49 protein-coding genes (2 of these 49 cut by a window edge) are annotated in these 57,096 nt (G+C 71.9%); 20 read left to right on the top strand and 29 right to left on the bottom strand.

From position 1 onward, the window contains the following. Together Apa02nite_RS01525 and Apa02nite_RS01520 are read left to right on the top strand one after the other, a co-directional pair. Positions 1–81 carry the end of a response regulator transcription factor gene (locus Apa02nite_RS01525; RefSeq protein ID WP_067690246.1) on the top strand. Its footprint begins 525 nt before the window's first position, so the window shows 81 of its 606 coding nt (coding positions 526–606); its start codon lies off the left edge, out of view; it ends in the stop codon at positions 79–81. A gap of 128 nt (positions 82–209) precedes the next feature. Then, positions 210–764: a VanZ family protein gene (locus Apa02nite_RS01520; protein ID WP_067690210.1), complete on the top strand. Its 555-nt coding sequence runs from the start codon at positions 210–212 to the stop codon at positions 762–764. On the opposite strand, the gene Apa02nite_RS01515 is transcribed toward Apa02nite_RS01520, so the two are convergent. Next, on the bottom strand, positions 706–1,821 hold the full coding sequence (locus Apa02nite_RS01515) for a glycosyltransferase (protein ID WP_239164045.1): 1,116 nt from the start codon (positions 1,819–1,821) through the stop codon (positions 706–708). The genes Apa02nite_RS01520 and Apa02nite_RS01515 overlap by 59 nt on opposite strands. Before the next feature lie 435 nt (positions 1,822–2,256). Here Apa02nite_RS01515 and Apa02nite_RS01510 point away from each other — a divergent pair, with 435 nt between their 5' ends. From Apa02nite_RS01510 to Apa02nite_RS01490, 5 genes are read left to right on the top strand one after another with little or no spacing between them, the layout of a single operon-like run. Continuing rightward, on the top strand, positions 2,257–4,227 hold the full coding sequence (locus Apa02nite_RS01510) for a nucleoside-diphosphate sugar epimerase/dehydratase (RefSeq protein ID WP_203823475.1): 1,971 nt from the start codon (positions 2,257–2,259) through the stop codon (positions 4,225–4,227). Between the two features lie 26 nt (positions 4,228–4,253). Further along, on the top strand, positions 4,254–5,510 hold the full coding sequence (locus tag Apa02nite_RS01505) for a nucleotide sugar dehydrogenase (RefSeq protein WP_203823474.1): 1,257 nt from the start codon (positions 4,254–4,256) through the stop codon (positions 5,508–5,510). A 12-nt stretch (positions 5,511–5,522) separates the two neighbouring features. Beyond that, entirely contained in the window at positions 5,523–6,209 is a 687-nt protein-coding gene (locus Apa02nite_RS01500) for a sugar transferase (protein ID WP_203823473.1), read from the top strand. Next, positions 6,199–7,299 carry an aspartate aminotransferase family protein gene (locus Apa02nite_RS01495; RefSeq protein ID WP_203823472.1) on the top strand — a complete coding sequence of 367 codons (1,101 nt, stop codon included), beginning with the start codon at positions 6,199–6,201 and terminating at the stop codon, positions 7,297–7,299. Before Apa02nite_RS01500 ends, Apa02nite_RS01495 begins: the two co-directional genes overlap by 11 nt. A gap of 37 nt (positions 7,300–7,336) precedes the next feature. After that, complete coding sequence (locus Apa02nite_RS01490) at positions 7,337–8,572, top strand: hypothetical protein (RefSeq protein WP_203823471.1); 1,236 nt, start codon at positions 7,337–7,339, stop codon at positions 8,570–8,572. A gap of 410 nt (positions 8,573–8,982) precedes the next feature. Here the strand turns inward: Apa02nite_RS01490 and Apa02nite_RS01485 are convergent, their stop codons facing one another. Continuing rightward, the gene (locus Apa02nite_RS01485; protein WP_203823470.1) at positions 8,983–9,870 is read right to left on the bottom strand and encodes a WD40 repeat domain-containing protein; all 888 of its coding nucleotides are present in this window, start codon (positions 9,868–9,870) and stop codon (positions 8,983–8,985) included. Between the two features lie 126 nt (positions 9,871–9,996). Here Apa02nite_RS01485 and fdhA point away from each other — a divergent pair, with 126 nt between their 5' ends. Then, positions 9,997–11,232: a formaldehyde dehydrogenase, glutathione-independent gene (fdhA, locus tag Apa02nite_RS01480; RefSeq protein ID WP_203823469.1), complete on the top strand. Its 1,236-nt coding sequence runs from the start codon at positions 9,997–9,999 to the stop codon at positions 11,230–11,232. Between the two features lie 40 nt (positions 11,233–11,272). Here the strand turns inward: fdhA and Apa02nite_RS01475 are convergent, their stop codons facing one another. The 13 genes from Apa02nite_RS01475 to Apa02nite_RS01415 all read right to left on the bottom strand — a co-directional run bounded on the left by Apa02nite_RS01475 (position 11,273) and on the right by Apa02nite_RS01415 (position 29,034). After that, entirely contained in the window at positions 11,273–12,082 is an 810-nt protein-coding gene (locus Apa02nite_RS01475; protein WP_203823468.1) for an intradiol ring-cleavage dioxygenase, read from the bottom strand. A gap of 381 nt (positions 12,083–12,463) precedes the next feature. After that, a complete protein-coding gene (locus Apa02nite_RS01470) occupies positions 12,464–15,706 on the bottom strand; it encodes a hypothetical protein (RefSeq protein ID WP_239164044.1) in 3,243 nt (1,080 codons plus the stop codon). Between the two features lie 14 nt (positions 15,707–15,720). Further along, positions 15,721–17,169, bottom strand: coding sequence for a sensor domain-containing diguanylate cyclase (locus Apa02nite_RS01465; RefSeq protein ID WP_203823466.1), 1,449 nt, complete (start codon positions 17,167–17,169; stop codon positions 15,721–15,723). A 39-nt stretch (positions 17,170–17,208) separates the two neighbouring features. Further along, positions 17,209–18,222 carry a GNAT family N-acetyltransferase gene (locus Apa02nite_RS01460; RefSeq protein WP_067690175.1) on the bottom strand — a complete coding sequence of 338 codons (1,014 nt, stop codon included), beginning with the start codon at positions 18,220–18,222 and terminating at the stop codon, positions 17,209–17,211. A gap of 22 nt (positions 18,223–18,244) precedes the next feature. After that, the gene (locus Apa02nite_RS01455; RefSeq protein WP_203823465.1) at positions 18,245–19,444 is read right to left on the bottom strand and encodes an FAD-dependent monooxygenase; all 1,200 of its coding nucleotides are present in this window, start codon (positions 19,442–19,444) and stop codon (positions 18,245–18,247) included. 12 nt (positions 19,445–19,456) lie between these two features. Continuing rightward, complete coding sequence (locus Apa02nite_RS01450) at positions 19,457–20,479, bottom strand: GNAT family N-acetyltransferase (RefSeq protein ID WP_203823464.1); 1,023 nt, start codon at positions 20,477–20,479, stop codon at positions 19,457–19,459. 10 nt (positions 20,480–20,489) lie between these two features. Further along, positions 20,490–21,626, bottom strand: coding sequence for a hypothetical protein (locus tag Apa02nite_RS01445; protein ID WP_203823463.1), 1,137 nt, complete (start codon positions 21,624–21,626; stop codon positions 20,490–20,492). Continuing rightward, the gene (locus Apa02nite_RS01440; protein WP_067690167.1) at positions 21,623–22,849 is read right to left on the bottom strand and encodes an O-antigen ligase family protein; all 1,227 of its coding nucleotides are present in this window, start codon (positions 22,847–22,849) and stop codon (positions 21,623–21,625) included. Before Apa02nite_RS01440 ends, Apa02nite_RS01445 begins: the two co-directional genes overlap by 4 nt. Further along, complete coding sequence (locus Apa02nite_RS01435) at positions 22,833–24,140, bottom strand: lipopolysaccharide biosynthesis protein (RefSeq protein ID WP_239164043.1); 1,308 nt, start codon at positions 24,138–24,140, stop codon at positions 22,833–22,835. The genes Apa02nite_RS01440 and Apa02nite_RS01435 overlap by 17 nt, the downstream gene beginning before the upstream one ends. Continuing rightward, on the bottom strand, positions 24,133–25,839 hold the full coding sequence (locus Apa02nite_RS01430) for a tyrosine-protein kinase domain-containing protein (protein WP_239164042.1): 1,707 nt from the start codon (positions 25,837–25,839) through the stop codon (positions 24,133–24,135). Before Apa02nite_RS01430 ends, Apa02nite_RS01435 begins: the two co-directional genes overlap by 8 nt. Before the next feature lie 20 nt (positions 25,840–25,859). Next, positions 25,860–27,122 carry a glycosyltransferase family 4 protein gene (locus Apa02nite_RS01425; RefSeq protein WP_067690164.1) on the bottom strand — a complete coding sequence of 421 codons (1,263 nt, stop codon included), beginning with the start codon at positions 27,120–27,122 and terminating at the stop codon, positions 25,860–25,862. Positions 27,123–27,128: 6 nt separating this feature from the next. Further along, positions 27,129–28,271, bottom strand: a complete 1,143-nt coding sequence (locus Apa02nite_RS01420; protein ID WP_203823462.1) for a DegT/DnrJ/EryC1/StrS family aminotransferase — start codon at positions 28,269–28,271, stop codon at positions 27,129–27,131. Further along, positions 28,264–29,034, bottom strand: coding sequence for a polysaccharide deacetylase family protein (locus tag Apa02nite_RS01415; protein ID WP_203823461.1), 771 nt, complete (start codon positions 29,032–29,034; stop codon positions 28,264–28,266). The genes Apa02nite_RS01420 and Apa02nite_RS01415 overlap by 8 nt, the downstream gene beginning before the upstream one ends. A 165-nt stretch (positions 29,035–29,199) precedes the next feature. Here Apa02nite_RS01415 and Apa02nite_RS01410 point away from each other — a divergent pair, with 165 nt between their 5' ends. The 4 genes from Apa02nite_RS01410 to Apa02nite_RS01395 all read left to right on the top strand — a co-directional run bounded on the left by Apa02nite_RS01410 (position 29,200) and on the right by Apa02nite_RS01395 (position 34,783). Then, positions 29,200–30,210 carry a lipid II:glycine glycyltransferase FemX gene (locus Apa02nite_RS01410; protein WP_203823460.1) on the top strand — a complete coding sequence of 337 codons (1,011 nt, stop codon included), beginning with the start codon at positions 29,200–29,202 and terminating at the stop codon, positions 30,208–30,210. Positions 30,211–30,960: 750 nt separating this feature from the next. Then, the gene (locus Apa02nite_RS01405) at positions 30,961–33,726 is read left to right on the top strand and encodes a S8 family serine peptidase (RefSeq protein WP_203823459.1); all 2,766 of its coding nucleotides are present in this window, start codon (positions 30,961–30,963) and stop codon (positions 33,724–33,726) included. Positions 33,727–33,848: 122 nt separating this feature from the next. Continuing rightward, positions 33,849–34,382, top strand: coding sequence for a hypothetical protein (locus Apa02nite_RS01400; RefSeq protein ID WP_203823458.1), 534 nt, complete (start codon positions 33,849–33,851; stop codon positions 34,380–34,382). A 113-nt stretch (positions 34,383–34,495) separates the two neighbouring features. Further along, positions 34,496–34,783, top strand: a complete 288-nt coding sequence (locus Apa02nite_RS01395) for a hypothetical protein (protein WP_203823457.1) — start codon at positions 34,496–34,498, stop codon at positions 34,781–34,783. Positions 34,784–34,968: 185 nt separating this feature from the next. On the opposite strand, the gene Apa02nite_RS01390 is transcribed toward Apa02nite_RS01395, so the two are convergent. Beyond that, positions 34,969–35,688: an NADPH-dependent F420 reductase gene (locus Apa02nite_RS01390; protein WP_275412415.1), complete on the bottom strand. Its 720-nt coding sequence runs from the start codon at positions 35,686–35,688 to the stop codon at positions 34,969–34,971. Positions 35,689–35,732: 44 nt separating this feature from the next. Here Apa02nite_RS01390 and Apa02nite_RS01385 point away from each other — a divergent pair, with 44 nt between their 5' ends. After that, positions 35,733–36,521: a hypothetical protein gene (locus Apa02nite_RS01385; RefSeq protein WP_203823455.1), complete on the top strand. Its 789-nt coding sequence runs from the start codon at positions 35,733–35,735 to the stop codon at positions 36,519–36,521. Between the two features lie 55 nt (positions 36,522–36,576). Here Apa02nite_RS01385 and Apa02nite_RS01380 read toward each other — a convergent pair whose 3' ends face one another. Beyond that, positions 36,577–37,296, bottom strand: coding sequence for a nucleotidyltransferase family protein (locus Apa02nite_RS01380; RefSeq protein ID WP_203823454.1), 720 nt, complete (start codon positions 37,294–37,296; stop codon positions 36,577–36,579). Between the two features lie 52 nt (positions 37,297–37,348). On the opposite strand from Apa02nite_RS01380, the gene Apa02nite_RS01375 reads away from it, so the two are divergent. Continuing rightward, a complete protein-coding gene (locus Apa02nite_RS01375) occupies positions 37,349–37,567 on the top strand; it encodes a zinc ribbon domain-containing protein (protein ID WP_067690129.1) in 219 nt (72 codons plus the stop codon). Here the strand turns inward: Apa02nite_RS01375 and glpK (Apa02nite_RS01370) are convergent. Both glpK (Apa02nite_RS01370) and Apa02nite_RS01365 read right to left on the bottom strand, forming a co-directional pair. Continuing rightward, positions 37,564–39,057 carry a glycerol kinase GlpK gene (gene glpK, locus Apa02nite_RS01370; RefSeq protein ID WP_203823453.1) on the bottom strand — a complete coding sequence of 498 codons (1,494 nt, stop codon included), beginning with the start codon at positions 39,055–39,057 and terminating at the stop codon, positions 37,564–37,566. The genes Apa02nite_RS01375 and glpK (Apa02nite_RS01370) overlap by 4 nt on opposite strands. A 16-nt stretch (positions 39,058–39,073) precedes the next feature. Further along, a complete protein-coding gene (locus Apa02nite_RS01365; protein ID WP_203823452.1) occupies positions 39,074–39,826 on the bottom strand; it encodes an IclR family transcriptional regulator in 753 nt (250 codons plus the stop codon). Positions 39,827–39,957: 131 nt separating this feature from the next. On the opposite strand from Apa02nite_RS01365, the gene Apa02nite_RS01360 reads away from it, so the two are divergent. From Apa02nite_RS01360 to Apa02nite_RS01350, 3 genes are read left to right on the top strand one after another with little or no spacing between them, the layout of a single operon-like run. After that, positions 39,958–40,803: an MIP/aquaporin family protein gene (locus tag Apa02nite_RS01360; RefSeq protein ID WP_203823451.1), complete on the top strand. Its 846-nt coding sequence runs from the start codon at positions 39,958–39,960 to the stop codon at positions 40,801–40,803. Then, positions 40,796–42,313: a glycerol kinase GlpK gene (glpK, locus tag Apa02nite_RS01355; RefSeq protein ID WP_203823450.1), complete on the top strand. Its 1,518-nt coding sequence runs from the start codon at positions 40,796–40,798 to the stop codon at positions 42,311–42,313. Before Apa02nite_RS01360 ends, glpK (Apa02nite_RS01355) begins: the two co-directional genes overlap by 8 nt. Before the next feature lies 1 nt (position 42,314). After that, positions 42,315–44,012 (top strand): glycerol-3-phosphate dehydrogenase/oxidase, encoded by a 1,698-nt coding sequence (locus tag Apa02nite_RS01350; protein ID WP_203823449.1) that lies wholly within the window; start codon positions 42,315–42,317, stop codon positions 44,010–44,012. A gap of 262 nt (positions 44,013–44,274) precedes the next feature. Here Apa02nite_RS01350 and Apa02nite_RS01345 read toward each other — a convergent pair whose 3' ends face one another. From Apa02nite_RS01345 to Apa02nite_RS01315, 7 genes are all read right to left on the bottom strand, one after another. Beyond that, the gene (locus tag Apa02nite_RS01345) at positions 44,275–44,865 is read right to left on the bottom strand and encodes a TetR/AcrR family transcriptional regulator (protein ID WP_203823448.1); all 591 of its coding nucleotides are present in this window, start codon (positions 44,863–44,865) and stop codon (positions 44,275–44,277) included. Positions 44,866–44,914: 49 nt separating this feature from the next. Continuing rightward, complete coding sequence (locus Apa02nite_RS01340; protein ID WP_203823447.1) at positions 44,915–45,700, bottom strand: SGNH/GDSL hydrolase family protein; 786 nt, start codon at positions 45,698–45,700, stop codon at positions 44,915–44,917. A 103-nt stretch (positions 45,701–45,803) separates the two neighbouring features. Beyond that, positions 45,804–48,023: a carbohydrate-binding module family 20 domain-containing protein gene (locus tag Apa02nite_RS01335; RefSeq protein ID WP_203823446.1), complete on the bottom strand. Its 2,220-nt coding sequence runs from the start codon at positions 48,021–48,023 to the stop codon at positions 45,804–45,806. 427 nt (positions 48,024–48,450) lie between these two features. Beyond that, complete coding sequence (locus tag Apa02nite_RS01330; RefSeq protein WP_203823445.1) at positions 48,451–49,311, bottom strand: CDP-alcohol phosphatidyltransferase family protein; 861 nt, start codon at positions 49,309–49,311, stop codon at positions 48,451–48,453. Between the two features lie 439 nt (positions 49,312–49,750). After that, on the bottom strand, positions 49,751–50,401 hold the full coding sequence (locus tag Apa02nite_RS01325; RefSeq protein WP_203823444.1) for a hypothetical protein: 651 nt from the start codon (positions 50,399–50,401) through the stop codon (positions 49,751–49,753). A gap of 20 nt (positions 50,402–50,421) precedes the next feature. After that, positions 50,422–51,174 (bottom strand): hypothetical protein, encoded by a 753-nt coding sequence (locus tag Apa02nite_RS01320; RefSeq protein ID WP_203823443.1) that lies wholly within the window; start codon positions 51,172–51,174, stop codon positions 50,422–50,424. Beyond that, positions 51,162–51,878: an ABC transporter ATP-binding protein gene (locus Apa02nite_RS01315; RefSeq protein WP_203823442.1), complete on the bottom strand. Its 717-nt coding sequence runs from the start codon at positions 51,876–51,878 to the stop codon at positions 51,162–51,164. The genes Apa02nite_RS01320 and Apa02nite_RS01315 overlap by 13 nt, the downstream gene beginning before the upstream one ends. A 100-nt stretch (positions 51,879–51,978) precedes the next feature. Between Apa02nite_RS01315 and Apa02nite_RS01310 the strand changes: the two genes are divergently transcribed. After that, a complete protein-coding gene (locus Apa02nite_RS01310; protein WP_203823441.1) occupies positions 51,979–52,833 on the top strand; it encodes a sensor histidine kinase in 855 nt (284 codons plus the stop codon). 200 nt (positions 52,834–53,033) lie between these two features. Further along, complete coding sequence (locus Apa02nite_RS01305) at positions 53,034–53,708, top strand: response regulator transcription factor (RefSeq protein ID WP_232344097.1); 675 nt, start codon at positions 53,034–53,036, stop codon at positions 53,706–53,708. Positions 53,709–53,857: 149 nt separating this feature from the next. Here Apa02nite_RS01305 and Apa02nite_RS01300 read toward each other — a convergent pair whose 3' ends face one another. Further along, complete coding sequence (locus Apa02nite_RS01300; protein WP_203823439.1) at positions 53,858–54,436, bottom strand: copper resistance CopC family protein; 579 nt, start codon at positions 54,434–54,436, stop codon at positions 53,858–53,860. A gap of 175 nt (positions 54,437–54,611) precedes the next feature. Here Apa02nite_RS01300 and Apa02nite_RS01295 point away from each other — a divergent pair, with 175 nt between their 5' ends. Beyond that, on the top strand, positions 54,612–55,235 hold the full coding sequence (locus Apa02nite_RS01295; RefSeq protein WP_203823438.1) for a hypothetical protein: 624 nt from the start codon (positions 54,612–54,614) through the stop codon (positions 55,233–55,235). A gap of 285 nt (positions 55,236–55,520) precedes the next feature. On the opposite strand, the gene Apa02nite_RS01290 is transcribed toward Apa02nite_RS01295, so the two are convergent. Beyond that, positions 55,521–56,561 (bottom strand): glycosyl hydrolase, encoded by a 1,041-nt coding sequence (locus tag Apa02nite_RS01290; protein WP_239164041.1) that lies wholly within the window; start codon positions 56,559–56,561, stop codon positions 55,521–55,523. Between the two features lie 143 nt (positions 56,562–56,704). Beyond that, a protein-coding gene (locus Apa02nite_RS01285) for a hypothetical protein (protein ID WP_203823436.1) crosses the window boundary here: on the bottom strand, positions 56,705–57,096 show its 3' portion. 157 nt of this gene lie beyond the right edge of the window; 392 of the gene's 549 nt are visible here — the last part of the coding sequence; its start codon lies off the right edge, out of view; the stop codon is at positions 56,705–56,707.

Below are 57,096 nucleotides of genomic sequence, written 5' to 3'. Positions count from 1 at the left end.
TCCGCGGTGATCACCAAGACCGGCGCGCGCAATCGGCTGGACGCCATTCGGATCGCCCGAAAAGAGGGATGGCTCCGATAAGCGAAGGTACCGGAAGGTAAGCGAGGTAACGGACGCGCCGGCGAAATGCACTCGCAGGGTGGTGCTGAGGCTCACCCGATCACTCGAAGGGAGGGCCGGCCCGGCCGGGTCGCGTAGCGTTGGATTCGATGCACGCTCAATATTTCCAGGTTCCCGCTCTGCCGGTGCTGCTGCCCCTGGGTGGCGTACTCATGATTTTGTCCTGGCTCTGGCTGCGCCGTCAGGGCCTGCTCACCACTCGTCGCCTGATCGTGGCGTGGGCGCTGTCCTGGTACGTGGTCGCCGTCCTCGGCGCCACCATGCTGCCGCTGCCGCTCTCCTGGGGCCCCGACTCGGGCCCGGCGGAGACCTACCGGATCCTGCTGGTCCCGTCGTTCAGCACGCGCCGCCGTGACTTCGTGCTGAACGCGCTGATGCTCCTGCCGCTGGCCGGGCTGCTGCACCTGAACTTCGGTGTCACCGAGCGCAACCGGGTGGTCCGGATCGGGTTCCTGCTGAGCCTGAGCATCGAGATCACCCAGCTGGTGCTGATCCTCACGGTGCACGGCAACCGCTGGGCGGACGTCAACGACCTGCTCTCCAACACCCTCGGCACGTTCCTCGGCTGGGTGCTGTGGCGGCGCCTCATGCGTTCCGGGCGGTTCCGGGACGCGGTGACGGGAGTTCCGGCAGAGGTGCGGTGAGCCGGTCGTAGATCTGTCCGACCGCGCTTGCCAGGTGGTCCGCGTCGTACCGTGATCCGGCCGTGCGGGGCGGCAACCGCGCGCCGCCGCGTTCGGCGTGGCAGAGGACTTCGGCGCGCAGCGTACGAGGAAGGGATTCCCGGTCGTGCGGGGTGAGCCGGTGGGTGCCGCGGACCGGTGACCGGGCCGCGGCCCGCTCCTCCAGCGGCGCGCACGCGGCGTAGACGACCGGCAGCCCGGCGGCGAGCGCCTCGAGCGCGGCGAGGCCGCAGGTGTGCTGGTCCGGTGAGGCGAAGACGTCCATGGCGCAGAGCATCTCGCGCGGGTGCCGGACGGTGCCGGCGAACAGCACCCGGTCGGCGACGCCCTCGATGATCGCGAGCTGGGCCAGGGCCGGCCGGGCCGGGCCGTCGCCGACCAGCAGCAGGGCCGCGCCGGGCACCTCCGCCACCGCCCGGATCAGCAGGTCGAAGCGTCTGTCCGGGGTGAGCCGTCCGGTCACGCCGATCAGGGGTACGCCGGGGGCCACGCCGAGCCGGGCCCGGGCGGCGGCCCGCAGCGCCGGGTCGAAGCGGTACTCGGCCGGGTCGATGGCCCGGGGGACGGTGGCGATCCGCTCGTCCGGGACGCCCCAGCCGCGCAGCCGTTCGGCGATCGCCGCGGTGGCCGCGATGGTCATCTCGCCGAGCCGTTCGCTGAACAGGTAGAGCGGGCCGAGCCGGGCGGCGCCGGGGCGGCCCAGGTGGTGCTCGGTGGCGACCACGTGCGGGACGCCGGCCAGCCGGGCCGCGATCCGGCCCTGCACGCAGGCCCGGTACAGGTGCGTGTGCACCAGGTCGAACCGGCCGCGCCGGATCAGGCGGCGCAATCGTACGATCGCGGTCAGGTCCCGGTCGCCGGCCGTGGGCAGCTCGTGCACCGGTATCCCGGCGGCCCGGATGGCCTGTGCCTCGGCGCCGGGCGGGGAGAGCGTCACCACCTCGCTGTCGTGCGGCAGGCGGCCCAGCAGCAGCCGGAGTTGATGCTCGGCGCCGCCCTCCGCAGCAGTGCTGATCACGTGCAGCACCCTCATCCTCGTCCCCCAGTCGCATAGTCGACAGAACGCTTGCGACGGCTCCTGCGAGAACGGTCCCGGAATAGCCGGGGAAGTGTTAGTCGCAGATGTCACGTCTAAAGTGAGGATCATTCACTGTCGATATGACATCATCCACCGATTGGCCTGTATCACGCAGCCGAATGGGGTCGCGGAAATGCGCGATCGAGGTCCTGTGCTGGATGAATAGCGGTACGTGAGAATTTTTCGCGTAGGCCGTGACAATTGCTACTGTAATCGACTCCCCGGAGACTGGAACCCTGAAAGTCGCGAATAGCCGGATCGATGCGACCCGGTGCGCCTGGGGCGCAATTATCAACTCTGCGAAATTGCCGGTTCTTTTTGCGCACGCAAGGTTCCGCGGCCGGTTCCCGCCGGCATCGTACGAGGGGGAATCTCATGCAGACACGGCGAGCCGCCGCTGGCGACCCAGCGGCGGACCTCATACCTGGTGAGTGGCCCGGCCGGGCGGCGCCGTGGTTCCGCGCGGCACTGCCCGGCCGGGCGGCCCGCGCCGCCGCCGACGCGCTCGCCCTGGCGACCGCACTCCTGATCGCCACCCTGCTGCGTCACGACGGACACCTGGAATACCTGGACGGCGCCGGCCTGATGGCGCTGTCGCTGGTCGCCGCGGTGGTGCACACCGCGGCCGGCATCCAGTTCGGCCTCTACACCGGACGCTGGTCGTACGGCTGCTTCGAGGAGATCCTGGCGCTGGCCAAGACGGCCGCGGTCACCACGCCGCTGGTGTTCGTGCTGGACACCCTGCTGGGCCGGCTGGTGCCGCGCTCGGCGATCATCGGGGCCGGGCTGATCGGGCTGGTCCTGGCGGCCGGGATCCGGTACGCCGTACGGCTGTTGCACGACCAGCGGCTGCGCCCGCACCCCGAGTCCGGGACCCGGGTCGTGGTGGTCGGTGCCGGTGAGGGCGCGACCCAGGTGATCCGGGCGATGCTGCGCAGCCCGTCCAGCCCGTACGTGCCGGTCGCGCTGCTCGACGACGACCCGACCAAGCGCGCCCTGCAGATCATGGGGGTGCCGGTGGCCGGCAACCGTACGGCGCTGGCCGAGGTGGTCCGCCGGTTCCGTGCCGACGCCGTGGTGATCGCCATCCCGAGCGCCGGGGCCGACCTGGTCCGCGAGCTCACCGGGCTGGCCGAGCCGCTGAACGTGGACCTCAAGGTGCTCCCGCCGGTGGTCGAGCTGTTCGGCCGGACCGTGCGGGTCGAGGACATCCGCCCGGTCAGCCACGCCGACCTGCTCGGCCGGCGCGAGATCACCATCGACCTGGCCGCCATCGCCGGGTACCTGCAGGGCCGCCGGGTGCTGGTCACCGGCGCGGGCGGCTCGATCGGCTCGGAGCTGTGCCGGCAGGTCGCCCGGTTCGATCCGGCCACCCTGGTGATGCTCGACCGCGACGAGTCCGGCCTGCACGCGGTGCAGCTGTCGCTGGACGGCCGGGGCATGCTCGACGACCGCAACCTGGTCGTCGCGGACATCCGCGACCAGCAGCGCCTCGACGAGGTGTTCACCGAGCACCGCCCGCAGGTGGTGTTCCACGCCGCGGCGCTCAAGCACCTGCCGCTGCTGGAGATGCACCCGTCCGAGGCGCTGAAGACCAACATCCTGGGCACCTACCAGATCCTGCAGACCGCGATGCGGCACCACGTGGACCGGCTGGTCAACATCTCCACCGACAAGGCCGCCGACCCGTGCAGCGTGCTCGGCTACTCGAAGCGGATCACCGAACGGCTCACCGCCGCCGCCGACGCGGCCGCGCCCGGCACGTACACCAGCGTGCGGTTCGGCAACGTGCTGGGCAGCCGCGGGTCGGTGCTGACCGCGTTCGCCGCGCAGGTCGAGGCGGGCGGGCCGATCACGGTCACCGACCCGGACGTGACCCGGTACTTCATGACCGTGCAGGAGGCGTGCCGGCTGGTCATCCAGGCCGGCGCGGTGGACACCCACGGCGAGGTGCTGATCCTCGACATGGGCGAGCCGGTGCGGATCGCCGACGTGGCCCGGCGGATCGCGGAGAGCGCCGGCGGGCACGTGCAGATCGTCTACACCGGACTGCGGCCCGGCGAGAAGCTGGCCGAGGTGCTGCTCGGCCCGGCCGAGCCGGACCACCGGCCGAACCATCCGCTGATCTCGCAGGCCCCGGTGCCGCCGCTGGACGGCGCGGTGCTCTCGCTGCTCGACGCGTCCGCACCGCGGGCCGACCTGATCGCGGTGCTGCGCTGGCTCTCCGAGAGCCCGGCGCTGCCCGGCCGGGCCGGACCCGCCGTGACCCCGCCGGCGCAGCGCTCCGGCGGCCGCAACGGCAAGCGTCAGGCCGAATTCACCATGCGTCTCGGGCGGCACCCGTGAGCACCGAACGAGTAGGGAGCACGCAGATGCGGGTAGTCATCGCCGGACAGGGGTACGTGGGGCTGCCGCTCGCGGTCCGCGCCGCCGAGGCCGGGCACGCCGTGGTCGGCTTCGACGTCGACGAGGACCGGATCAAGCGGCTCGCGGCCGGCGAGTCGTACGTCGACGACATCAGCTCGGCCCAGCTGCAGGCGGTGCTGGCCGGCGGGAACCTGCTCCCGTCGGCCGACCCGCGGGCCTGCGCCGGCTTCGACATCGCGGTGATCGCGGTGCCGACGCCGCTGCGCGAGGGCACCCCGGACCTGCGCTACATCGAGGAATCGGCCCGCACCCTGGCCCGCTATCTGCGGCCCGGCGCGACCGTCGCGCTGGAGTCGACCACCTACCCGGGCACCACCGGCGAGCTGGTCGGCCCGCTGCTCGAGGAGGGTTCCGGCCTGATCGCCGGGGTGGACTTCCACCTCGGTTACAGCCCGGAGCGCATCGACCCGGGCAACCGGCAGTGGAACCTGGCCACCACGCCGAAGGTGGTCTCCGGGATCAACCCGGCGTCGCTGGCGAAGGTCCAGGAGTTCTACGCGTCGGTGGTGGAGACGACCGTGCCGGTCTCCGACCCCAAGGTCGCCGAGCTGGCCAAGCTGCTCGAGAACACGTTCCGGCACGTCAACATCGCGCTGGTCAACGAGCTCGCGGTGTACGCGCACGACCTCGGCATCGACGTCTGGGAGGCGATCGACGCCGCGTCGTCGAAACCGTTCGGCTTCATGCGGTTCGTGCCCGGGCCCGGTGTCGGCGGGCACTGCCTGCCGATCGACCCGTCCTACCTGTCCTGGCGGGTGCAGCGGACCCTCGGGCAGAGCTTCCGCTTCGTCGAGCTGGCCAACGACATCAACAACCACATGCCGGACTACGTCGTACGCCGGCTGGTCGCCGCCCTGAACCGGCAACGCAAGGCGGTGAACGGATCGACGGTGCTGCTGCTCGGTCTCGCCTACAAGAAGAACAGCGGCGACGCGCGGGAGTCGCCGGCCCGCCGGGTCGCCACGCTGCTGCTGGAGATGGGCGCCGAGGTCCGGGCCGCCGACCCGCACGTGGTCGAGGACGCGCGCGTCGACCAGCGGGTGACCCGGGTGCCGCTGACCGCCGAGCAGGTGGCCGCCGCCGACGCGGTGGTGGTGCTCGCCGATCACGACGCGTTCGACCTGGACCTGGTGGTCGAGCACGCGTCGTACGTGCTGGACACCCGCCGCCGTCTCTCCGGAACCCATGTGGAATCGATCTGAGCTGGGGGAATCGTGGACCTCGTACGCCCGATCTGGAACCTGATCAACCAACTCGCCGCCGCCGTCGCACTGATCCTGCTGGCACCGCTGATCCTGGGGGTCGCCCTGTGGATCCGGGTCGCCGACGGCAAGGGTGTGCTGTTCGTCCAGGACCGGGCCGGCCGTGGTGGCCAGCCGTTCCGGATGCTGAAGTTCCGGTCGATGGTGCACGACAGCGTGGCGATGAGCGCGCAGCTGGGCATGGCCGACCCGTTCGGCCTGCTGCACGACGACCCGCGGATCACCCGGTGCGGCCGGTTCCTGCGGCGCACCAGCCTCGACGAGCTGCCCCAGCTGCTCAACGTGGTGTCCGGCCGGATGAACCTGGTCGGGCCGCGCCCGGACGTGCTGCCGCAGGTGGCGAACTACTCGCCGCTGGACGCCCGGCGCCTCGAGGTGCGGCCCGGGATCACCGGCTGGGCGCAGGTCAACGGGCGCGACGACATCGACTGGCCGGCCCGGTTCGTGCTGGACCGCTGGTACATCGACCACTGGTCGCCGCTGCTGGACCTGCGGATCGTCGGGCGGACCGTGACCGGGCTGCGCCGCGGCGAGCCGCCGGTGCACGTGGACACGCTCAACATCGAGCGGGCCGTGGAGATCCCGCAGCAACGGGTGGCGGAGCCGGCCCCGGCCGAGGACCTGTCCCGTGCCACCTGAACCGGCGGCCCGGGAGATCGGCTCGGAGTTCCACTGGGACCCGGCGGTGCTGACCGGTGGCGGGCTGCCCGGCTGGCTGCCGTCACGGCGGGAACTGTTCGCGACCGGGTGCGGGGCGTTGCGCGCGCTGCTCCGACTGCTCGCGCCGGGCGGGCGGCTGCACGTGCCGTCGTACTTCTGCATGGGGGTGGCCGAGGCGCTCGCCGAGTGCCTGCCGGTCACGTACTACCGGCAGCTGCCGGACGGGCGGGGGCCGCGCTGGGAGACGCTGCGGACCCGGCCCGGTGACGTGGTGCTCGCGCAGAACCTCTTCGGCCGCGAGGACGGTGCGGGCTGGGCGGCGTGGATCGGCGCGCACCCGGCGATCCCGGTGATCGAGGATCACTCGCACGACCCGTTCAGCGGGTGGGCGCGGACGAGCACCGCGGCGTACGCGGTGGCGTCGCTGCGCAAGACGCTGCCGGTGCCGGACGGCGGGCTGCTGTGGTCGCCGGTGGGACGGGAGCTGCCCGGCACGGAAGGGCCGGAGAGCCAGGGCGCGGCCGAGAAACTCGCCGCGATGCTGCTCAAGGGCGGGTGGCTGGCCGGGCAGCCGGTGCCGAAGGAGAGCTTCCGGGCCCTGCAGCGGCGCGGCGAGGGCACGTTGCTGGGCAGCGCCGGGCCGGCCAGCACGGTCACGGCTGCGGTGCTGCCGATGCTTGACGTGTCCGGGATCCGCGCGGCGGGCAGCCGGAACGTGGAAGCGGTGCGGACCGGGCTCTATGGACGTACCAAATATGGTCGATCCGGAAGGGACAGCGACGCCGCGCCGTTCCGCCTGCCGCTCGCCCTGCCCTCGGAGAGCGACCGTGACGCGCTGCTGGTGCGTCTCGCCGAGAATGCGATCTTCGCGCCGGTGCACTGGCGGCAGGATCGGCGCGGATGGTGGAGCGGCGATCACGAGGCGGCCGCGTGGGCGGACCGGATGCTGACCCTGCCAGTTGATCATCGGTGCAGCCCAGGAGATGTGTGCCGGATCGTCGACGTGGTCACCGAGTTCACCGCGCAGGCCTCGCGCGAATCGAAGACGGGCCATATCATCAGGGCGTGAGAGCTGCCAACACCCTCGGTGACGGCGGTCGATCGAGATGACGACCGCCGGCTGGGTCGCGCTGAGCATCGCCATCGGTGGCTCGCTCTGCTACGCGGTCGGTTCGATCCTGCAGGCCATCGGCGCCCGGCGCAGCACCAGCGCGGTCAGCACGCTGGGGCATCCGCTCTACCTGATCGGCATCGCGCTGGACATGGCCGCCTGGCTCGGCTCGATGATCGCCCTGCGCGAGCTGGCGGTCTACCTGGTCGAGTCGGTGCTGGCCGGCTCGCTCGCGATCACCGCGCTGGCCGCCTGGCTGTTCCTCGGCTCCCGGCTGCGCCGCCGCGACGTGGCGGCCATCGCGATCACCATGTGCGCGCTGGCCGGGCTGGCCCTCTCGGCCGGCCAGCAGACCATGGTGGCCGCCTCCTCCGGGCTGCGGATCGGGTTCTGCGTCGCCCTGGTCGTGGTGCTGGTGCTCGGCTGGGCCGCCACCAGGACCGGCGTTCCCGGCCTGATCGCCGCGGTCGGCGGGCTCTCGGTCGGCGCCGCCGCGCTCGGTGGCCGCGCCCTGCACCTGCCCGACGACGAGATGACCACGATGGGCTCGGCCGCCTGGACCATCGCCACCGAGCCGCTCACCTGGGTGCTGCTGGTCTTCGCGGCCAACGGCATGGTGATGTACGCGAACGCGTTGCAGCGCGGCGACGTCGGCCGGGTCACCGCGGTGCACTGGACCGGTGAGGTGATCGCGCCGTCGGTGATCGCGCTGACCATCCTCGGCGACACCGTCCGGCCCGGCTGGGAACCGGTCGCCTTGGGCGCCGCGCTGGTCACCGTCTGCTGCGCGATCGTGCTGGCCAGCGCCCCGGCGACCGTTGCGACCGCCGCCGAGAAGGCCGAACCCGGCGCGCTGCCGGCCGGCGTCGAGCCGCACGCCCTGCCCGCCCCGCCGCTGCCGGTGCTGTTCGGCGCGGCCGGGCACCCGGTCGCCGGCCTCGTCCCGATCGAGGCGTGGCGGCTGGCGATCCCGCTCGAGGCGCGGTGGCCGGCGTTGCAGCCGCCGCTGGTCCGGGGCTACGGCGTGATCGTCTGGTGGGGGCCGGCGTGGGCGCCGCTGCCGATCTGGGTGCCGCCGGACCGCACGCTGGTGCCCCGCGACCGGCCGAAACTCGCCGACCGCCCGCAGCGGATCTGGCCCGCGCGGGTCGGGCCGCAGTTGCCGGCGGCGCGCCGGCCGGCCCGGCACCGCGAGATCATCGACCCGTCCCGCCGCCGCGACGCCGCCTGATCTTTCGTTTTGCGACGGCCTGGCTTTCGGTTTGCGGCGGGGTGGTTCACCACCAGCCGCGGCGTTTGGCCCAGGTCAGGACGAGGGTGGGCAGGGTGACCACGGCGCTGCTCGAGCTGCCACACCGCCTCGGTCTGCCGCTCGATGAACCCTTCCAGGCTGCGGGCCAGGGCGGCGACCACGGCGTACGAGAGCTCCCAGCCCGTACCGGGAAGAAAACGACCGGTCCCGGATCCGCCGCAGCACCTAGCGCGTCTCCCACGTCGCGGCCTCGGCGGAGACCGCCGGGTTGACCGGCCTCAACCAGATGTCCATGGCACCTCCGTCGTCGCGGTAACCCTCGGGCACGGGGATGATCGTCGCGGTAACCCTGGGGCACGGGGATGAACCCCCGGACACGGCCCGGTGGATCAGGTGCGGCGGTCCGGGTGCGGCTGGCCGAGCGGACGCAGGTCGACCGCGCCGGTCAGGGTGCCGACCGCGAGGGTGAGCTGGCCGTACCGGTGCAGCACGGTCGCCGAGCGGCCCGGCATCGGGTCGCCGACCGGTTCGCCGGTCGCCGCGTCCCAGCGGCGCACCACCTCGTCGGACCCCGCGGTGATCAGCTCGACCCGCCCGTTCACCAGCACCGCGTCCAGGCTGTGCACCGCGGCGCTGTCCACCACGACCGGTACCCCGATCGGTTCGCCGGTCGTGGCGTCCCACCGGTGCAGGTCGGCGGTCGCCGCGGCGATCAGCCGGCGGCCGTCCGGCAGCAGGACCGGGGTGATCGCCCGGATGATGTCGTCGCCGACCACCAGCGGGAGGCCGGCCCGCGCCCCGGTACGCGGATCCCAGCGCCGGATCGCCCCGGTCCGGTCCCCGGCGCAGACGATCGGCCCGTCCGGCAGGTCCACCACGGCGAGTGCGGTGACCTGGTCCTCGTGCCGGCCGAGCGGTTCCAGGCGGGCGCCGGTCCCGGCGTCCCAGCGGATCAGCATGAACGGATCGGCGGACGTGCCGGCCAGCAGGGTCCCGGCCCACGCCGCCATCCCGCCGAGGGCGCCGGCGGGGGAGTCCGGGTGCGCGGCCACCCCGCTGCGTGGCTCCAGCCAGCCGGCGCCGTCGCCGGTACCGGTCGCGATCAGCGGATCCCGCCAGGCGACCGGGCACACGGTCAGCCCGGTGATCGCGCCGAGCGCGGCGGACTCACTGATCAGCCGGTCGTTCCGGGGGTCCCGGACCTGGACCCGTGAGCCGTTCCACGAGACCAGCATGTCGATTCCGTCGAGCGGCAGCGTCCGCAGAAAGTCGATCACGAGCGAATGATGCCACTGGATGGGTGCAATGCGATTTTCGACGCGCGTTGCCACTACCGAGGGTTCATTTCCGGCTACCACGCGAGAAACATCAGGATCGACTGCTCACCAGGATGGGAGATCACCATGGGCAACAGAGCCGTTGTCTACCAGGGCCCCGGACGTGTGGAGATCCGCGACGTGGAGTACCCGTCGTACGAGGTCAAAGACGGTCCCGGCGTGAACAAGATGAACGTCGGCCGGCGCACCCCGCACGGCGTGATCCTGAAGACGGTGACGAGCAACATCTGCGGCAGCGACCAGCACATGGTGCGGGGCCGGACGACCGCGCCGGAGGGCCTGGTCCTGGGGCACGAGATCACCGGCGAGGTGATCGACGTCGGGCCGGACGTCGAGTTCGTCAAGACCGGTGACATCGTCTCGGTGCCGTTCAACATCTCCTGCGGCCGGTGCCGCAACTGCAAGGAACGCAAGACCGGCGTCTGCCTGAACGTCAACCCGGACCGCCCCGGTTCGGCGTACGGCTACGTCGACATGGGTGGCTGGGTCGGCGGTCAGGCCGAGTACGTGATGGTCCCGTACGCCGACTGGAACCTGCTCCGCTTCCCCGACCGCGACCAGGCGCTCGCGAAGATCCTCGACCTGACCATGCTCTCCGACATCTTCCCGACCGGCTATCACGGCTGTGTGAGCGCGGGCGTGACCACCGGTTCGACCGTCTACATCGCCGGCGCCGGCCCGGTCGGCCTGGCCGCGGCCAGCTCGGCGTTCCTGCTCGGCGCGGCCGTCGTGATCGTCGGTGACCTGAACGAGGAGCGGCTGGCCCAGGCGCGCAGTTTCGGTTGCGAGACGGTGAACGTGGCGCAGGGCGAGCCGGCCGACCAGGTGCAGCAGATCCTCGGGCCGTCCGCCCCGGCGATCGGGCAGCCGCTCGTCGACTGCGCGGTCGACGCGGTCGGGTTCGAGGCGCGCGGCCACGGCCGGGATGCGCAGACCGAGAAGCCGGCCACGGTGCTCAACTCGCTGATGGACCTGACCCGGGCCGGCGGCGGGATCGGCATCCCGGGCCTGTACGTGACCGGTGACCCGGGCGGTGTCGACGACGACGCGAAGGTCGGCTCGCTCTCCCTGCGGCTCGGGCTGGGCTGGGCGAAGTCGCACTCGTTCGTGACCGGCCAGTGCCCGGTGATGAAATACCACCACGGGCTGATGATGGCGATCCTGCACGACCGGGTGCAGATCGCGAAGAACGTCAACGCCACGCCGATCCCGCTGGACGACGCCCCGCGCGGCTACACGGAGTTCGACCAGGGTGCGGCCCGCAAGTACGTCCTCGACCCGCACGGGATGGTGCGGAAGTGAAAGAGGGGCCCCGCTGCTGCCCGTCGCGGGGCCCCCTTCCTTACAGGTTGACGGTGATGGTGAGGTTCGCGACGTAGCCGGCCGCGACCGAGCCGGTCACCGTCGCCATCTCCCGGGCCGCCAGGTCGTCACCGAAGACCATGTCGCTGGCCAGGGTGATCCGGCTCAGGTTGGTGACGCTCGCGGAGTACCCGGTGGCGCTGGAGTACACCGTCGACGACACGTCCTTGGGCAGGGCGATCTGCGAGGTCTTCCGGATCGGCCCGGCACCGCTGGTGGCGGCGGCCAGCGACGAGTAGACCTCGAAGTGGATGTGCGGCCAGCGGCCCGAGTAGCAGCCCGGGAAGATGCTGGTGAACGTCGCCACCCCGGACGAGTTGGTGACCTGGATGCCGCGCAGGTAGTTCTGGTTGGTCACCCCGGACGAGTACAGCGAGTACCTCCCGGCCCGGTCGCAGTGCCAGGCGTAGATCGCCGCGCCGGACACCAGGGTGCACGCCAGGTTCTGCACGGTCAGCGAGAACTGCAGCGGCACACCCGGCGCGGTGGTGGTCGAGGTGCCGAAGCTGGAGCGGATGTCGCTGCGCACGATGCCGGACTGCACCCGGACGTCGGGGCCGTTCGAGCCGTCGGCCGGGTAGGGGCCCGCGGTCTCCGACTCGACCTCGGCGACGCAGGCGGCCGCGGCGGTCGCGGCGTCGGCGCCGTTGGCGGTCGCCAGGGTGCCGCCGATCACCGCGGCGCCGACACCACCGGCGACGGTCAGCATCTTCCGCCGGGACATCGTCGGCAGGTCGAACTGCAACCCCTTGTCGTGCACCTCGCGCACGTAGGCGTCGTTGTCTTGCATGGCTCTCCTCCTCGGGGATGGGGGATGACGAGCAGAGCAAAACATCGAAGTCTATGAATGACCTGTGGTTGATCTCCGCGGTCCGCCCACGGCCCATATCCACTGGGTCATACCACACCGATGTGGTACGAATACCCGGCGCCCGTCCGTAGGCTACGAGCCACGTCCCGCCCGTGAGGCGAACGCGACGCGGTCCCGGGTCCGGGCCGCCACGCGCCTCCCGGTCATCGGTCCTGCGCTACGCGGTCCCGGGTCCGGGCCGCCACGCGCCTCCCGGTGGTCGGCTGGTTCTCAGGGGTGTCTCGACCGTCTTGAAGCACCCCTCAGCACCAGCCGAGAACCCCGAGCCGCGCCGTGGCCCGGACCGGCGGCGGTCGGGCGTCAGGACATCGTGATGGCGAGGGCGTCGTCGCGGACGTCCGGGTTGGGGTGCGAGCGCAGCGCCTGCACCAGGTCCCGCCAGCGCCCGGCCCACCCGTGCGCGGCGCCGATCCCGACCAGCTGCACGGCGAACAGCCCGCCGGCCAGGTCCTCGCGCCAGATCAGCCGCTCGATCAGCTCCTGCAGGACCGCCGGGGAGGGGAACGCCCGTTCGTTCCGCAGGCGCCGGCCGATCCGGTCGGCGACCCGGGCCGCGATCACCGGGTGCCCCGCGCACCGGTCGGCGAGCTCCACCAGGATCTCCAGACTGCCCAGGTCGAGCAGCGCGGTCAGCGCGACGGCCCGGTAGCCGGGGCGGGCGGCCAGTTCCCGGATCGCCGCGAGCGGCACCGACCGGTCGGCGTCCGAGCCGAGCGCGTGGCCCAGCGCGGACGCGCCCTTCGCCAGCACCTCGATCCGCCGCCGGGCCGGCAGGTCGGTGCCGGGCCGGGCGTCGGCGTCGGTCACCTCGGCCATCCGGGCCAGGGCCCGGCCCAGCGCGGTGTAGCCGGTGCCGGACAGCAGGACCGCGACCTGGACGTGGGCCAGCGGCTCGTCCAGGTCGGTGAGCCGCTCCACCAGCAGGTCGGTGGTGTCGCCGGCCCAGCGGGACCAGTGGTGCAGCACGCCGAACGCGGCCCGCCGGACCTCCCGGTCGTCGGCCCGGCACGCGGCGACGACCAGCGCGGCGTAGCGGGGGCGGTGCCGGGCCGGGATCGCGTAGGGCATGGCGGCCAGGACCGCGGCGCGCTCCTCCCGGCTGCCGCCGACGGCGTGGTCCAGCATCGCCCAGCTCGCCTCCCGGTCGAGGCGCTGCCGGGCCGCGCCGGCGATCGCGGCGCGCACGTCGCGGTGCTGGTCCGGCGCGGTGTACACGGCGAGCAGCCGGTCGATCGAGGAGGGCGGGCCGTACCGGGCCAGGATCCGCACCGCCTCCTTCCGGCTGGTGACCTTGGCGGGGCCGCTCAGCAGGGCGGCGAACGGCTCGGTCAGATCGGCCGGTGGGAGGTGTTTGGCGGCTCGGGCCGCGGCGTACATCGCCACCCGGGCCCGGTCGTCGCCGGCGTGCGCGAGCAGCACCGGCAGCGCCAGGTCCGGCCGGTCGGTCCAGACCAGCGCGCCCAGCGCCGCCTCCGCGATCGGCACCTCGTCCGCGTCGGCGTATCGGAGCAGCAGCTCGCGTCCGGGCACCCCGGCCGCCGCGGCGGCCCGGACCGCGGTCGCCCGATGCCAGACGTCCACCCCGGTGTCGGCCAGCACGAACGCCAGCACCTCGACGAGCTTCGCCTGCTGCCGTGGCAGCCACCGGGTGACGTGCGTCGGCCAGGGCGGTGCCCAGCGGACCCCGGCCTGGACGAACCGCCCGCGCACCCGGCCGGACAGCACCCGGTCGAGCAGGTCGGTGCGCCGGGCGCAGAGCGTCTGCCAGACCACCGGGATCGTCGCCGCGGACGGGTCGGCCGCGAGCACCTCGGCCACCCGGGCCGGGCGGGTCCGCGGGTCGGCGAGCCAGAACTCGATCGCCTGTCTCGCCTCCGCGTCCGCGACCCGGGGCCCGGTCGCCCGGTGCAGCAGCTCCTGCAGGCCGGGCAGCTGCCACGCGCGCCGGCCGAGCGCGGCGGTCAGCACGAACAGCGGGGCATGGGAGCCGCGGTCCAGGTGGGATTCCACCCAGTCGCGCAGCGCGGCGAAGACCAGGGTCTCCTGGCCGCGGCGCAGCGTCAGGTCGAAGCGGGCCAGCACCGGCATGCGGCTGTCGCCGCCGATCCGGCCGATGGTGAGCAGCGCCCAGTCCCGCAGCTCGGGCACCTCGACGTGGTGTCGCAGGGTTTCCACGGCCAGCCGGCTGAGCGCGGCGGTGGTCTGCACCGACGTGTCCCGGGCGTCGACGGCGTCGGCGGTGAGCCGGGTCAGCGCGGCCGCGACACCGGCGGTGAGCAGGCGGGCCACCTCGGCCAGCGCCATGAGCGCGGCGGCGCGTACCGGGTCCTGCTCGTTGCGCAGGCCGGTGAGCCGGGTGACCACGGCGGCCACCACGTCCGGGTCGCGGGACCGCCCGGCGGCCTCGACCAGCCGGAAGTACGCCCGCGCCCGCACGCCGGGGTCGCCGGCCCGGGTCGCGACCTCCAGCGCGGCGGACGCCGAGGGCCAGTCCAGGTACGCGCTCACCTGCAGCGTCAGGTCCTCGTCGGCACGCACCGTGTCCACCGTGAGCATCCGCCGGGCCTCCAGCACCCGGGTGTTGGCCGGCAACAGGTCCAGCAGGTCGTGCCGCGTACGGCTCCGGTCGGGATCCTGCTCGGCGAGCACGGCGTCGTAGAGCGCCGGACGGCGGGCCGGTGCCAGCACCCGCAGCAGCGGCGCGATCGAGGCGAGCCGCCGGGCCAGCGGAACCAGGTCCGTGTCGGGCAGCACCACGAGCCGGCGCAGCAGGGACGGCGGCAGCGTGATCCGCCGCAGCCAGCCGGTCCGGGCGGGCGCCGCGAACAGGCGGGCCACTCGCGCGGGCGCGTGCGTGGCGAGCACGCCGTACCCGGCCGGGTCGCCCGGCAGACGGTCCTCCGGGGGGAAACGTTCCAGCAGGTCGAGGGCGAGCGACGGTGCCAGGGCCAGGACCGCCGCGGCCAGCCGCTCCCACTCCCGGGCCCGCGACTCCGGGTGAGCGGCGGCGAGGGTGTCCGCCGCGTACGCGGCCATCAGCTCGGGGCGGCGGCGGGCCAGCCGGTCCAGGCGGGCCGCGTGCGCGAGGTCGGGCAGCAGGTCACGTACGGTCGCCTCGCCGCAGGCCGGGAGCAGCGCGGCCGCCTCGTCGTCGCCGTACTCCGCGCGGATCTCGCCGATCAGGGCGTCGGCGATCGCCGGAGCGGGGCTGACCCGCAGCGTCCGGTAGATCCGCCGCCGGTCCATCGCGGCCAGTTCGGCGACCCGCCCGGTGAGCCGCCCGGCCCGCAGCGCCGCGGTGAGCGCGACCGACCGCAGCCCCGGCAGCGGGTCCCGGGTCGCCGCGTCGATCGCCGCCCGGTCGTCGACGACGAGCGCCGCGACCAGGGCGAGGTGGCGGGCGTATCCGTCGCCGGCGCGCAGCTCGGCGCAGACCTCGGCCCGGTCCGGCGCGGTCCGCGCCCAGTCGGCGAGGTGGCGCATCCGGTCCCGGTACGGCAGCGGGTCGAGCGAGTCCAGCAGGGTCCGGGTCGCGGGGAGCATGGTGATCATTGTGGTCACGCCGCCCGGCCGGCCGACACCACTTTATTGCGACCGCTGCGTTTTGCCTCGTACATGGCCAGGTCGGCGTCCCGCACCAGCTGACCGACCCCGCGCCCGCCGGGCCGGCCGGCGGCCACCCCGACACTGGCACCGATCCGCGCCTGCCCGGGCCCCACGTCGAACGGTGTCCGGAACGTGGCGAGCACCCGATCGGCGACCGGCCCGGGGTCGTCCCCGGTCAGCACCGCGAACTCGTCGCCGCCGAGCCGGGCCACCATGTCGTCCGGCCCGGCCGCGCCGCGCAGCCGCCGTGCCACCTCGACCAGCACCCGGTCCCCGGCGTCGTGCCCGTACGTGTCGTTCACCGGCTTGAACCCGTCCAGGTCCAGCAGCAGCACCGCGACCGCCCGGTCGGCGCCCGGCTCCAGCGCCCGTTCGGTGATCTCCTCGAACCGGGCGCGGTTGGCCAGCCCGGTGAGCGCGTCGTGGTCGGCCCGGAACCGCAGGTCGTCGACGAGCGTGGAGAGCTGCCGGGTCAGCGAGCGGTTGTCGCCGAGGATCAGCATCTGGCGGAACACCACCAGCCCGGTGAGCGTCATGCTCAGCCCGGCCAGCATCCGGTCCAGTTCCTGACCGGTGACGATCATCGTGGAGCCGGTGAGGAAGGCCAGCGCGAACGGCACGTACGGCAGGTACGCCCGCGGCCGCCCGCCGTCGCTGAGCCGGGTCACGCCGCGCAGCTCGGTGCGGTGCGGCGCGCCGACCGCGAGGATCGTGAACGCGGTCAGCCACAGCAGGTCGGGCAGCGCGCCGAACCGGTAGCTGCCGTTGACCACCTCGTAGGCGAAGACGGTGTCCGCCGCGAACTGCACCACGATGCCGATCGCGGCGATCTCCAACGGGGTGCGCAGCGCCGGACCGGCATCCGCCAGCAGCAGGAGCAGCAGGCTCAGGATGACCACGTCGGCGACCGCGTAGACGACAGTGCCGATCTCGGGCGCGCCGGCCCGGTACTGCGGACCGAGGATCAGCGCCCAGATCACGAAGAACAGCGACGTCCCGATCAGCAGCGCGTCGAAGAGCGTGCGCAGGCTCGCCGACGGCCGGCCGACCAGCAGCACGGCGGCCAGTGGCGCGCCGACCATGGTGACCGCGAAGCCGGCCTGCCCGGCCGGGCTGATCGGCCCGCCACCGATCTCCCAGCCGCCGGCCAGCCAGAGGACCTGGCCGGTGGTCCAGCCCGCGCCGGCCACACCCCACACGGCCAGTCCGACCCGCATCCGGCCGGTCGCCCGGACCGCGGAGCGTGACCAGGCCACCGTCACCACCAGCCCGACAATGACCAGCGCGAGCTGGCTGATCCGCCCGGCGACCAGCTCCGGGATCGGGAGGACCCGCACCACCAGCAGGTACAGGGCGACGAGGACGACGGCCGTGCCTGCCTGTCGTCGCCTCTGCACCATGCGGCACCCATCGGGTCGGCCGGAGCCGACCTGAGACCTTTATCGGTACGGCGGGAACCTCCCGGACAGTGCCGCCGCGGTCGGCGCCCCGGCGAGCCGCTGGTACGCCGCCGGATCGGTGATCAGCCGCCAGGTGTGGAACGGCTGCCGCCCGGCCCCGAACGCGGCCTTGTACCGGAACAGCGAGTCGTCCGACCCGCCCAGCCCGCCGCCCAGGTGGTACACCCGGTTGCCGCGCTCCCGGCCCCAGAGCCGCACCTCGTGGTAGAGCAGCTTGTCGGCGTGGAAGATCTGCCCGTCCCGGGTCGACTGCAGGTGGGTGTGCATCATCCCGGCGTACTCGAAGAACAGGTTGCCGCCGAGCACCTCGCCGTCCCGGACCGCGGTGGCCAGGTGCAGATGCCCGCCCAGAGCGTCGCGCAGCCGGTGGAAGTGCTCCCGGTCGAAGAAGTAGAAGGCACGGGCGCCGACCCGCCGCATCGTCGCGTGGTACGTGTCGATCCACACGTCGAACCGCGCCCAGTCGTCGAAGGTGACCGCGACGCCCGCCCGTTTCGCCTTGCCGATCTGGTTGCGATGACTGCGGTGGGTCTCCTGCCAGAGCTGCTCGGTGCTCCGGGTCAGGTCGAGCGAGACGGTCTCGCCGTGGTTGACCAGCGTGCCCACCGTCTCCAGCGACAGCCGGGGCGCGGGCAGCAGCGGATGCAGCCGGGTGAACGCGGTGACCACCCCGTGGGCGCGCAGCAACTCGACCATGGCCCGGGCGGCGCGGGCCCAGAAACCGGTGTTGACCGGCGCGACGTCGCTGACCGGCCCGGGATAGCCGTACGGGGAGACGGCGTCCTGCAGCCCGGTCTCCGGCACCGGACGCAGGATCAGCGGGATGATCAGGACGTGGTCGGCCTCGTCGTAGCGGAACGCCATCGGGGTGCCGCCGGAGAGCGGGGCGTCCAACCGTGCGTAACCGGGCAGGTGGTAGATGTCGTGCCGGGTGCGGTCCAGTGCCTCGGCCCATGCGGTGTCGTCGGGTTCCAGGAGAGCACCTTCGGCCATCTGACTTCCTTCCGTGAGGGGATCAGGGGACTGCTGCGGTGAGATGCCGGGCCGGCCGCCTCCGGGCCCGGTGCCACCGTCGTGCGCTCAGGGTCCAGCGCAGCATCGTGCGCGGGACGGCGCTCTGCGTCGTCATGTGCAGCAGGTACCGCCACGCCGGGTATTCGCCGCGCCGGTTCGACAGCGCGTACGAGAACCGCCGGGCCGGCAGCTCGGCGTACTCCGGCATCCGTTCGAACCAGGCGCTGCTGGCGTACGCGGCGCGCTGCAACGGGGCGAGGGCCACCTTGCGGCGGTGCTCGTACTGCTCCAGGGCCGCGGGCAGGGCCAGCGGGGACAGCGCGATCGCGTCGGCCAGCGCCATGGCGTCCTGCATGGCCAGCTTGGTGCCGGAGCCGATCGCGAAGTGCGTGGTGTGCGCGGCGTCGCCCATCAGCACCACGGTGCCGTGGTCCCAGCGTTCCGCGGTGACCCGCCGGAAGTTCAGCCAGCCGCGCCCGGCGTCGTCGAGCGGCGCCCCGTCCAGGTGCCGGGCGAAGATCTGCTGCAGCCGGGCGTTGCCGGCCGCCGAGTCCATCCGGTCCAGGCCCAGCCCGGCCCAGGTCTCCGGGGTGCACTCGACGATGAACGTGCTGGCCCGGTCGGTGAACGGGTAGGCGTGGAACCAGATCCAGCCGGCCTCGGTGCGCTCGAAGCCGAACGTGAACGTGCGGAACACGTGCGGGGTGCCGAGCCAGATGTACTTGTTCCGGCCGGTCTCCACCTGCGCCCCGAAGTGCTCCGCGTGCTGGTCGCGCAGCCGGCTGCCGGCGCCGTCGCAGGCCACGGTCAGGTCGGCGGGCGGCAACTGGGCCGGATCGGTCAGCTCGTCGGAGTAGCGGATCTCCACGCCCAGCTCCCGGGCCCGCTCGCCGAGGATCTCCAGCAGCCGGTGCCGGCCCAGGCTGAAGCCGTACCCGCCGAGGTGGGTGACCGGTTTGCCGGCCGCGCGCACCTCGTACTCGTCCCACTTGTGGGCGGCGTCCCAGATCCGGGCGGCGCTGACCGGGTCGTAGCGGAACAGGTCGTCGAGCAGGTCGTCCCAGAAGACCACGCCCCAGCCGTAGGTGACGCCGGCCGGGTCGCGCTCCAGCACGGTGATCTCCCGGCTCGGGTCGGCCAGCTTCGCCAGCACCGCGAAGTACAGACCGGCGGGGCCGCCGCCGACACAGGTGATCCGCATGGCAGGCATTCCTTATCGGTACGAGGGGAAGGTGCCGGTCAGGTCCGTGGGATCGGCGCCGGGCCGCTTGTCCACGACCAATTTCTCGTACGCCGGGGAGTCGGTGACCACGCGCCAGGTGTGGAACGGGTGCCGGCTCGGCGAGAACCCGGCCTTGTACGAGAAGAGCGAGTCGTTGCTGCCGCCCTTGCCGCCGCCCAGGTGGAACAGCCGCGCACCCCGTTGTTTGCACCACCGCCGCACCGAGTCGTAGAGCAGCTCGTCGGCGTACCGGCCGCGCGCCCGGCGGGTCGACGAGACGTATCCGGTGGCGATCCCGTCGTACTCGAAGAACGTGTTGCCGCCGACCACCTCGTCACCCTCCAACGCGACCGCCAGGTGCATGTGGTCACCCACGGCGTCGTGCAGGGCGGCCAGATGGTCGTACGTGAAGAAGTAGTAATCGGCCGCGCCCACCCGCCGCATGTTGTCGTGATAGACCTCGACCCACTCGGCCAACCGGCCCCAGTCGTCGAAGACGACCTGGGTGCCGGCGCGTTTCGCCCGGTTGATGTGGTTGCGGTGGTCGCTGCGGGTCAGCTGCCACATCTGCTCGACGCTGATCGTGAGGTCCATCGAGACCGTCTCGCCGTGCCGGACCAGCGCACCGGCCTCGTCGAGCACCGGCGACGGCGGGCTCAGCAGCGGGTGCATCCGGACGAACATCGAGATCACGCCGGCCTCGCGCAGGGTTTGCGCCAGGCAGGCGCAGGCCGCCCGCCAGAAGTCGTCGTCGTCCGGCGCGGCATCGCTGACCGGGCCGGGATATCCGTACGGCGACAGCGCGTCCCGCAGCGCCGAGCCGGGGATCTCCCGCAGGATCAGCGGGATCAGCAGCCGCCGGCCGTCCCGCTCGAAGTGGAACGCGGCCGGTTCACCGCCGTACAGCCGGGCGTCCAGCACGACGTAGTCGGGCACGTGGTACATGTCGTGGACGACGTGGTGCAGCGTCTCCTTCCACTCCCGGGCCGCCGGCTCCAGCAGCGATGCCGTCATCGGTGTCTCCTCACGCGCGCAGGATCTTTGCGTTGAGCGCCATGTTCGCGGCGAACTGGTCGTTGACCACCTGATAGGACTCCAGGCGGTGCTGGACGGCCGGGTCGTACCGGCCGAGCTTGACGAAGCCGTCGGCGATCCAGCCGTTGTCCGAGCCGGTGCCGTCGACGAACTCGCGGTATGTCGTGCCGCCCGGCCAGACCACCTTGGTGAGCAGCGCGTTGAACGCGGTGATGTCCTTCGCGGTCCAGGTCGTCCCCTGGTCGCGGGCCTCCACCACGTACGCCATCACCCCGTTGCCGTGCCCGACGTCCTGGCCGGGCCGCCGGGTCGAACCCCAGACGTCGTTCCAGAAGTACGCGGTCGGCTCCACCGGGTTGCGGGTCATCTGGTTGCGGATCCGCGCGCCGATCGTGGTCAGCACCTGCTTGTACCGGGTGCGGCGCCCGCTGTCGGCGGTGAGCCGGCCCAGGTTGAGCGCGATCAGTGCCCAGTGCGCGGCCATGTGGGTGCGCTCGCGGTAGATGGACTCGTCGGCGCCCCGCGAATACCACTTCTCGAAGACGTCCACCTCGGCGAAGGAGAGCAGCTTGTCGTAGCGGGCCCGGTAGCCGGCGTTCGCGTACACCTGGGGGCTCTGCCGGATCGCGACCAGCAGCTGGGTGGCGTACCGCCAGAAGTAGCTCTCGTAGAGCGGCACCTCGTCGCCGCGCTGCCCGGACTTGCTCGACGCCCAGCCGCGGTAGCGGTCGTGGAACGTGCTGCCGGACAGGCTGCTCGACGGCGCCGCGGCGGCCACCACGTTCTCCGTGTAGGCCAGCGCCCGGTCCAGGTAGCGCCGGGTGCCGGTGGCCCGGAACATCGCCACGTTCGCGTCCAGCGTGTACGCCAGGTCGTAGTGGTCCTGGCTGTCCCGGGACCGGCTCATCGGCTGCGCGGTCCGGGACTGGTAGTCCCAGCTCTGCTCGAACACGCCGGTCCAGTGGCTGACCGGTTTCAACCGGACGGACGCCGACGGGACCGCGGCCGGCTCGTCGCCGGGCAGTGGCATGGCGTTGCACGGCCGCGCCGTGCTCTCCGCCACCGTCGCCGCCACTATCGCGCCGGCGCCGAGCAGCAGGATCGAACGCCTCGGGAACTTCTTCATGGTGTAGCCGCCTCTCGCTCACGGGCGGGCTCGGCGGCCGGTGCCGTCCGGGCCCGGGACACCGCGGCCGCGGCGGCCATCGCGGCGAAGGTCCAGGCAAGCCGGGCGTCGTAGTAGTCCCCGGAGAAAAGGCTGCTCAGTGCCACGAATACGGCCGCCGCCACGGCGAGCCCGGTCACCTGCGGGCGGGCGCCGCCACCGCGTACGGTCCTCGTCCACAGTATGACCGCGCCGGTGAGCAGGCCGAGGCCGATCAGCCCGCCCTCGGCCGCGACGGCGAGCACGTAGTTGTGCGGGTACTCGACCATCTGGTTCACGCCGATCAGGCCGTAGAAGCCGTCCAGCCCGGCGCCGGCCACCGGATGCTCGACCGCCATCCGGATCGCCGCCGCCCAGATGTCGGTACGGTCGGACAGGTACTGCTCCTGCACGGTCTGCTCGACGAACCGCTCCTGGAACAGGCTGGTGAACGCGGGCGGCGCCGCGAACCAGATCACCACGGCGGCGGCCACCAGGAAGCCACCGGTCGCCAGCACCGGCCCCGGCTTGAGCCGCCCGCGGATCTTCCAGAGCGCGGCCAGACCGACCACCCCGCCGGCGATCAGGCCGGCCCGCGACCCGGAGAGCACCGCGGCCAGCAGGAACAGCGGGGTGACGAGCAGCGGCAGCACCCGGCGGGAGAGCAGGAAGAGCCCGACCGCGCTGATCACGCCGAGCAGCTCGATCCGGACGAAGACGTTCGGGCCGCCGCCGAACGCGGAGTAGCGGCCCTGCTCGCCGGGGCCGTTGATGAAGATCGCGGCCAGCGCGAAGACGATCGCGGCCAGGAAGAACAGCAGCAGCGTGTACCGGACGGCCCGCTCCGGGTCGCCCAGCGTCCAGTAGTAGAAGGCCAGCGTCAGCGCGGCGAGCAGGACCAGGTCGAGAGTCTGCGGGCCGATCCGGGAGGCCGGCGGGGCCCACAGCGCCGAGGCGATCTGGAACAGGAAGAACAGCAGCGTGACGACCAGCCAGTCCTCGTTGCGTTCGGCAAGCGGCCGGCGGCGCCGGGCCATGTCGACGGCCAGCACGATCAGCGCGACGATCAGGCCGATCACCCGCAGGTCGACCCAGGCCAGGTCGGGGAAACCGGCCCGGTCCAGGGTGAACCGGCCACCGATCGCGATCAGCACGAGCAGCAGGCCGGGCGCGAGGAAGACGCGCGGGTCAGGTTTCCTGGGCATGACCCCGGTCCTTCGCCATCCGGCTGCCGATCAGGGCGAAGACCAGGCAGGCGCCGTAGCCGGCGAGCGAGCCGTAGGCCGCGCCGAGGATCCCGATCCGGGGGATGAGCAGCAGGTAGACCGCGAAACTCACGACGAACCCGGTGATCTCGGCGGCCGACACCAGCGCGCCGTGTCCCTTCGCGATCAGCAGGCCGAGGCTGACCCGGGAGACCGCGTAGAGCCCGGCCGCCACCACCAGGGGCAGCACCACCACCCGGGCCGGGGCGTACTGGTGGCCGAAGACCGGGACGATCAGCAGGTACAGCCCGCCGGCCGCGAGCGGGACCACCACCAGGCAGTAGACCGCGGCGGCCAGCACGATCGGGCCGGCCTGCAGCCCGCCGGCGTGGTGCGAGGCCCGCCAGCGGCCCAGCCGGGAGTCGGCGTAGGCGCGGATCGGCCAGGCCAGCAGCTCGGTCATGGTGGCGACCGAGGTGTAGAGGCCGAGCGCGGCGGTGGACGCGAGCGCCGGGATGACCAGCCGGTCCACCCGCAGCATCGCCATGTTGGAGATCGCGGCCGGGAACAGCGCCAGGCCCTCCCGGCGGACCAGCCGGTTCTGCCCGGCGCGCAGCGGGACCGCGTGCGGGTCCGGTGGCAGCCGCAGCCAGATGACCAGGTAGGCGATGGTCGGCACGGCGCCGGCGAACAGGTAGGCCAGGAACCACACCTCGGGGTGGGTGGTGTGCGCGACGTACAGGCCGGTCAGCATGACCAGCAGCAGCACCGACTCGATCACCCGGCAGACCATGAAGTCGCGGACCCGGCCGACCGCGATCGCGACCGACCGGCTGGCCAGCGCGGCCGCCTCGATCACGGTGTACCAGGCCAGCATCGCGATGATCACCGGGCCGGGGTTGTGCCGGTGCGGCACGGCCACCGCGAAGATCACCGCGCCGGTCAGGCCGACCGCCGACGGGACGAGGAGCAATCTCGCGTACGCCCGGACCGCCGGCCCCGGGGCCACCTGGTGATAGCCGGCCACAAAACTGCGCTCGGTGCCCAGCAGCAGCACCTGGGTGGCCAGGTAGACCACCTGGAGCAGCAGCGCGACCTCACCGCGGTGGGCCGGGCTCAGCGACCGGACCATCAGGATGTTCGCGGCCAGCGCCACCGCGCCGGTCAGCACCTGCGAGGCGAGCAGCTGGACGTACGGCTCGCTGAGTTGCCCGCAGACCCACGCCAGCGGTGCGGTGCGGCGTGGCGCGAGCCCCGCGGCGACCGTCTGGTCCACCCGCAACTCACTCACTGTGCGGTAACTCCTCTGGCTTCGCGCCGCCGTCCCGCGCGGGCGGTGCCGCCGGGCTCGTCGGCTCGATGACCTTGGCCTTGCCGCGGGCCACCTCGTCGTCGCCGGCCGGTGCCGGCGGGCTGGTCGGCTCGATGACCTTGGCCTTGCCCCGGGCGACCTCGTCGTCCGGGGCCGCTTTCCCGTCGTCCTTCGCGGCCCTGACCTTCGCGGCGCTGACCGTCGCGGTGGCGATCTTCGCGGTGGCGCCGGACAGGGCCTCCTTCATGACCCGGGCCCGGCCGCGGACCACCCCGTTCGGGGTCCGGGGCGCCGGGACCGGCCCGCCGCCGCCGGGCGCCGGCGCGTCCGGGTCGTCGTCCAGCGGGATCAGCCGCTCGGCCGGGGACACCTGGGCGGCCGCCGCCCAGGCCTGGCCGGTGGGCAGCTTGCGCGGCAGGGCGTTGAGGACCGCGCCGGCCACCTTGGCGCCGATCTTCTCGAGCAGCTCCAGGGACCGTTCGATGTCCGCGGCCCGGGTCCGGTTCGCCCGCACCACCAGCAGCGCGCTGTCGGTGACCTTGCCGAGCACCGCGGCGTCGGCCGGCCCGTTCAGCGGCGGCGCGTCCACCAGCACCACGTCGAACCGCTCGGTGAGGGTCCGCACGGTCGCGGGCAGCCGGGGCGAGGCGAGCAGCCCGCCCGGGTCCGGCACGTGTTCCCCGGCCGGCAGCACGGTGAGCCGCCCGTTCAGCGACTCGCGCAGCACGTCCGGGACCTTGGCCGCGCCGGCCAGCACCTCGGCGAGCCCCGGCGCCGGGTCCAGCGAGAGGTAGCGGCCCACCCCGGGTGTTCGCAGGTTCGCGTCGACCAGCACCACCCGGGCGCCGGTCTCGGCCAGCGCGATGGCCAGGCCGCAGGTGACCGCGGTGGTGCCCTCCTTGCGGCCAGGCCCGGCCAGCAGCAGCGACCGGCCGCGCGGGGTGCCGGCCCGCCCGTCGGCGATCTCCGGCAGCAGGCTGCGCAGCCGGCGGAACGCCTCGGCGAGCGCCTGGTCCGGGTGGTCGCCGAGGCCGTTGCGGCCGTCAAGCGAGATCACCCCGACCGTGCCCAGGCCGAGCCGGCGCAGATCCTCCTCCTCGGCGACGGTCGAGCCGGCCGCCTCCCGGACGGCCACCGCGATCGCGCCGATCAGCAGGCCGAGCACCGCGGCGAACCCGCCGTTGCGGGCCAGGTTGCCCGGCTCCTTGACGGTCTCCGCCTCCTGCAGGATCGAGATGGCCGGTGCCGGGCCGCCGTCCTGGCTCCGCGGCGTGATCTGCTTGGCCAGGGTGACCAGCACCGACGCGGCGGTGGTGACGATCGCCCGGCTGCGCGCCGCGCTCGGGTCGGTCGCGCTGATCACCAGCAGGTCGGTGCCCTCGCTGACCTGCGCGGACAGGCTGCCGCGCACCTGGTCGGCGGTGATCCCGGCGCCGAGTTTGGTGACCACGCCCTGTGCCACCCGCGGGCCGGTGAGCAGCGCGATGTAGGAGTTGAGCCGGCGCGCCTCGGCGTCCGGGTCGCCGGTGCCGGCCGAGACGAACAGGGTCATCGACGACTTGTAGGCGGGTGCCGCGGTCAGGGTCAGCCCGGCGCCGATCCCGGCCGCCAGCAGCACCGGGATCAGCAGCCAGAGCCATCGGCGGCGGCAGGCCCGGACGTACGCACGCAGTTCCACTTCGAGGTCCCCCGTCTTCGTCAGGACTGCTCGGGCAGCGCGGTCCGGGCGGCGGCGCGGCGGCCCCGTCGACCGGCGCTCGCGGAGCGGGTGAGTACGGCCTCGAAACGCTCGAAGAGCTGATCCCGGGAGAACCGTTCGACGGCCATCCGGTGCGCCGCCGCGCGCGCCTTGACCAGCCAGTCCTCGTCCCGCACCGCGGTGGCCAGCGCGTCGCCGGCGCCGTCCGCGTCGTACGGGTCGAGCACCAGCCCGGCACCGGTCTCGGTCAGCAGGTCGGCCTGCCACCCGCCGTAGTTGATGGCGATCGGCCGGGACGCCGCGAGGGCGTCGAAGAACTTGTTCGCCGAGTTGTTCCAGAGCCCGGGGATCGGCCGGACCATGCTCGTCGACACGGTGGCCGCGCCGAGGATCACCGGCAGCTCGGACTTCGGCACCTTCTCCCACATGTGCACGGTCCGGTCGAGCAGGTCGTGCTCGGCGGCCAGCCGCCCGGTGCTCTCCCACTCCCGCCCGTGCCCGACGATCAGCACCTGCACCTCGGGGTCCAGCTCGCGCATCCGGCGGGCCGCGCGGATCAGGTACTCCACACCGTTCACCGCGCCCAGCGCGCCGGTGTAGACGATCAGCGGCCGGTCGCCGAGCCAGCGGTGCTCGGCCCGGAACCGCGCCACGCGCGCCGGGTCGACGGCGAACAGGTCCAGGTCGGCGGCGTTCGGCACCACGGTGACCGGAGTGGCCGGGCGCCGCGCGGTGACACCCTGGGCCATTCCTGGGGACAGCGCGATCACCTCGGCCGCGTTGCGGTACGCGAAGTTCGCCAGCGCGCCGGCCAGGCCCCGGGCCAGCGGGTTGCGCAGCGCGCCCATCTCGATCGGCACCTCGGGCCACAGGTCGCGGACCTCGAAGACGAACGGCACCCGGCGCAGCCGAGCGGCGAGTACACCGGGTACCGCGACGGTGAGCGGCGTGCTGGTGGCGAAGACCAGGTCCGCGCTCAGCCGGGACGCCCGCACCGTGGCGAGCGCCATGAACTCGGCGAAGGCACGGAGCCGCCGCGCGTACGACATGTGGTTGTTGTAGGGGACCCGGAACCAGTGCACGGTCACCCCGTCGTCGTGGGTGACCTTCCAGCCCAGCTCACGGTCGCCGGGGGTGATGTCGGTGGTGATCACGTCGACGGTGTGCCCGCGGGCGACCAGCCGCCGGGCCTGCTCGTAGGAGCGAATGCCCCCGGCCATCCCCGGGTTGCAGTAGTACTGGTGGATGTAGACGATGCGCATCCGCCGTCACCCTCTCTGCCCGGCGGCAACCGAGCGAACGGCGGTCACGACACGATCCCGGTCGTGTCCGGTAAGGGCGGATCCGCTGGGGAGGCACAACCCGCGGTGGAACAGGTCGGCGGCGACCGCGCCGCCGCGCACCACACAGTCCCGGTACGCCGGTTGCAGGTGCATCGGCTTCCAGGTCGGCCGCGCCTCGATGTTTTCCTTCTCCAGGGCGGCCAGGATCTGGTCCCGGCTCGCCCCGAGCTTTTCGGCGTCGACGAGAAGACAGGTCAACCACCTGTTCGGTACGCCGTACGAAGCCACCGGGATGAACTCGATCCCCGGCAGGTCACCGAGGGCGGCCCGGTAGAGCTCCGCGGTGACCCGGCGCGCTTCGATCATGGCGGGCAGCCGCTGCATCTGGCCCCGGCCGACCGCGGCGAGCAGGTTGCTGAGCCGGTAGTTGTAGCCGACCGTGCGGTGCTCGTAGTGCGCCACCGGCTCGCGGGCCTGGGTGGCCAGGTGCCGGACCTGCTGGGCGACCGAGCCGTCGTCGGTGACCAGCATCCCGCCGCCCCCGGTGGTGGCGATCTTGTTGCCGTTGAACGAGAGCACCCCGGCCAGCCCGAACGACCCGGCCGCCCGGCCGCGGTAGGTGGCACCCAGGGCCTCGGCGGCGTCCTCGATCAGGGGCACCCCGTACCGGTCGCAGGCCTCCATGATCGGCTGGTAGTCGGCGCACTGGCCGTACATGTCGACGGTGACCACCGCGCGTGGCAGCTGGCCCCGGCCGGCCCGGTCGCGCAGCTCGTCGGCGACCAGCTGCGGGTCGACGTTCCAGCTCTCCGGTGTGCTGTCCAGGAAGACCGGACGGGCGCCGAGGTACATCACCGCGTTGGCGCTGGCCGCGAACGTGAACGAGGGGACCAGCACGGTGTCGCCGCGGCGCACCCCGGCCGCGATCAGGGCCAGGTGCAGCGCCGCGGTGCCGCTGCTGAGCGCCACCGCGTGCCGGACGCCGACCAGCTCGGCGCAGGCGGCCTCGAACGCGTTCAGGTCCGGGCCGACCGGCGCCACCCAGTTCGAGTCGAACGCCTCCAGCAGCAGCTTGCGCTCGACGTCGGTGACGTGCGGCGGGGAGAGGTAGATCCGCGGCTCAGTCATGGACCCGGGTCCTGACCGCCATGATCGGCCAGGCCGGGTGCAGCCCCTGCCGGCAGATCCACATCGGGGAGTCGCCGGGATGCATGGCCGGGCGCAGCGTGGAGGCGAAACTGCGGTAGCCGGCCTCCTCGGCGAGCCGCACGTCCCGCTCACCGAAGTCGACCGCCGGATGCCCGTACGGCGCGGCGAAGTCACGCACCTCGGTCCCGAGCTCGTCCTCGATCTCCTTCTTCGAGTCGGCGATCTCGCGGCGGGCCTCGACGTCGTCCTGATCGGCCAGCCGGGTGTGGCTGATCGTGTGCGAGCCGAACGAGAACCCGGCGTCCTGGATCTCGCGGCAGTCCGGCCAGGTCAGGTTGCCGGGCCGGCCGACCAGCCCGGTGGTGAGGAAGAAGGTGGCCGGGACGGCCAGCTCGCGCAGCAGCGGCGCCACCACGTCGCGCCAGGTCGGGTGCCCGTCGTCGAAGGAGAGGCAGAACATCGGCCCGGTCAGCGCGCGGGTGCCGGCCAGCACCTGGAGGGCCTCGCCCCAGCTGACCATCGGGCCCAGCCGGCGCAGGGCGCGCAGGTGCCGGCTCAGGTCACCGGCGTATTCCGCCGGCACGTCGTGGTAGAAGGGAAAGTAGAGGCCCGGTGTGCTGGGCAGGCGGCGCAACAGTCCGGCCGGGGCGAGCACCCGGCCCTGCGTCCGTGGATGGGCGCGCAGCCGGCTCCGGATGCCCAGTTCGTTCAGACGTCGCTTGATCGCCGTCGGCGGCTCCATGTCCTCACGATGGCAAATGGATAGCGGTGCGCGGCAGTAGCAATTGTCACCCCGAACGCGAGGATGATTCACGTCAATTCCCGAATGGTACGAACGGGCCTTGCGGAATGACCGTACGGCGGGGCACCATCCGACTTCGACACCTAATTCGATCGGGGCGTACGGATGCTTCGACTGCAACGGGTGGAGCCGGCTGCCGCCCTCCACGCCGACCGCGCCACCTACCCGGACCGCCTCATCTTCCACACGCCCGAGTGGCTCGCGTTCGTGGCCGAGAGCCGGCACGCCGAGCCGGTGCTGGCCACCGTCAGGGACGGTTCGGCCACCGTCGGGCACTTCACCGGCCTGCTCACCCGGCACTACGGCCTGCGCGTGCTGGGCAGCCCGATGGCCGGCTGGACCACGTCCTACCTGGGCTTCAACCTGCTCCCGGGGGTGTCCCGACGGGAGGCGCTGCGCGCGCTGCCCGGGTTCGCGTTCGGCGAACTCGGCTGTGCCCACCTCGAGGTGCGCGACCGCGGCGCCACCGAGGCCGACGTGGCCGGCCTGGGCCTGCGCTGGGACGCCGCGCCCACCGCGGTGATCGACCTGAGCCCCGACGAGGATGCGCTCTTCGGCGCGATGGCCAGTGCCTGCCGCCGTAATGTCCGCAAGGCCGCCAAGTCCGGAGTGATCATCGAAGAGGCCGACCCGGATCCGGTTTTCGCCGACGAATTCTACGATCAATTACGCGACGTTTTCGCCAAACAGAATCTCGTTCCGACCTATTCCGTGGAGCGCGTCCGGTCATTGATCCGACACCTCGGTCCGGCCGGCCGGATAACCCTGCTGCGCGCCCGCGACGCCGACGGCCGCTGCATCGCCACCGCGGTGCTGCCCTGGTACCACCGCACCATGTACTTCTGGGGCGGCGCCAGCTACCGCGAGCACCAGCACCTGCGCCCCAACGAGGCCCTGATCTGGCACGCGCTGCGCGCCGCGAAAGCCCGCGGCGTCACCGAGTTCGACTTCGTCGGCGGCAACTCCTACAAGGCGAAATACGGCACCACCGAGGTCGCCGTCCCCTGGGCCCGCCAGTCCCGCTGGCCCCTGGTGGCCCACCTCCGCAACGCCGCCCAGCGAGGCTTCGCCCTCAAGCAGCGAGCCACCGCCCGCCTAACCCTCACCCACCCCTAGCCCCCTCACCCACGAAACCCGGCTGGCGCTCAGGGGTGTCTCAACGGCCTAGAGGCACCCCTGAGCACCAGCTCCCGAACCCCGGCTGGCGCTCACGGTCGTCTCAGCGGCCTTGAGGCGGCCGTCAGCGCCAGCCGATGCCGGGTCGCGGTGCTCGGCTGGTGCTGAGGGGTGTCTCGGTGGCCTTGAGGCACCCCTCAGCGCCAGCCGGCGAGCCTGGGCCGCGCTGCGCGCCGCAACCGGCGGGCCGCCTGGTGCTTGGGGTGACCGTTCCCAGTGCGGGCCGGGGCCGGCGTGATGATCCGCGACCGCCGCCTGCGCCGCCTGGCGACCAACCCCGACCACTCGCAACCCGCAACCCGGCCGTCTGGCCGCTCGTCCCGCAACCCGGCCGCCTGGCCGCTCGTCCCGCAACCCGGCTGCTCGGCCCTCGGCCGGGCTCGTGCTCGTCTGTTGACGATCACGAGGCTCTTTCGGGGGTCGTGACGAAACGATGAAAGAATGTGAAACATTGGCAACAAGTGACGTTCTTTCCATCACATGAATGGGCGCCGACAATTTGCTCCATCTGTGCTGCGGGTGATAGAGACCCGCATCTGGACTGCGGATTTACCGGGACGTCAGCGGATCGACGGCTATTCGTCACGCGTGTGAAACAATCTGCAAGAGCTGCAAGAACTTGCATGCATAGGGCTGCCTCAATAGCGTTCCCCCGCAATGCCTGTCCGAGCTCTTTCTGGGGGAGACGCGATGACACGACACAGCCACCACCGATGGCGGCACGCTGCCGCCCTCGGCACGGCCATCACCCTGGCCGGCCTGACACTCACCGCACCGCCCGCCGCAGCCGCGCCGACCGCGCCCGCCACTGTGGATCCGGCCGTCCGGGCCGCGGTCGCGGACGGCGGGGACAGCACGTTCTGGGTGCTGCTCCGGGACAGGATCGATCTGAGTGCCGCCCGCACGGCCACCACCAAGGCTGCCCGTGCCACCGCCGTCCTGCGGACCGCCCGCGCCGAGGCTGCCGCGCACCAGGCCGGCCTGCGCACCCTGCTCACGAAGCGTAAAGCGACCTTCGAGACGTTCTGGATCGCCGACACCGTCAAGGTCACCGGGGATGCCGGCCTGCTGCGCGAGATCGCCGCCCGGGCCGAGGTCAAGGAGATCGTGCCGGACACCCCGGTCACCATGCCCGCCCTGGTCGCCGGTGGCGCGCAGGCCGTCGTGCAGGGCAACGAGTGGAACATCGACCGGATCAACGCGCCCCGGGTCTGGTCGGAGAAGAACGACACCGGGCGGGGCATCGTGGTCGCCAACGTGGACACCGGCGTCCAGTACGACCACCCAGCCCTCGCCGCCGCCTACCGCGGACGCCAGGCCGACGGCACCTACCAGCACGACTACAACTGGTACGACCCCGCGCACACCTGCCCGGACGGCAACCCGTGTGACAACGCCGGCCACGGCACGCACACCATGGGCACCATGGTCGGCGCGGACGGCATCGGTGTCGCCCCGGGCGCGACCTGGATCGCCGCGAAGGGCTGCGAGACCATGTCCTGCTCCGCGTCCGCGTTGCTAGCCGCCGGGCAGTGGATCGTGGCGCCGACCGACCGCAACGGCGCCAACCCGCGGCCCGACCTGGCGCCGGACATCGTGAACAACTCGTGGGGCGGCGCGTCCGGCTTCGACCCGTGGTACGCCGACGTGGTCCGCGCCTGGGTGGCGGCCGGCATCTTTCCGGCGTTCTCCAACGGCAACTCCGGGCCGGGCTGTGCCACCGCCAGCACGCCGGGGTCCTACACCGACGTCTATGCGTCCGGGGCGTTCGACGTGAACGGCGCGATCGCCGGGTTCTCCAGCCGCGGCACCGGTCAGGACGGCGCGATCAAGCCGGACCTCGCCGCGCCCGGCGTCGACGTCCGCTCCAGCGTGCCCGGTGGCGGCTACGCCTCGTACAGCGGGACGTCGATGGCCTCGCCGCACACCGCGGCGACCGTCGCGCTGATCTGGGCGGCCGCGCCGGCGCTGCGCCGGGATGTGGCCGCCACCCGGGAGATCCTGGACGTGACCGCCATTGATGCCGGGGACACGTCGTGCGGCGGCACCGAGACCGACAACAACGTGTTCGGGCAGGGGCGGCTGGACGCCTACGCCGCGGTCAGCCTGGCGACGAGTCCGGCCGGCTCGCTCAGCGGGACGATCACCGGCGCGGGCAGCGCGATCGGGGGCGCGACGGTCACCGTCACCGGCCCGGCGTCGCGGAGCGCGACAAGTGCGGCGGACGGCACCTACCGGTTCGGCCGGCTGCCTGCGGGTGGCTACCACGTGCGGGTCACGGCTTTCGGGTACGACACCTACGAAGCCGACGTGTCCGTTTCCGACAACGGTTCGGCGCGGGTCGACGTGTCGCTGAGCGCGAGCGCGTCCGGCATCGTCAGCGGCGTGGTCAGCGTCGGCGGTGATCCGGCGGCGGGTGCCACGGTCACGCTCGCGGGCACGCCGGTTTCGGTCACCACCGGTGCCGACGGCGTCTACCGGCTGGCCGCGCCGCACGGCGACTACCAGCTCACGGTGGTCCCGCTGGGCGGCTGCGCCGCCGCCACGAGCCGATCCGTCACGGTCCGCGGGAACGTCACGGCCGACGTCGCGTTGAGCCAGGTCAAGGACGCTTTTGGGTACGACTGCACGCCCGCCGAGGAGCCGTACCGGGCCGGCGTCACGCGGCTCGACCTGAGTGGTGACGACGGAGCGGCCGAGGTGGCGCTGCCGTTCGCGATGCCGCTGTACGGGACCGGTCACGACCACGCGTGGGTGAGTACCAACGGAGTGATCGGGTTCGGTCAGGCGACCTACGCGTACGGCAACACCGACCTGCCGGACACGGCCGTGCCGAACGACGCGCTCTACCCGTTCTGGGACGACCTCTACGTGGACGCCGCGGCGGGCGTCTACACCGCCGCGGACGCGGACACCTTCGTGGTGGAGTGGCGCAACGTACGCTTCTTCGGCGACGAGGGCCAGCGGTTGTCGATCAGCGCGATCCTGCACGCGGACGGGCGGGTGACGTGCCGGTACAAGGATCTCGCCGGGGCGCGCGCCGGTGGGAACAGCGCCACGATCGGGGTCGAGAACGGGGACGGGACGATCGGACTGGCTTATTCGTACGGAAAAACGTCTTTGATCGAAGGTTTTGGGGTCACCTTCCATCCGGGTGCGGCCGATCGGATCGCGGGAACATTCAATGTCCGGCGGGAAACGGTGTGGGGACAGAATGTCTTTGTGGCCGGCAATCTCGCGATTCTGGGCGGGTGGGATCCGGCGAAAGCGGTGCCGCTCTCGGCGGGCGGCTATCCGATCTGGTCCGGGAACGTCAGCCTGCCGCCGAACACCGCTGTCGAGTTCAAGTACCTGATCAAGAACCCGGACGGGTCGGTGACCTGGGAGTCCGGCGCGAACCGGAGCACCGTGACCCCACCGACCGGTCGATACGTCACGAACGACGAGTTCCGCTGACCGTGCGGTGCCCTGTCACAGGAACTTCACAGCAAGAGTGAGCGCATTTTCCCAGGTCAGCGAGCTGCGGTGGGACGGAAACGGATTTGATCTTACATTTGGCATCGATTAGCGTACGCGCGGTGATGCGTACCCGGATTACTTCCGCTGTCCTGTTCACCGCCGCCATGCTCAGCCTCGCGGCCTGTTCCGACGATGACAAGACCGAGGCCGGCGCCGCCACCCCCACCAGTGCCGCCGCGATCGCCCCGTCGGCGGCGCCGTCCTCCGCGCCGGTGCTCGACCCGGAGAGCAACCCCGACGCGGGCGGCAACCAGGCCGCCGGCGTCGCTGACAAGGAGCTGTGCACCGCCACCAACACGGCCGGTGAGGCGATGAAGAAGGCCATCGTCACCCTGATGTCGGCGAACTCCGGCACCATCGCGCCGGCCGACGCCAAGGCGATCCTGGCCGACTTCAACAAGCAGGTGACGACCGCGCTCGGCAGCGTGGTCACCAGCAAGGTCGCCGTGTCCGCGAAGGCCGTCGCCGACGAGGCCGCCAAGGCAGCGGCGGCCGCCGACCCGATCACCGCCGCCGCCGAGCCGGGCTTCGAGAAGGCCGGCACCGACTTCACCGCCGCGTGCAAGGCGGCCGGCGTCGCGGTCAACTTCTGACGCGCGCCCGTTTTTGATCATCAGGCCCGCGATCGGAGTGCCGGTCGCGGGCCGCTTGCTGTCCGGGTTCGCCCTGGTCCTGCTCCTGCTCGTCGTCGTCATCGGGCGGGACGGTGACCAGCGGTGGCGGCGGCGAGACCGGCCCGGTCGGCCGCAACGGCTGCCCGGTGATCGGCGGCCGGTACGGCGGGTGCCCGGTCACCGGCGCGCTGGCCGACGGCTTCGGCGCCGGTCGCGTGGTGGCCGACCGGCGGGGCGCGACCGTCGTGGCGGTCGCCGGCGCGGACCGGCTCGGGTCCGGGCCCGGGCGGACCGGAACGGCCGTGGACGGCGGCGCCGACGTCACCACCACCCCGGCCGCCGGTGGCGTGGGTGATCCGTGGCTGTCGGTCATCGCATAGGCCGTGCCGATTCCGGCGAGCGGAAGAACGGCGACGGCGGTGACGATGAAACGCTTTCGCATTTCTGTCCTTCGGCGGAAGAGCGGCGATCCGGCGGACAGTTTCGCACGCTCTTCCGGCTCCAGGAATTCCCCGAATAGGGTCGACTTCCCCGATCTCCGGTGATTATCGGCGCCCGCGGTGGGTCAGCGCTTCGCCTCGGCCACCCGCTCGCGGACGACCTCCGTGCCCGCCCCGGTGCCGGCCTGGCCGTACGGGCCGTACGGGGTCACGTAGACCGGGGTGTCCCGCTGGGTGCGCCAGTTCTCGGCGAGCGGGCCGACGTCGACGGTGTCGTACCCGATCCTGTCGAGGAACTCGGTGACCAGCAGCTTCGCCGCGGCGTCGTCACCGGCGACCGGCAGTGCGGAGCGGTCCGCGCTGCCCGCCGGGCGGGACAGCCCGGCCAGGTGCTCGAACCAGATGTTGTTGAACGCCTTGACCACCCGGGACCCGGCGAAGTGCCGCTGGACCAGCTCGCCGGTCGTGGTCGAGCCGTCCTCCAGCGCGTCGATCCGGCCGTCGCGCTCCGGGTAGTAGTTGTTCGTGTCGATCAGCACCTTGCCCGCGAGGGGCTCGGCCGGGATGTCCTGTGCGGCCTTCAGCGGCACGGTGACCACCACGAGGTCGGCGGCCGCGGCCGCCTCGGCGGAGGTGCCGGCGCTGGCCTTCGGCCCGAGCTCGGCGACCAGGCCGGCCAGGGTCTCCGGCCCGCGCGAGTTGCTCAGCACCACGTCATACCCGGCGGCCACGGCCAGCCGCGCCACGGTGCTGCCGATGTTGCCACTGCCGATGAGTCCGATCGTCGTCATATCAGCGCGAACCCACCCCACCGCCCGCCGATTCCACCCGGTGACCGGCGGCACACGACTTTTGACAATGTGGACCTTGGCTGGGAGGGTGCCGCGCTGTGACTCGTGCAAGATGGCAGCCGACCGCTCGTGCCGCGTGGATCGCCGTCAACACGGCGGCCGTGGCGATCATGCTGGGCTCGTGGCTGGGCTGGCAGACCGCCGGTGACCTGCCGACCGACAGCGAGGTACGGGCGATCGCCGAGGTGGTGCTGCCCAGCCGGCCGCTCGGGGTGGTGGAGCGGACCGAGCATCTCTCCGGCCCGCTGTACGGGTTCGAGGAGGACTACTCCCTGATCGGCGGCTCGGAGGAGTGGAACGCCGGATACGTCTCGGCCGAGCTTCCGCTGACCACCATCGACCCGGTCGTGGACCGGCTCACGGCGGCCGGCTGGGAGGTCGGCGAGGCCGGTGGCGGCCAGGTGACGGCGGCGCGCGGGGACTGGGTGATGCGGGTGACCGCCGCCGGCCACGGTGAGCAGGTCGGGGTGTGGGTGGAGCGCGGCCAGCCGGTGCTCGCGATGATCCTGGCGGTGCTGTTCGGCGCGGGCGGGGCGGTGCTGGGCTGGTGGCTGTCGTTCCGGGTGCGGATCGGGCTCGGGATCCGGGGTGCGGCGGGGTTCGGGATGCTGACGCTGAACAGCCTGTTCGTGCTGTGGGCGCTGGGATACGACGTCGGCGCGCTGGTCCTGCCGGTGTTGCCGGTGCTGCCCTGGGAGGCGTTCGCCGCCGTGGCGATCCGTCCGATGACCCTTTTCGGTCTGCTGGCGGTGGCGTCCTGGCTGGGCAAGGCCGCCTGGGCGAGCTACGGCGCGACGCCGCAGCCGGCGGTTCCCGGCCAGGTGTGACCGGATCAGGCGCGCTTTCCCGCGTACCTAATCGGGGGTGACCGGAACCCCGGGATCAGCCCGCGCCGGGCCGCGGACCGTGAGCGGTGCGGGCGGTGCGCACGGTGCGGGTCGTGTCGCGCCAGGCGAGCCAGGCGGTGCGCAGGCGTGGTGACGGTGCCGGTGTGCCCTGGCGGCGGGACCGGAGCTGGGCGATCAGCCAGGGCGGGGCGGCGGCCCGGTCGACGGCGCGGGACTTGGTGAGCAGGGTGCCGTGTGCGAGCGCGTGCCGGCCGCGGGCCATCGACGTCAGTGCCAGGTCGGCGAGGACCGGGTCGAGGAAGAGCCGGGGGCGGCGGGCGGCCCAGGCCCAGTAGCCGGTGAGTTCGGCGCGGGCGGCCGCTCGGATGTCGTTTTCGGTCATCGGGGGCAGCAGGTCGGCCGGCTCCCGGCCGAACACCGGGTAGCCGTGCCGGACCAGCTCGGCGCGGGTGACGCCGGAGAGGATGCGCCGCACCAGCAGGCCGTGCGTCCAGGTCGGGTGCTCGGCGCCGAGGTCGGGCAGCTGGTCGGCGGTGACGTAGACGCAGCCGAGGTTCAGGCTCGGGTCGACGCCGGCGTGCGCCTCGCGGATCCGGGCCGGGTCCGGCGTCGCGTCGACGATCGCGACCAGGTCGAGGTCGCTGACGCCGCGGATCCAGTCGCCGGTCGCCAGAGACCCGGCGACCAGCAGATCGGTGACCCAGCCGGCGGCGGACAGCCGCGTCCCGAACTCCTCGACCTCCGGCAGGCGCATGCCGGTCAGGGTAGTGCCGGTACGCCTGGCGCGGGGGTGTCACGCTGGGGGCATGTTCTTCCTGCTGTTCGGTCTGCGCACCCGTGATGAGCTGGTCGACAACCGGGTCATGACCTGCGAGATGTGCGGGTGGAACGCGCCGCAGGCCCGGCTGCTGCGCACCACGAAATTCACCCTGTTCTTCGTGCCGCTCTTTCCGGTCAAGCCCCGCAAGCAGCTGCTGCGTTGCGGCCACTGCCTGGGACTCCGGGCCGCCGCACCGGCTTTTTAACCTGGCTGGATCCAGTCGAAGGTGCGCTCCACGGCCCGCCGCCAGTTGGCATATTCCGTGTCGCGCAGGGACGGGTCCATCGCCGGCAGCCACTGCCCGGCGATGTGCCAGTTCTGGCGCAGGCCGTCCAGGTCCGGCCAGTATCCGACGGCGAGCCCGGCCGCGTAGGCCGCGCCCAGCGACACCGTCTCCACCGCCAGGGGCCGGACCACCGGCACGTCCAGCACGTCGGCGATCATCTGCATGAGCAGGTTGTCCGAGGTCATCCCGCCGTCCACCTTGAGGTTCTTGAGCGTCAGGCCGGAGGTGGCGTTCATCGCGTCGACCACCTCGCGGGTCTGCCAGGCGGACGCCTCCAGGACCGCGCGGGCCAGGTGCCCCTTGGTGATGTACGACGTCAACCCGACGATCACGCCCCGGGCCTCGGAACGCCAGTGCGGTGCGTACAGCCCGGAGAACGCCGGCACGATGTAACAGCCGCCGTTGTCGGTAACGGTCCGGGCCAGGGTCTCGATCTCCGGGGCGCTGGAGATCAGCCCGAGCTGGTCACGGAACCACTGGACCAGCGAGCCGGTGATCGCGATCGACCCCTCCAGGGCGTAGCAGGCGGGTGAGCCGGCCACCTGGTAGGCGACCGTGCTGAGCAGGCCGTGTGCCGGCTGGACCAGCTCGGTGCCGGTGTTGAGCAGCAGGAAACTGCCGGTGCCGTACGTGCATTTCGCCTCACCCGGGGTGAAGCAGGTCTGACCGAACAGTGCCGCCTGTTGATCACCCAGGGCGGCTCCGATCCGTACCCCCGGGAATGCCTCACACGCGGTGCCGAACGCGCCGATCGACGCCCGGACCTCCGGCAACATCGCGCGGGGTATCCCGAAGAAGTCGAGCGCGTCGGGCGACCAGTCCAGGGTGCGCACGTCGAGCAGCATGGTCCGGCTCGCGTTCGTCACGTCGGTGACGTGCGCGCCGCGGGTCAGGTTCCAGATCAGCCAGGTCTCCATGGTGCCGCAGAGCACCTCGCCGCGTTCCGCGCGCGCCTGCAGCCCCGGCGTGTGGTCGAGCATCCAGCGCAGCCGCGGGCCGGAGAAGTACGTCGCGAGCGGCAGCCCGGACCGGTCCTCGAGCTCCTTGGCGCCCGGCCGCTCGGCGAGCTCGTGGACCAGCGCGTCGGTCCGGGTGTCCTGCCAGATGATCGCCCGGCCGATCGGGACGCCGGTCCTCCGGTCCCAGATCACCGTGGTCTCCCGCTGGTTGGCGATGCCGAGCGCGGCCACCTGCTCGATGCCGGCACCGGCCCGGCGCAGTGCCAGCGGCGCGAGGCGTTCCACGTTGCGCCAGATCTCCATGGCGTCGTGCTCCACCCAGCCGGGCTTCGGGAAGTGCTGTTTGTGCTCCTGCTGGGCCAGGGAGACCAACTGCCCGCGCCGGTCGAACACGATGCATCGCGTCGAGGTGGTGCCCTGGTCGATCGCGACCACGTAGCGCTCGGACATGGTGGATCCCCCCTTGTTATCGCCGGGCCGCTCCCATTTCGCGGGAGATCGCCCGGGCCGCGTCCCGCACGCTGGTGACCAGGTGCGGGCGTGGTGCGTAGCGGCTGTCGCAGATCCGTTCCACCGGACCGGAGACGCCGATCGCGCCGATCACGAGTCCGCCGTAGCCGCGGATCGGCGCGGCGACGGCGGCCTGGCCGAGGGTGAGTTCCTCGACGTCAGCGGCCCAGCCGTTCTCCCGGATGGACTCCAGCGCCTTGGTGAGGGCGTTCCGGTGAAGAGTTTTCCTGGTATATGCCGACAAGTCTGTTTTAAGGGCGCCGGCTCGATACGCGAGCAGCACCTTTCCCAACGCCGTCGCGTGCAACGGCAGCAGAGACCCCACATCGAGGGTCTGGAACGTGTCGTCCGGCCGGAACACGTGGTGCACGATCAGCACCTGCCCCTCCAGTACGGTGCCGATCCGGACCGCCTCCCCGCTGCGCACGGCCAGCGGATCCGCCCAGTTGATCGAGCGGGACCGCAGCTCGTTGATGTCCAGATAGCTGGTGCCCAGGTGCAGCAGGGCCGCGCCGAGCTGGTACTGCCCGGAGGTGCGGTCCTGCTCGACGAAGCCGACGCCCTGCAGCGTGCGCAGGATCCCGTGGGTGGTGCCTTTCGCCAGGTCGAGAGATCGAGCGATCTCACTGAGTCCGAGCCGGCCCGGCCCGCCGGCCAGCATCCGCAGGATCGCGGCCGCTCGCTCGATGGACTGCACTGTTCCCGGCATGTTTCGCACTCTATGCGGTCGCGCTACGACGCGCCGTGATTGATGTTCGACAATGCCGACCGCTGTTCGTTGCTACCGGCTGCCGGTCTTCCTAGCGTCCAGGGCATCAATGCAGGAAGCAGGGAGGGAGCATGGCCGCACGATTCAAAGTTCCTGGACTGGTCGGTGAACTCGCGGCAGAGTTCGCCGGCACGCTGATTCTGATCCTGTTCGGTGTGGGCGTGGTGGCGCAGGTCGTCGCCGGTGGCATCGGCGATCACGACAGCATCGCCTGGGCTTGGGGCCTGGGTGTCACCCTCGGCGTCTACGTGGCGGCGCGGATCAGCGGCGCCCACCTCAACCCGGCGGTGACCATCGCGCTCGCCGTCTTCAAGGGCTTCTCCTGGCGGAAGGTCCTGCCCTACTCGCTCGCCCAGTTCCTCGGCGCGTTCGTCGCCGCGCTGCTGGTGCGCTGGAACTACACCGAGGTCCTGCACGCCGCGGACCCCGGCCTGACCATCAAGACCCAGGGCGTCTTCTCGACGCTGCCGGGCAACGGCACCCTGCCGGTCGGTGAGTGGGGCGCGTTCCGCGACCAGATCATCGGTACGGCGATCCTGCTCTTCGTGATCCTGGCCCTGACCGACATGGCCAACACCGCGCCGGCCGCCAACCTGGGCCCGGTCGTGATCGGCCTGCTGGTCGTCGCGATCGGCATGGCGTGGGGCACCAACGCGGGATACGCGATCAACCCGGCCCGTGACTTCGGGCCCCGGCTGGCGAGTTTCCTCACCGGCTACGGGGGCGCGTTCCGCGATCAGACAGGATATCTCTACTTCTGGATACCGATCGTGGCGCCGATCATCGGTGGTGTTCTCGGCGCCGGTCTGTACCAGACTCTGATCGGACGACACCTGCCGTCGGCCGAGCCCCAGGAGGTCGGCGAGATCCCGACGGCGCGCGAAAGCGCGGAGAATGTGGAGGCTAACCGTGGCTGACTTCGTCGGAGCCGTGGACCAGGGCACGACCAGCACCCGTTTCATGATCTTCGACCATGGTGGCAACGAGGTGGCCCGCCACCAGCTCGAACACGAGCAGATCCTGCCACGGGCCGGCTGGGTCGAGCACAACCCGATCGAGATCTGGGAGCGCACCGGGGCGGTGGTGCGCAGCGCGATGCAGAAGGCGAATCTCAGCGCGAGCGACCTGGCCGCGGTCGGCATCACGAATCAGCGGGAGACCACTGTCGTGTGGGACCGGCGCACGGGCCGGCCCTATTACAACGCGATCGTCTGGCAGGACACCCGCACCGACCGGATCGCCTCGGCGCTGGACCGGGACGGCCGCGGCGACGTGATCCGGCGCAAGGCCGGCCTGCCCCCGGCGACGTACTTCTCCGGCGGCAAGATCCAGTGGATCCTGGAGAACGTCGACGGGGTCCGGGAGGCGGCCGAGCGCGGCGACGCGCTGTTCGGCAACACGGACAGCTGGCTGCTGTGGAACATCACCGGCGGCATCAACGGCGGCAACCACGTCACCGACGTGACGAACGCCAGCCGGACCATGCTGATGAACCTGGAGACCCTCGACTGGGACGACGAACTCCTGTCGTTCTTCAACATCCCGCGGCGGATGCTGCCCGAGATCCGCCCGTCGTCGGACCCGAACACCTACGGCGTCGCGCACGTCGACGGCCCGCTCGGCGGCGACGTCCCGCTCACCGGTGACCTCGGCGACCAGCAGGCCGCCACGGTCGGCCAGGTCTGCTTCAGCCCCGGCGAGGCCAAGAACACCTACGGCACCGGCAACTTCATGCTGCTGAACACCGGCACCAACCTGGTCCGCTCGGAGAACGGGCTGCTCACCACGGTCTGCTACAAGTTCGGCGACGCCGCACCGGTCTACGCCCTGGAGGGCTCGATCGCGGTCACCGGCTCGGCCGTGCAGTGGCTGCGGGATCAGCTGCACATCATCAGCTCGGCCGATCAGAGCGAGTCGCTGGCCGCGCAGGTGCCGGACAGCGGTGGCGTGTACTTCGTGCCGGCGTTCTCCGGGCTGTTCGCGCCGTACTGGCGTTCCGACGCGCGGGGCGCGATCGTCGGGCTGTCCCGGTTCAACACCGACGCGCACATCGCCCGGGCCACCCTCGAGTCGATCTGCTACCAGACCCGGGACGTGGTCGACGCGATGGCACAGGACTCCGGGGTCACCCTGGACGTGCTGAAGGTCGACGGCGGGATCACCGTCAACAACCTCTGCATGCAGATCCAGGCCGACGTGCTGGGTGTGCCGGTCAGCCGGCCGGTGGTCGCGGAGACCACGGCGCTCGGCGCGGCGTACGCGGCCGGGCTCGCGGTCGGCTTCTGGAAGAACACCGACGAGCTGCGGGAGAACTGGAACGAGTCGCAGCGCTGGCAGCCGAGCTGGTCGTCCGACCAGCGCGAACAGGGTTACGGCCGCTGGAAGAAGGCGGTGCAGCGGACCCTCGACTGGGTGGACGTGGACTGACATGACAGCACTCTCTCCGTCCCAGCGGGACGCCGCCCTGGCCGCGCTCGAGGCGACCGAGGTCGACGTGCTGGTGATCGGTGGGGGAGTGGTCGGTGCGGGTTGCGCGCTCGACGCGGTCACACGGGGACTCTCCGTGGGGCTCGTCGAGGCGCGCGACTTCGCCTCGGGCACCTCCAGCCGGTCCAGCAAGCTGATCCACGGCGGTCTGCGCTACCTGGAGATGCTCGATTTCGGACTGGTCCGGGAGGCGCTGCGGGAACGGGGGCTGATCCTCTCCCGGCTGGCACCGCACCTGGCCCGGCCGGTGCGGTTCCTCTACCCGCTCAAGCACCGCGGGTGGGAGCGGCTCTACGCCGGTGCGGGCGTCACGCTCTACGACACCATGGCGATGTCCGGTGCCCTGCCGCACCACCGGCACCTGACCCGCCGGGGTGCGCTCCGGGCCTGCCCGGCGCTGCGCAAGGAGTCGCTGGTCGGCGCGCTGCAGTACTACGACGCGCAGCTCGACGACGCCCGGCACACGATGTTCCTGGCCCGGACCGCGGCCGCGTACGGCGCGCACGTCGCGAACCGGGTCGAGGTGGTGGGCTTCCTGCGGGAGGGCGAACGGGTCACCGGGGTCCGGGTCCGCGACCTGGAACACGACCGGACCTTCGAGATCCGCGCCCAGCAGGTGATCAACGCGTCCGGGGTGTGGACCGACGAGACCCAGTCGCTGGTCGGCGAGCGCGGGCAGTTCCACGTCCGCGCGTCCAAGGGCATCCACCTGGTGGTGCCGCGTGATCGGATCCAGTCGTCGACCGGGCTGATCCTACGGACCGCGACGAGCGTGCTGTTCGTGATCCCGTGGGGCCGGCACTGGATCGTCGGCACCACCGACACCGACTGGAACCTGGACAAGGCGCACCCGGCCGCGTCCGCCAAGGACATCGACTACCTGCTCACCGAGGTCAACAAGGTGCTGTCGACGCCGCTGGAACGCGCCGACGTGCAGGGTGTCTACGCCGGACTGCGCCCGCTGCTCTCCGGCGAGTCGGAGTCGACGTCGAAGCTGTCCCGCGAGCACATGGTCGGCAGCCCGGTGCCCGGCCTGGTGGTGGTGGCCGGCGGAAAGTACACGACATATCGGGTGATGGCCCGGGACGCGGTCGACGCGTGCGTGTTCAATCTGAACCGCTCGGTGCCGCGCTGCTGCACCGACAAGGTGCCGCTGATCGGCGCCGAGGGCTTCCCGGCCCTGTGGAACCGGCGCGGCCTGATCGCCGCGGAGTCCGGGCTGCACGTCGCCCGGGTCGAGCATCTCCTCGGCCGCTACGGCTCGCTGACCAGGGAACTCCTCGATCTGATCAAAGAGGATCCGACGCTGTCCCGGCCGCTGTCCGGCGCCGAGGACTATCTGCGGGCCGAGGTCGTCTACGCGGCCGCGGCCGAGGGCGCCCGGCACCTGGTCGACGTGCTCACCCGCCGGACCCGGATCTCGATCGAGACGTTCGACCGGGGCACGTCGTCGGCCGCGGAGGCCGCCGAGCTGATGGGCCGGGTCCTCGGCTGGACCAAGGACCAGATCGACCGCGAGGTGGAGAACTACCGGCTGCGGGTCGAGGCCGAACGCGCGTCCCAGGAACAGCAGGACGACGAGACCGCTGACGCGGCCCGCCTGGGCGCACCGGAGGTGGTTCCGCTGCGGGTCTCATAAACCCCATATTGTACGAATAGCGAGCGCCCGTCCGTAGGCTACGAGCCACGCTCACTGATGGTCTCGCGCCAGACCGCGCCACTGCCGGCCCGGCCGCGCTCCCGGTGGTCGGCTGGCTCTCAGGGGTGTCTCCGCGCCGCGGAGACACCCCTGAGGCACAGCCGGGACCCGGCGCCGCGCCGCGGCCGGAGCGGGCCGCGGCGTCGCGCGAGACCACCAGGGACTCGGCTCGTAGCCTGCGGACGGGCGCTCCACCTTCGTACTATGAATGGTTTTTTCTGATCAGGACCTCGACGATCTCGCGGATCGGTGCGGTCAGGTCTTCCGCGGAGGCGGAGGCGAGCGGCTCGAGGTGGGCGGCGCGCATCAGGGTCAGTCCGATGGCGGTGGAGAGCAGGATCTGCGCCCGCAGGATGTCCGGATCGCCGCCCTGCAACAGTGCGGCCTTGGCGAGTTTCTCGGCGAACAGGTGCAGGAAACGCAGCCGGATCTGGTCGGCACGCTCGTCGCCGGACGACCGCAGGATCAGCAGCAGGCTGTTGCTCGGCCCGGCGCCGGTGCTCTGGCCGATCACCTGGTGAACGATGGTCTCCGGAACCTCACCCGGAGTGACGTCGCCGGCGGCCGCCCGCAGCTCCGCGAAGCCCGCCTTGAGCGCCGCCTCGAACAGGCCTTCCTTGTTGACGAAGTAGCGGCTGATCAGTGCGACGTTGACGCCCGCCTCGTCGGAGATGTGACGGACAGTGGTCTCCGCGTATCCGGCTGTCGCGAAGCGCCGCCGGGCGACGTCGAGCAGGAGCTGCCGGGTGCGTGCCGCGTCCCGGCGCCGCGGAGGGGTCGGGCTGGTGGTCACGACCGCAAGTCTGACGCAGGCGGCTCCGGGGGGATCTTGCGGGGCGGCGTCAGGTGGTCCGCTTCCGGAGGGCCTTCGCGTACGCCTGGTGCCCGGCGGCCGTCGGGTGGAACGACTCGGCCAGGTTGCTTGCGACGCCGTGGATCCACGGGCTGCCGGTGCACACCTCGTGTCCGGAAAAGATCGGGCGCCCGTCGATGAAGACGAATCCCTTCTGTTTCGCGGCGCGCTGCTTGACGACCTGGGCGAGCGCGTCCGAGGCGGCGTTCAGCATGGTGCGGCGGCCGGCGCTGAACGAGCAGTCCGCGGCGGCGCCGGTGGTGACCAGGTAGGGGTAGCCGACCACGTAGACCTTGGCTTTCGGTGCCCTCGTGCGGATCGCGGAGTAGAGCGTGTCCAGGGCCTTCGGCAGGGTGGACGTGATCGTGGTGGTGCTGCGCTGGGTCGCGGCGGCACAGTCGGCGTCGGCCCCGAGGTAGCAGGTCTGCAGGGTGGCGGCGAACCCCGCGTCGTTGCCGCCCGCCGTGACGGTGACCCAGCGGGTGCTCTTGGTCAGGTAACCGAGCTGGCTCTTGCGGACCGAGGCGGTGGTGGCGCCGCTGCACGCCCGGAAGCGGAGCGTGGTCTTGGGGTTGGCCTTCGCCCAGAGCTGGGGATAGGAGCCGGCGGTGCTTTGCACGCAGCTGGTGCCGCGGTAGGAGCCGGCGCCGATGCCGGCCGCGTAGGAGTCGCCGAGCGCGACGTAGCCGCCGGTCTTGGCTGCGGCTGTTGCGGGGGTGGGGCTCAGCGCGGCGGCCAGGGCAGTCGCGGCTGCTGCGGTGATCCAGTGTCGCATCACAGGTTCTCCCTCTAGTGCTGGGCGATTTTTCCTGATAAACGACCTTATTGTGAAGGAGGTCCGTGCCGCGCGGCACGGACCTCCGGGTATTACGTCGCCGCTACTTCCAGGTGTCGCTGATCGTGTACGCCGAGGCGGTGCCGGTCGTGTACGCGCGGTTGCTGCCGGACTCCCAGGTCACCGTGCCCGCGGCGTCCTTCTTGATGTACTTGTAGGTGAAGGCGGTGCTCTGCGGCACGGCCACCGCCCGGCTCCAGGTCGGGTAGGACGCGGACGACAGCGGGATGGCGTCCGCGGTGTTCCAGCTGCCCAGCGCCGCGATCGAACCGACCAGGTAGACGTTGGTGCCGGTGCTGGTGGTCGCCGACTCGTTGAAGGTCACCGTGGTGGCCGAGGCGTTCGCCAGGTTGAAGCTGTTGGTGAGGCTCACCGCCGACGTGCCGGTGGAGACCGCGCGGTTCGCGTTGCTCTCCCAGGTGACGGTCCCCGCGGCGTCCTTCTTCAGGTACTTGTACTCGAAGCTGCCGCTCGCCGGGACCGCGACCGAGCCGGTCCAGACCGGGTAGCCGCTCGCCGACAGGGCGACCGCCTTCGCCGGGTCCCAGGCGCCGAGCGCGGTGGTCGAGCCGACCACGTAGACGTTGGTGCCGGTGGTGGTCGGGGCGTAGACGTTGAAGGTCGCCTGGACCGTGCCGGTGCTGCTGGTCGGGCTCGCCGTCGGGCTGCTGGTCGGGCTGGTCGACGGGGTCGGGCTGACCGTCGGGCTCGTGGTCGGGCTGGCCGTCGGCGACGTGGTGCCCGCGCCGGACTTCGCGTTCACGTCGATCGCGACCGCGCCGTTCGCCGGGATGGTCACCGAGGCCCGGCCGGACGCGACGGTGATCGCCGTGCCGGCGCAGCCGCTGGTCGAAGCCCCGCCGGTGATCCGGTCGCAGTAGGTGCCGTCGGCCAGGCCGGTGGTGTACGTCGCGGTGGACGCGCTGCCGGACCGGTTCACGCCGAACCAGCCGAGCGAGCCCCGGCTGAAGCCGATCACGTTGCTGGCGGTGTTCGTCCAGTTCGCCGCGGTGGTCGCGGACTGGGTGGTGTTGCGCCAGGCGACCATGCCCTTGACCCCGGTGCTCTGGGTCAGGCACTGCCACGCGCCGTTGCCGCAGCTGGTGTCGGTGACGAAGCCACTGGAGTCGGCCGGGGGCGAGGCGCCGGTGGCCGAGGTGGAGAAGGAGTAACCGTCGTAGAGGAACGGCTGACCGTACGGGTAGGCCAGCAGGAAGTAGTTCGCCAGGGTGTACGTGCTGCCGTCCTGGTAGCGCAGGGTGCTGCCGTTGCGCTCCAGGTCGTGGTTGGTGACCATGGCGGCGGTCAGGTCACTCGACGCGTCAAGGCTCCACGACGGGATGCTCGACAGGTTCGACAGCGTGCCGTTGGCGAACTGGGTCTTCAGGCCGTACGCGTAGGAGAAGCCGAGCACGTCGCCGATGCCGGTGTAGGCCGACGCGGCGATGTCACCGCTGCCGCCCGGCATGACCTCCTGGGCGAAGTACGGTGCCTTGCCCTCGACGGTGGTGTGCAGCTGGCCCTTGATCGCGGACAGGTCGCCGGCGGCCATGTGCTTGGCGGCGTCCACCCGGAAACCGTCGACACCCCAGTCGACGAGCTTGTTCAGGTAACCGGCGATCTTCGTACGGACGCCACTGTCCTGCGACTTCAGGTCGGAGAGTGCGACCAGCTCGCAGTTCTGCACCTCGGACGCGTTGTTGTAGTCGTCGATCACACCGTCGCTGTCGGAGCAGTAGCCGTCGTTCGGGTGGTGGAAGTCGCTGTACGAGTACGGCACCGCCGGGTAGGAGTAGCCGGTCGGGCTGAACGTCGAGCCGCCGTACCCGGTGGTCACGGTGTTGTTCGCGCCGGCCATGTGGTTGATCACCGCGTCCACGTAGACCCGGACGCCGGCGTTGTGGCAGGCGGTGACCATGCTGGTGAACTCGGCCTGGGTGCCCAGCCGTCCGGAGATGTTGTACGACACCGGCTGGTACACCTCCCACCACGGGTGGGCACCGTCGCTGGTGGAGGCGAGGGTGACCGACTCCTGGGGCGGGGCGACCTGGACCGCGCCGTACCCGGCCGGGCCCAGCTGGGTGGTGCAGGCGGTCGCGATGGAGTCGAAGTTCCACTCCCAGAGGTTCGCGGTCACGTCACTGTTGTTGAGGCTGACGGCGGCGTTGGCGGTGGACGCCAGGCTCACACCGGTCAGGCCTGCGGCGGCCAGCGCGAGGCTGGTGACCGAGCCCAGAACCAGCGTGCGGGTTCTCTTTCGCATGGTGGGGACGCTTTCTGCTGAGGACAGGTGGGGCGTTTGAAAGTTCTTTCAGGAGCGGCTCGCTCACCCGGCGTGATGTCGGTGTGCGGCGCGCTCCCGGCCCTGACAGCGACGGTGAACTGCCGTTATCGGGACCCGACCCGGGTGGTGAGGGGGGTTTCGCCCCGGGGTGGCGCAACCCTCGGAATCGACGAGCTTGGTGAGCGGGCCGGTTCCGGGGGAGTTCCATGCAAGTCCTTGCAACTTGTTTCAGGAAGTTACCAAGCAGTGTCGGTGACGTAAAGAGCATCGAGCGCTGTTTACCAATCTCATAGACTCCGGTGGGTGTGGACGGTGGACGTTCTGCCTGGTCCCCAGTGGTCTGCCGGTGGCGGATCAACAAAAGAAGGCACCCCGGCTCGCGGGGTGCCTTCTCGACGGGGTGTGGTCAGGCGCTCGTGTGCTCCAGGCTGTCCACGGCGGCCGCGGCGCCGGCGGCTTCCAGTTTCGCCAGGCGGCGGGCGAAGCTCTTGGTGTTGGTCCACAACTTGTAGATCAGCAGCAGTTCGAAGGCGAGCATGCCCAGCGAGATCACGATCGTGGTGACCTTGATCTGGTCGAGCACCGGGCCGACGATGAAGACGAACATCATGAACTCGATGCCACTGATCAGGTGCACCCGGATCCGGTTCTCGACCAGGAACCGGCGGACCGCGGCGAACCGGCCGAACTTCTGCCGGAAGTCACCCTGCAGGTCGTCGCCGTCGGCGCTCTCCGCCGGCTCCTCGAGCTCCGCGCCGGCCGCGGCCAGGCGCTTGCGCATGTCGCCCTTGACCTTGCCCATCTGCAGGGCGTTCAGGTAGCGGAACATGTCCAGGAAGATGACGAGCAGGCCGAGCCACAGCCAGTCGAGGTCGTGCGTGCGGTGGTACTCCCCGCCGAACAGGCCGATCGCGCAGGCCAGCACGCGCAGCCGGTCGAACACGTAGTCGAGCCACGCGCCGAAGACCGACCCGGTCCCGTTCAGCCGGGCGATCTTCCCGTCCATGCAGTCGAGCACGAAGCTCAGGTGGAACAGCGCCGCGCCGGCCAGCAGCCAGGAATACCCCTGGTGCCAGAAGCAGGCCGCCGAGCCCAGCCCGATCAGGAACGCCGCGAAGGTGAGCCGGTTCGGTGTCACCGCCCGCCACGGCGAGACCAGCCAGACCAGCCGGGCGGCCAGCGGATCCACCAGCCAGACGGTCCACCACGCATCCCGGCTCTTGTAGGTGCGCTCGCGGATCTCCGCAAGTGAGTGACGCTGTGCCATCTACCGTTTCTCCACCCGCACGAAAGTGAACGACGGGGGTCGCAGGCCTGATCGTCACTCGAACGACGCGTTTACATGCGGTCCCCCCGAACCTGTGGACGACATCGAACACCATGCGAGCAACTTTCATCCTTGCTCCGATCCCGAGGCTCGCTCACCTCAAGCCGTCCGTCACTCCCCGCATGTGATCTCGCACAGAAGGCACTCGCCCCGCCACTGCCATGCGCCGCGCGTGGCGGTGGGCCGCGCGTGGCGGCGGCCCGCCGCGTGCCGGCGTGCGTGCGGCGGGCTGGGCGCGGCGGCGTGCGTGCGGCGGGCTGGGCGCGGCGGCGTCCGTGCGGCGGGCCGCGCGTGGCGGTATGGGTGCGGCGGGCTGTGAGCGGTGGGCCCGAGCCGCTGCCCGCAGCCTCGAGTCGCAGCGGCGTGCTGCGGGCCGGGGTCAGGCATCGCGGAGGTGCAGGGTTGTCGTGGCCAGGGCAGAGGTGGCTGCGGCCCACAGCAGCAAAGTGACCGTGCCGTGAGGCGGGTCGACCAGGGCGGTGTCGGGGAGCCATGCCGCGGCGTCGTCCGGCAGACGGGCGCGCAGCGCCGGGCTCGCGATCAGGTAGGTGGAGAGCATGACGGTCACGGCGGGGAGGGTGTGCCGGAGCGTGAGACCCACCGCCGCGGCCAGCAGGGTCGTCAGCGTCAGGTAGGCGCTCATGGCCGGCACCCGGGCCGCGTCGCCGCCCGGTGCCATGGCGGTGAACGCCACGACGCCGGCGACCGGGACGACGACAGCGGTCAGCGCTGCCACCTTCGCCGCGACGAGGAGCAGGCGCCGGGGCACGGCCAGCAGAGTCGTCCTGATCTGCCCACCCGCCTGATATTCGTGCGTCGTGGCGAACACCCCCAGCACCAGGAATCCCGCCTGCGCGAACTGCAGCACCTGCCGCCCGTCCGCATGCGCCGGGATCAGGAGCAGCGCGCCCGCCCAGGTGAGCAGCGCGGTGATGCGCAGCGCGGGAAGGGTCACCACCTTGCCCACCTCGGCACGGATGATCGCGGTGAGGCCCGCGGCGGCGGCCCGGTGGCCGGGGCGTGTTGTCACAGCGCATCGCGAGTGATCGGTCATGCGTCGCGCCGGTGGAATATGACGGCGGCGAGGGCCAGGAACGCCGTGACCCAGGCGCTCATCACCAGGCCCGCGGTGACCGGTGGGATCCGCTCTGCCAGGTCCATGCCGCGAATGAACATGTGAGCGCCGACGATGTCCGGCAGGTAGGCGGCCAGCGGCGTCACCTTGTACAGCAGGTAGGACAGCGAGACCACCGAGCTGTTCAGGATCAGGACGGTCAGGGTGACCACGCCGTTGCGGGCGATCAGCGTGAGGGCGAAGGCCAGCAGAGTGGTCAGCACCCAGTAGAGGACCGCCGCCGCCACCCGGGCCGGGCTCGGCGCCGGGACCGCCTCGCCGTGCACCAGCTCGGTCAGGCCCAGCGTTGCCGTCGCGGTGCCCACGCCCTGCGCGGTGACCACCGCGACCAGGGCCGTCGCTTTCGCGATCAGCAGACGGGTCCGGTCGGGCATCGCCGCCAGGGTCACGGTCAGCTGCCGGACTCCGGGGGAGTCCTCGCCGGTCGACGTGTACTCACTGCTCACCGAGACGACGCCGAGGATCAGCGCGCCGAGCAGGCCGATCCCGAGATTGCGGAAACCCAGGTCGGTCGGGTCGCCGAACGTGCCGTCGGCGAGGGAGGCGCGGGTGGCCGGCGCGTTCACCAGCACCAGCAACGGCGCGATCAACACCCCCAGCACCAGTCCCACCCGCGCGGTCGGCAGGCCGAGGAGTTTGCCGAGCTCGGCCCGGATCATGCCGGCCATGTGCGCCCCGCCTCCGCGGTCAGCGCGAAGAACGCGTCCTCCAGCGTGCGGTGCTCACCGGTGACCTCGGCCACGGTGCCGTGGGCCACCACCTGGCCGTGGTCGATGACCACCACGTCGTCGGCGATCTCGGCCAGCTCGCCCATCAGGTGGCTGGACAGCAGCACCGTGCGGCCCTCCGCGGCACTGGTCCGCAGGAAGTCCCGGATCCAGCGGATGCCGGCCGGATCCAGACCGTTCACCGGCTCGTCGAGGACGAGGATCGGTGGGTCGCCGAGCATGGCGGTGGCCAGGCCCAGCCGCCGGCTCATCCCGAGCGAGAACCGGCCGGCTCGTTTGCGCGCGTCGCCGGCGAGGCCGACCAGGTCGAGCACCTCGCCGACCCGGCCGCGGGGCAGTCCGTTGCTGGCGGCGACCCAGCGCAGGTGGGCACGGGCGCTGCGGGCGCGGTGCGCGCCGCTGCCGTCCAGCACGGCGCCGACCATGGTGAGCGGACGCGGCCAGGAGGCGTAGGGCCGCCCGTTCACCAGAGCGGTGCCGCTCTCCGGCCGGTCCAGCCCGAGCAGGACGCGCAGCGTCGAGGTCTTGCCGGCGCCGTTCGGCCCGAGGAAGCCGGTGACCCGGCCGGGGCGGGCCTCGAAGCTGACATCCCGCAGGATCCGGGTCCGGTTCTTGGATTTGCGCAGTCGGTCGATGGCGATCACAGGCTTGAGTCAACCGGGTTCGGCGACCGCCCACATCGGACCCAGATCCGAGTTTTCCGGCGCCGTCTACGACCCTGGTCCGAGGTTTACAGTCGGGCGGGTGAGCATCCACCCGCGTCCCGCTTGGCGGTCCCGAGCCGTCCCGGTCGTCGCCGCCGTCGCCGTGATCCTGGTGATGGCCATGTGCACGGTCGGCGCTTCCGGCCCGGCCGCGCGGTTCATCCCGCCGCTGATCGGCGGCGGCGCCGTGGCCGCCGCGGTGTGGGCGCTGCGCCGCTGGCGGGCCGACCGGGCGAGCTATGAGCGCCGGCTGACCGCGTGGGCGGCCAGTGAGGCAGTGCTCGACGAGCGGCTGCGGATCGCCCGTGACCTGCACGATCTCGTCTCGCACGGACTCGGTCTGATCACCGTGCGCGCGGCCGCGACTCGGCACCTGCCGAAACCGCCGGCGGTCGCAGCGGCACTGACCGACATCGAGCAGACCAGCCGGGACGCCACCGCCGAGCTGCGCCGGATGCTGACCGTGCTGCGTGGCCCGTCCACGGAGGCCGCGCCCCGCGCCCCGATGGACGATCTGGGCACGCTGCCGACGATCATCGACTGGGCCTCCGCCGCAGGCCTGCGGCCCCGGCTGGCGGCCGAGCCGGTCGGCGACGTGTCGCCCGGCGTGCAGGTCGCCGTCTGCCGGACGGTGCGCGAGGCACTCACCAACGTGGTCCGGCACGCCGGTCCGACCGATGTGGACATCGAGCTGCATCGTGACGGCGACGTCGTGGTGGTGGTCGTCGCCGACGACGGCCCGGCTTCCACGGGCTGGCGAGCGACCCCCGGCGCCGGTCATGGCCTCCTCGGCCTCCGCGAACGCGTCAGCAGTCTCGGCGGCACCCTGGTCGCCGAGCCGGTCGAGGGCGGCTTCCGCGTCACCGCCCGCATTCCCGACGAGGCCTCCCGATGACTCACGGCCCCGTCCAGACCGCCCGGCATCCGGGCGCGGCGTGCGCCCCGGCGCGTGGCCTGCAGGAAGTAGGAGAGGGCGTGAGGCGTGGTGTGCCGATAGGGGCGGATGGCGTGGGGCGTGGTGTGCCGGTCGTGGCGGATGGCGTGAGGGGCGGTGCGCGGGAAGGGGCGGGCGTCGGCTCCCGGGGGAGCGTGCGTGTGCTGCTCGTCGATGATCAGGCGCTGCTCCGGGCGAGCCTCGCCGCTGTCCTCGGCGCCCAGCCGGACCTGACCGTGGTCGGTGAGGCGGGGGACGGGGTCGAGGCGATCGTCCAGGCGCGGGCGACCCGGCCTGACGTGGTGCTGATGGACGTTCGGATGCCGTATCTCGACGGGCTCGAGGCGACTCGGCGGATCTGCGCGGATCCGGTTCTCGCCGCGTCCCGGGTGCTGGTGCTGAGCATGTTCGAGCTGGACGACTACGTGTATGCGGCACTGCAGGCGGGTGCGTCCGGCTTCCTACTGAAGGACGCTCCGCCGGAGGCGCTGGCGGACGCGATCCGGCGTACCCATCGGGGTGAAAAGCTCTTCTCGCCCTCGATACTGGGCCGGCTGGTGGAGCACTACGTCGGCGCGCCCCGGGCGGTCCGGCCGGCGCCACCGTTGCGCGGGCTGACCACCCGGGAGGTCGACGTTCTGGCGCTGATCGGCGGTGGCCGTTCCAACGAGGAGATCGCCGTCGCCCTGGTCATCGCGGTCAAGACGGTGAAGACCCACATCACCCACCTGATGGCGAAACTCGCCGCCCGCGACCGTGCCCAGCTCGTCGTCGCCGCCTTCAACGCGGGCCTCGTCCGCCCTCGCCGCCCACCCGTCCCGGAGCCCGGCCGATGAGCGCAACCAGCCAAGCCCTGGCCGGTAGGTCGGCCCGGGGCGCGACCGGCAGCCTCAGTCAGCCGGCCCCGGGCGATCGGCCTCCACGCCGCGGGACGGCCCGCCGATCAGGGCCGGCCGGGAGGGGAGGCGCCGTCTCGTGGCTGCGGCTATTCGCCGGCCGCGCGGCGGCGGCGGATGAAGACGAAGGCGGCCGCGCCGGCCAGAGCCAGGATGCCGATACCGGCGGCCAGGCCCAGCCACGGGCCGTTGCTGTCGTCGGCGGCCGGGCTGAGGTCCTCCGCCACGGCGGGGGCGACCGTGGCGGCGCTGGTCGGTGCCGCCGACGAGGGGGACGGCGCGGCCGAGGTCGGTGCGGACGAGGCGACCGGTCCGGCGACGGTGAACTTGTACGAGGCCTTGGTCAGGTGCCCGTCCTCCCCGGCGACCTGGTAGTTGACGGTGTACTCACCGTTGGCGAGCGGCTCGGTGAAGGTCACCGAGATGGTCGCACCGCTGATCTTCGGCTCGGACTGGGCCGGGGTGGTGCCGTCGGCGCTGGTCACGGAGAGCTTGGTGGAGTCCGGCAGCGTCTCCAGGAACCGCAGTTTGACCGCGGCCGGCGCCTTCTTCACTGTCGCGTTCTTGGCCGGCGTCGCCTCGGCGAGCGCGTTGTGTGCCCAGGCCGGTGCGGCCGGAACCAGCATCGTGAGGACGGCGGCGAGGGCGAGCAGGAGGCGTTTCGTCATGGCGTCAGTAGATCTTTCTCGTCGGGTAGCTGGTTAGTCGGCACCCACCGGCGATTGGTTCCCGCGGCTTCGCGTGCGCTCTTAGTCGTTTCTTACGAGCACCGTCCGCTGGTCTTAAGCGCCCGGGCGACGCTGATGGTGGCCGCCGAAGTATGCAATGAACACGGAGCCCCTCATGACCGATCAGAATCCGGGCCACCGGCCCGATACCCCCACCCCGGCCGCCGACGAGACTCGCGACCTCGCCGACCCGGCCCACACCACCCCACCCGCCGAAACGGCACCACCCACAACGACGCCGGCCGCGACGGCACCGGTCACGACACCGGAGCCCGCCTACACCTCGGCGGTCGCCGGGGATCCCACCCTGCCGCCGCCTCCGCCGGGCTGGGCCTACGTCCCGATCGGCACCGGCGGGAACCAGCCGCCGCCTCCGCCTCCGGGGCTGGCCTATGTCCCGGCCGGCCCGCCGCAGGGCCCCGGCCGCCGGGGTGGCCGCTGGGGTGGTCGGCGGGCCCCGCTGCTGGCCGGGGTCGCGCTGATCCTCGGTTGTGTTCTCGGCGCGGGCATCACCGCGGTCGGCGCGGCCGTCGTCGGTCACCACGGCGGTGACCACGGTCGATCCGGTCCTGGCGACGGCCGGTTCGGCCCGGGAGGCCGCGCGGACGGCCGCTTCGGCGGCGAACAGCGCGGAGGCGGGCGCGGGGACGGGCGGGGCGGACGGCAGGGCGACGGCCGTACCCAAAATGGCGGAACGGCACCGTCAACCGCGACCCCCGCGCCTTCCGCGTCGAGCTGACCGCAGCGGAACGCACGGTCCGGCGCAAAGCCGGACCGTGCGAAGGGCGGGGACGAGCCGCCTGGCAGGGATGCCGCCGTGTGCAGGGTGTGAGCGGGGCGAGCGATCCGATGGATGCCGGATCGTGTGCAGGGCCGCACCGGGATGAGCGGTCCGGTGGGATGCCGGACCGTGTGCAGGGTGGGAACGGGATGAGCGGTCCGGTGGGATGCCGGACCGTGTGCAGGGTGGGAACGGGACGAGCCGCCCGGCAGGGATGCCGGGCGGCTCGTGGTGGAACAGGGGTCAGCGGACCGTCACGTTGAAGAGCGGGTTCGCGGCCAGCTTGCGGAACGAGGCCAGCGACGCCGGGGTGCTGTCGATGCTGATGTCGCGGTCGCCGAACAGGTCCTTCTTCGTGTCGAAGTAGACGATCGCCTTGATCGCCGGGCGCTTGGCCAGCTCCGGCAGGACGCTGTCGAACTGCGCGACCTTCGAGACGACCTTGCCGAGGCGGTGGTACGCGCCCCACTCGGCGACCATGATCGGCTTGGCGGCGTGGTTGGTGGTGGCCCAGTCGTAGAAGCCGGTGCCGCCCTTGGCCTTACGGTCCAGCAGGTCCTTGAACACACCCGCGTGGTAGTAGTTCTTCTCCGAGCTGACGTACGAGTCCAGGCCGATCCAGTCGACGACGTCGTTGCCCGGGTAGAGGTCCTTCCACCAGGACTGAGCCATCCACTTCTCGCTGCCCATGTACGCCACGACGCTCACCGCGTTGCCGACACCCTGCGCGCGCAGCCGCTGGATCACGTGCCGGAACGACTTGGCGAAGTCCTTGGCCGTCATGCCCGACTTCGCGTCGGTACGCACGTCGTCCTCCGGCTCATGGTTGAGCACCAGGAAGAACTTCTCGGTGAACTTGCTCTTGAGCCGGGCGGCGAACGCGTCGATCCGCTTGTCCTGCTTGCCCGCGGCCACGGCGGCCCAGGTGCTGCCGTACTCGACGCGCCAGTTCAGCAGCAGCACCCGCGGGTGCGCCTTGTCCCGGGCCATCGCGATCTCCGCGTCGGTCGGGAACTTCTCGTCACCCTTGTGGTACGTGTGGAAGATCGTCGCGTCCCGCCCGCTGGTCTTCTCCCAGGCGCGGTGCTCGGCGTCGCGCGGCTTGCCGGTGAACCCGCCGGCCGCGGCGCCCCACAGCACACCGCAGCTGGGCACCAGCTTGTCCCCGGTGACGCAGGACTTGGTCGGCGCGGCCTGGGCCGAGGCCGGCGCGGCCGTCGCGATGCCGAAGCCGGCAGCGAGAGCGGTCAGCGTCAGTACGGTCTTGCGCAGCGTCGAGCGCATCAAGTGGAATCTCCCCCGAGTTGTCCGGCGGTGTTGCCCGCCGGGCATGGAGAGAAGATTCCGGGATCACGGGTGACACGACGGTGCCCGAAAAGGTGCCCGCCGGTTGCGAATCTCCGGGCCGGCCGGAGATCCGCTCGGGGTTAGTTGTCGGCGCGGGCCGCACCGACATGAGAGGAAAACCGGACCCGCCAGAGGCGTCCGGCGGCGACGACCGACAAGAGCCAGATCGCGTACGCCAGCGGAGCCCAGCCCCCACCCGAGTTGCCCCACGAGCCGTCGGTGAAGGTGAACGTCTGTGCCGCCTGCAGGTACTCGAGCCCGGTCGACACGAACGTCCCGCTCACGTGCGGGTCGGCAGCCGTCACCCCGTCCCGGAACGAGGCGGCCGCCTCCGCGAAGACGTATTTGAGCAGCATCGGGACCAGCCCCGCCGCGACGATCGCCCCGATCCACGAGGGCCGTGGCCGGTCACCGAACTCGGCACGCAGATACTGCTCGGCCAGCCCCCGGCTCCCGCCGATCCGGCGCAGCG

The sequence above is a fragment of the Actinoplanes palleronii genome (genome assembly GCF_016862315.1).
Taxonomy (GTDB): Bacteria; Actinomycetota; Actinomycetes; order Mycobacteriales; family Micromonosporaceae; genus Actinoplanes; species Actinoplanes palleronii.
The sequence above is the reverse complement of the archived record's forward strand: the minus strand, read 5'-3'. Positions and strand labels throughout refer to the sequence as shown.

Bases quoted from the DNA above. Each gene is read 5' to 3' on its own strand.
- Apa02nite_RS01520 (WP_067690210.1), top strand. From the start codon at position 210: ATGCACGCTCAATATTTCCAGGTTCCCGCTCTGCCGGTGCTGCTGCCC.
- Apa02nite_RS01510 (WP_203823475.1), top strand. From the start codon at position 2,257: ATGCAGACACGGCGAGCCGCCGCTGGCGACCCAGCGGCGGACCTCATA.
- Apa02nite_RS01505 (WP_203823474.1), top strand. From the start codon at position 4,254: ATGCGGGTAGTCATCGCCGGACAGGGGTACGTGGGGCTGCCGCTCGCG.
- Apa02nite_RS01490 (WP_203823471.1), top strand. From the start codon at position 7,337: ATGACGACCGCCGGCTGGGTCGCGCTGAGCATCGCCATCGGTGGCTCG.
- fdhA (WP_203823469.1), top strand. From the start codon at position 9,997: ATGGGCAACAGAGCCGTTGTCTACCAGGGCCCCGGACGTGTGGAGATC.
- Apa02nite_RS01475 (WP_203823468.1), bottom strand. From the start codon at position 12,082: ATGCAAGACAACGACGCCTACGTGCGCGAGGTGCACGACAAGGGGTTG.
- Apa02nite_RS01470 (WP_239164044.1), bottom strand. From the start codon at position 15,706: ATGCTCCCCGCGACCCGGACCCTGCTGGACTCGCTCGACCCGCTGCCG.
- Apa02nite_RS01465 (WP_203823466.1), bottom strand. From the start codon at position 17,169: ATGGTGCAGAGGCGACGACAGGCAGGCACGGCCGTCGTCCTCGTCGCC.
- Apa02nite_RS01460 (WP_067690175.1), bottom strand. From the start codon at position 18,222: ATGGCCGAAGGTGCTCTCCTGGAACCCGACGACACCGCATGGGCCGAG.
- Apa02nite_RS01455 (WP_203823465.1), bottom strand. From the start codon at position 19,444: ATGCGGATCACCTGTGTCGGCGGCGGCCCCGCCGGTCTGTACTTCGCG.
- Apa02nite_RS01450 (WP_203823464.1), bottom strand. From the start codon at position 20,479: ATGACGGCATCGCTGCTGGAGCCGGCGGCCCGGGAGTGGAAGGAGACG.
- Apa02nite_RS01445 (WP_203823463.1), bottom strand. From the start codon at position 21,626: ATGAAGAAGTTCCCGAGGCGTTCGATCCTGCTGCTCGGCGCCGGCGCG.
- Apa02nite_RS01440 (WP_067690167.1), bottom strand. From the start codon at position 22,849: ATGCCCAGGAAACCTGACCCGCGCGTCTTCCTCGCGCCCGGCCTGCTG.
- Apa02nite_RS01425 (WP_067690164.1), bottom strand. From the start codon at position 27,122: ATGCGCATCGTCTACATCCACCAGTACTACTGCAACCCGGGGATGGCC.
- Apa02nite_RS01420 (WP_203823462.1), bottom strand. From the start codon at position 28,271: ATGACTGAGCCGCGGATCTACCTCTCCCCGCCGCACGTCACCGACGTC.
- Apa02nite_RS01415 (WP_203823461.1), bottom strand. From the start codon at position 29,034: ATGGAGCCGCCGACGGCGATCAAGCGACGTCTGAACGAACTGGGCATC.
- Apa02nite_RS01410 (WP_203823460.1), top strand. From the start codon at position 29,200: ATGCTTCGACTGCAACGGGTGGAGCCGGCTGCCGCCCTCCACGCCGAC.
- Apa02nite_RS01405 (WP_203823459.1), top strand. From the start codon at position 30,961: ATGACACGACACAGCCACCACCGATGGCGGCACGCTGCCGCCCTCGGC.
- Apa02nite_RS01380 (WP_203823454.1), bottom strand. From the start codon at position 37,296: ATGCGCCTGCCGGAGGTCGAGGAGTTCGGGACGCGGCTGTCCGCCGCC.
- Apa02nite_RS01375 (WP_067690129.1), top strand. From the start codon at position 37,349: ATGTTCTTCCTGCTGTTCGGTCTGCGCACCCGTGATGAGCTGGTCGAC.
- glpK (WP_203823453.1), bottom strand. From the start codon at position 39,057: ATGTCCGAGCGCTACGTGGTCGCGATCGACCAGGGCACCACCTCGACG.
- Apa02nite_RS01365 (WP_203823452.1), bottom strand. From the start codon at position 39,826: ATGCCGGGAACAGTGCAGTCCATCGAGCGAGCGGCCGCGATCCTGCGG.
- Apa02nite_RS01360 (WP_203823451.1), top strand. From the start codon at position 39,958: ATGGCCGCACGATTCAAAGTTCCTGGACTGGTCGGTGAACTCGCGGCA.
- Apa02nite_RS01350 (WP_203823449.1), top strand. From the start codon at position 42,315: ATGACAGCACTCTCTCCGTCCCAGCGGGACGCCGCCCTGGCCGCGCTC.
- Apa02nite_RS01340 (WP_203823447.1), bottom strand. From the start codon at position 45,700: ATGCGACACTGGATCACCGCAGCAGCCGCGACTGCCCTGGCCGCCGCG.
- Apa02nite_RS01335 (WP_203823446.1), bottom strand. From the start codon at position 48,023: ATGCGAAAGAGAACCCGCACGCTGGTTCTGGGCTCGGTCACCAGCCTC.
- Apa02nite_RS01330 (WP_203823445.1), bottom strand. From the start codon at position 49,311: ATGGCACAGCGTCACTCACTTGCGGAGATCCGCGAGCGCACCTACAAG.
- Apa02nite_RS01320 (WP_203823443.1), bottom strand. From the start codon at position 51,174: ATGGCCGGCATGATCCGGGCCGAGCTCGGCAAACTCCTCGGCCTGCCG.
- Apa02nite_RS01300 (WP_203823439.1), bottom strand. From the start codon at position 54,436: ATGACGAAACGCCTCCTGCTCGCCCTCGCCGCCGTCCTCACGATGCTG.
- Apa02nite_RS01295 (WP_203823438.1), top strand. From the start codon at position 54,612: ATGACCGATCAGAATCCGGGCCACCGGCCCGATACCCCCACCCCGGCC.
- Apa02nite_RS01290 (WP_239164041.1), bottom strand. From the start codon at position 56,561: ATGCGCTCGACGCTGCGCAAGACCGTACTGACGCTGACCGCTCTCGCT.